General features: G+C 60.5%; 51 protein-coding genes, 1 tRNA gene and 2 pseudogenes. 22 read left to right on the forward strand and 32 right to left on the reverse strand.

Annotation, left to right across the window (positions count from 1 at the left end):
- The first annotated feature begins 325 nt into the window (after window positions 1-325).
- From GBM95_RS02470 to GBM95_RS02490, 6 genes are read left to right on the forward strand one after another with little or no spacing between them, the layout of a single operon-like run.
- On the forward strand, window positions 326-1186 hold the full coding sequence (locus GBM95_RS02470) for an iron chelate uptake ABC transporter family permease subunit (protein ID WP_264298064.1): 861 nt from the start codon (window positions 326-328) through the stop codon (window positions 1184-1186).
- Window positions 1123-1386: an iron chelate uptake ABC transporter family permease subunit gene (locus tag GBM95_RS12930; protein WP_264298066.1), complete on the forward strand. Its 264-nt coding sequence runs from the start codon at window positions 1123-1125 to the stop codon at window positions 1384-1386. Before GBM95_RS02470 ends, GBM95_RS12930 begins: the two co-directional genes overlap by 64 nt.
- Window positions 1383-2369: an iron chelate uptake ABC transporter family permease subunit gene (locus tag GBM95_RS02475; protein WP_152157634.1), complete on the forward strand. Its 987-nt coding sequence runs from the start codon at window positions 1383-1385 to the stop codon at window positions 2367-2369. The genes GBM95_RS12930 and GBM95_RS02475 overlap by 4 nt, the downstream gene beginning before the upstream one ends.
- A gap of 6 nt (window positions 2370-2375) precedes the next feature.
- Window positions 2376-3131 (forward strand): iron ABC transporter ATP-binding protein, encoded by a 756-nt coding sequence (locus GBM95_RS02480; protein WP_152157635.1) that lies wholly within the window; start codon window positions 2376-2378, stop codon window positions 3129-3131.
- 50 nt (window positions 3132-3181) lie between these two features.
- Window positions 3182-4150 carry a siderophore ABC transporter substrate-binding protein gene (locus GBM95_RS02485; protein ID WP_226963119.1) on the forward strand — a complete coding sequence of 323 codons (969 nt, stop codon included), beginning with the start codon at window positions 3182-3184 and terminating at the stop codon, window positions 4148-4150.
- Between the two features lie 19 nt (window positions 4151-4169).
- A complete protein-coding gene (locus GBM95_RS02490) occupies window positions 4170-5156 on the forward strand; it encodes an ABC transporter substrate-binding protein (protein WP_193222544.1) in 987 nt (328 codons plus the stop codon).
- A 194-nt stretch (window positions 5157-5350) separates the two neighbouring features.
- On the opposite strand, the gene GBM95_RS02495 is transcribed toward GBM95_RS02490, so the two are convergent.
- From GBM95_RS02495 to GBM95_RS02535, 9 genes are all read right to left on the reverse strand, one after another.
- Window positions 5351-6970, reverse strand: coding sequence for an NAD-dependent malic enzyme (locus GBM95_RS02495; protein WP_152157637.1), 1620 nt, complete (start codon window positions 6968-6970; stop codon window positions 5351-5353).
- A 294-nt stretch (window positions 6971-7264) separates the two neighbouring features.
- On the reverse strand, window positions 7265-8014 hold the full coding sequence (gene ybgF / locus GBM95_RS02500) for a tol-pal system protein YbgF (RefSeq protein ID WP_152157638.1): 750 nt from the start codon (window positions 8012-8014) through the stop codon (window positions 7265-7267).
- Between the two features lie 105 nt (window positions 8015-8119).
- Window positions 8120-8641 carry a peptidoglycan-associated lipoprotein Pal gene (gene pal, locus GBM95_RS02505; RefSeq protein WP_152157639.1) on the reverse strand — a complete coding sequence of 174 codons (522 nt, stop codon included), beginning with the start codon at window positions 8639-8641 and terminating at the stop codon, window positions 8120-8122.
- A 44-nt stretch (window positions 8642-8685) separates the two neighbouring features.
- Complete coding sequence (gene tolB / locus GBM95_RS02510; RefSeq protein WP_152157675.1) at window positions 8686-9972, reverse strand: Tol-Pal system beta propeller repeat protein TolB; 1287 nt, start codon at window positions 9970-9972, stop codon at window positions 8686-8688.
- Window positions 9973-10169: 197 nt separating this feature from the next.
- The gene (purH, locus tag GBM95_RS02515) at window positions 10170-11723 is read right to left on the reverse strand and encodes a bifunctional phosphoribosylaminoimidazolecarboxamide formyltransferase/IMP cyclohydrolase (RefSeq protein WP_152157640.1); all 1554 of its coding nucleotides are present in this window, start codon (window positions 11721-11723) and stop codon (window positions 10170-10172) included.
- Window positions 11724-11725: 2 nt separating this feature from the next.
- Window positions 11726-11968 (reverse strand): helix-turn-helix domain-containing protein, encoded by a 243-nt coding sequence (locus GBM95_RS02520; RefSeq protein WP_226963126.1) that lies wholly within the window; start codon window positions 11966-11968, stop codon window positions 11726-11728.
- Window positions 11969-12078: 110 nt separating this feature from the next.
- On the reverse strand, window positions 12079-13080 hold the full coding sequence (gene dusB, locus GBM95_RS02525; protein ID WP_226963120.1) for a tRNA dihydrouridine synthase DusB: 1002 nt from the start codon (window positions 13078-13080) through the stop codon (window positions 12079-12081).
- Entirely contained in the window at window positions 13077-13772 is a 696-nt protein-coding gene (locus tag GBM95_RS02530; RefSeq protein WP_152157643.1) for a nucleotidyltransferase family protein, read from the reverse strand. Before GBM95_RS02530 ends, dusB begins: the two co-directional genes overlap by 4 nt.
- A gap of 6 nt (window positions 13773-13778) precedes the next feature.
- The gene (locus GBM95_RS02535) at window positions 13779-14786 is read right to left on the reverse strand and encodes an aminoglycoside phosphotransferase family protein (protein ID WP_193222545.1); all 1008 of its coding nucleotides are present in this window, start codon (window positions 14784-14786) and stop codon (window positions 13779-13781) included.
- Between the two features lie 158 nt (window positions 14787-14944).
- Between GBM95_RS02535 and GBM95_RS02540 the strand changes: the two genes are divergently transcribed.
- The 4 genes from GBM95_RS02540 (at window position 14945) to rsmA (ending at window position 20561) form a co-directional block, all read left to right on the forward strand.
- Window positions 14945-17260, forward strand: a complete 2316-nt coding sequence (locus GBM95_RS02540; RefSeq protein ID WP_152157645.1) for an LPS-assembly protein LptD — start codon at window positions 14945-14947, stop codon at window positions 17258-17260.
- On the forward strand, window positions 17253-18689 hold the full coding sequence (locus GBM95_RS02545) for a peptidylprolyl isomerase (RefSeq protein WP_226963121.1): 1437 nt from the start codon (window positions 17253-17255) through the stop codon (window positions 18687-18689). The genes GBM95_RS02540 and GBM95_RS02545 overlap by 8 nt, the downstream gene beginning before the upstream one ends.
- A gap of 116 nt (window positions 18690-18805) precedes the next feature.
- Window positions 18806-19777 carry a 4-hydroxythreonine-4-phosphate dehydrogenase PdxA gene (gene pdxA, locus GBM95_RS02550; protein WP_152157646.1) on the forward strand — a complete coding sequence of 324 codons (972 nt, stop codon included), beginning with the start codon at window positions 18806-18808 and terminating at the stop codon, window positions 19775-19777.
- On the forward strand, window positions 19758-20561 hold the full coding sequence (rsmA, locus tag GBM95_RS02555) for a 16S rRNA (adenine(1518)-N(6)/adenine(1519)-N(6))-dimethyltransferase RsmA (RefSeq protein ID WP_152157647.1): 804 nt from the start codon (window positions 19758-19760) through the stop codon (window positions 20559-20561). The genes pdxA and rsmA overlap by 20 nt, the downstream gene beginning before the upstream one ends.
- Here the strand turns inward: rsmA and GBM95_RS02560 are convergent, their stop codons facing one another.
- The 14 genes from GBM95_RS02560 to GBM95_RS02630 all read right to left on the reverse strand — a co-directional run bounded on the left by GBM95_RS02560 (window position 20562) and on the right by GBM95_RS02630 (window position 37621).
- Window positions 20562-22769 (reverse strand): YgjP-like metallopeptidase domain-containing protein, encoded by a 2208-nt coding sequence (locus GBM95_RS02560; RefSeq protein ID WP_226963122.1) that lies wholly within the window; start codon window positions 22767-22769, stop codon window positions 20562-20564.
- Between the two features lie 120 nt (window positions 22770-22889).
- The gene (glyS, locus tag GBM95_RS02570; protein WP_152157649.1) at window positions 22890-24980 is read right to left on the reverse strand and encodes a glycine--tRNA ligase subunit beta; all 2091 of its coding nucleotides are present in this window, start codon (window positions 24978-24980) and stop codon (window positions 22890-22892) included.
- Window positions 24981-25006: 26 nt separating this feature from the next.
- Window positions 25007-25918 carry a glycine--tRNA ligase subunit alpha gene (gene glyQ, locus GBM95_RS02575; RefSeq protein WP_152157650.1) on the reverse strand — a complete coding sequence of 304 codons (912 nt, stop codon included), beginning with the start codon at window positions 25916-25918 and terminating at the stop codon, window positions 25007-25009.
- Between the two features lie 204 nt (window positions 25919-26122).
- Window positions 26123-27664, reverse strand: a complete 1542-nt coding sequence (lnt, locus tag GBM95_RS02580) for an apolipoprotein N-acyltransferase (RefSeq protein ID WP_193222546.1) — start codon at window positions 27662-27664, stop codon at window positions 26123-26125.
- A 13-nt stretch (window positions 27665-27677) separates the two neighbouring features.
- Window positions 27678-28514, reverse strand: coding sequence for an HlyC/CorC family transporter (locus GBM95_RS02585; protein WP_152157652.1), 837 nt, complete (start codon window positions 28512-28514; stop codon window positions 27678-27680).
- A 47-nt stretch (window positions 28515-28561) separates the two neighbouring features.
- Entirely contained in the window at window positions 28562-29014 is a 453-nt protein-coding gene (ybeY, locus tag GBM95_RS02590; RefSeq protein ID WP_193222547.1) for an rRNA maturation RNase YbeY, read from the reverse strand.
- A 2-nt stretch (window positions 29015-29016) separates the two neighbouring features.
- Window positions 29017-30066 carry a PhoH family protein gene (locus tag GBM95_RS02595; RefSeq protein WP_193222549.1) on the reverse strand — a complete coding sequence of 350 codons (1050 nt, stop codon included), beginning with the start codon at window positions 30064-30066 and terminating at the stop codon, window positions 29017-29019.
- 49 nt (window positions 30067-30115) lie between these two features.
- Complete coding sequence (gene miaB, locus GBM95_RS02600; RefSeq protein WP_152157655.1) at window positions 30116-31441, reverse strand: tRNA (N6-isopentenyl adenosine(37)-C2)-methylthiotransferase MiaB; 1326 nt, start codon at window positions 31439-31441, stop codon at window positions 30116-30118.
- 73 nt (window positions 31442-31514) lie between these two features.
- Window positions 31515-31591 (reverse strand) — tRNA-Met (locus tag GBM95_RS02605).
- A 69-nt stretch (window positions 31592-31660) separates the two neighbouring features.
- Window positions 31661-32494, reverse strand: a complete 834-nt coding sequence (thiD, locus tag GBM95_RS02610; protein ID WP_152157656.1) for a bifunctional hydroxymethylpyrimidine kinase/phosphomethylpyrimidine kinase — start codon at window positions 32492-32494, stop codon at window positions 31661-31663.
- A complete protein-coding gene (locus tag GBM95_RS02615) occupies window positions 32455-33768 on the reverse strand; it encodes a 3-deoxy-D-manno-octulosonic acid transferase (protein ID WP_152157657.1) in 1314 nt (437 codons plus the stop codon). Before GBM95_RS02615 ends, thiD begins: the two co-directional genes overlap by 40 nt.
- A 14-nt stretch (window positions 33769-33782) precedes the next feature.
- Window positions 33783-34754 (reverse strand): lipopolysaccharide heptosyltransferase I, encoded by a 972-nt coding sequence (waaC, locus tag GBM95_RS02620; RefSeq protein ID WP_152157658.1) that lies wholly within the window; start codon window positions 34752-34754, stop codon window positions 33783-33785.
- Window positions 34751-36226: a glucose-6-phosphate isomerase gene (locus tag GBM95_RS02625; protein ID WP_152157659.1), complete on the reverse strand. Its 1476-nt coding sequence runs from the start codon at window positions 36224-36226 to the stop codon at window positions 34751-34753. Before GBM95_RS02625 ends, waaC begins: the two co-directional genes overlap by 4 nt.
- A gap of 12 nt (window positions 36227-36238) precedes the next feature.
- Complete coding sequence (locus GBM95_RS02630) at window positions 36239-37621, reverse strand: phosphomannomutase/phosphoglucomutase (protein WP_152157660.1); 1383 nt, start codon at window positions 37619-37621, stop codon at window positions 36239-36241.
- A gap of 213 nt (window positions 37622-37834) precedes the next feature.
- Between GBM95_RS02630 and rfaE1 the strand changes: the two genes are divergently transcribed.
- From rfaE1 to GBM95_RS02650, 5 genes are all read left to right on the forward strand, one after another.
- Complete coding sequence (gene rfaE1, locus GBM95_RS02635) at window positions 37835-38758, forward strand: D-glycero-beta-D-manno-heptose-7-phosphate kinase (RefSeq protein WP_152157661.1); 924 nt, start codon at window positions 37835-37837, stop codon at window positions 38756-38758.
- A 66-nt stretch (window positions 38759-38824) separates the two neighbouring features.
- Window positions 38825-39826 (forward strand): ADP-glyceromanno-heptose 6-epimerase, encoded by a 1002-nt coding sequence (gene rfaD / locus GBM95_RS02640; protein ID WP_139688176.1) that lies wholly within the window; start codon window positions 38825-38827, stop codon window positions 39824-39826.
- Window positions 39826-40164 carry an HAD-IIIA family hydrolase gene (locus tag GBM95_RS12520; RefSeq protein WP_226963123.1) on the forward strand — a complete coding sequence of 113 codons (339 nt, stop codon included), beginning with the start codon at window positions 39826-39828 and terminating at the stop codon, window positions 40162-40164. Before rfaD ends, GBM95_RS12520 begins: the two co-directional genes overlap by 1 nt.
- Complete coding sequence (locus tag GBM95_RS12525) at window positions 40161-40397, forward strand: HAD family hydrolase (RefSeq protein ID WP_264298065.1); 237 nt, start codon at window positions 40161-40163, stop codon at window positions 40395-40397. Before GBM95_RS12520 ends, GBM95_RS12525 begins: the two co-directional genes overlap by 4 nt.
- Window positions 40394-40888, forward strand: coding sequence for an adenylyltransferase/cytidyltransferase family protein (locus GBM95_RS02650; RefSeq protein ID WP_152157662.1), 495 nt, complete (start codon window positions 40394-40396; stop codon window positions 40886-40888). Before GBM95_RS12525 ends, GBM95_RS02650 begins: the two co-directional genes overlap by 4 nt.
- A gap of 85 nt (window positions 40889-40973) precedes the next feature.
- Here the strand turns inward: GBM95_RS02650 and galU are convergent, their stop codons facing one another.
- Complete coding sequence (gene galU, locus GBM95_RS02655; protein ID WP_139688179.1) at window positions 40974-41813, reverse strand: UTP--glucose-1-phosphate uridylyltransferase GalU; 840 nt, start codon at window positions 41811-41813, stop codon at window positions 40974-40976.
- Between the two features lie 143 nt (window positions 41814-41956).
- Between galU and GBM95_RS02660 the strand changes: the two genes are divergently transcribed.
- Entirely contained in the window at window positions 41957-42778 is an 822-nt protein-coding gene (locus GBM95_RS02660; RefSeq protein ID WP_152157663.1) for a symmetrical bis(5'-nucleosyl)-tetraphosphatase, read from the forward strand.
- 61 nt (window positions 42779-42839) lie between these two features.
- Here GBM95_RS02660 and GBM95_RS02665 read toward each other — a convergent pair whose 3' ends face one another.
- Both GBM95_RS02665 and ruvX read right to left on the reverse strand, forming a co-directional pair.
- Window positions 42840-43682 carry a lysophospholipid acyltransferase family protein gene (locus tag GBM95_RS02665; protein ID WP_152157664.1) on the reverse strand — a complete coding sequence of 281 codons (843 nt, stop codon included), beginning with the start codon at window positions 43680-43682 and terminating at the stop codon, window positions 42840-42842.
- 3 nt (window positions 43683-43685) lie between these two features.
- Window positions 43686-44105: a Holliday junction resolvase RuvX gene (gene ruvX, locus GBM95_RS02670; RefSeq protein ID WP_152157665.1), complete on the reverse strand. Its 420-nt coding sequence runs from the start codon at window positions 44103-44105 to the stop codon at window positions 43686-43688.
- Window positions 44106-44265: 160 nt separating this feature from the next.
- Between ruvX and GBM95_RS02675 the strand changes: the two genes are divergently transcribed.
- From GBM95_RS02675 to GBM95_RS02685, 3 genes are read left to right on the forward strand one after another with little or no spacing between them, the layout of a single operon-like run.
- Window positions 44266-44769, forward strand: coding sequence for a YbaK/prolyl-tRNA synthetase associated domain-containing protein (locus tag GBM95_RS02675; RefSeq protein ID WP_139688183.1), 504 nt, complete (start codon window positions 44266-44268; stop codon window positions 44767-44769).
- 14 nt (window positions 44770-44783) lie between these two features.
- On the forward strand, window positions 44784-45239 hold the full coding sequence (locus GBM95_RS02680) for a DUF2721 domain-containing protein (protein WP_152157666.1): 456 nt from the start codon (window positions 44784-44786) through the stop codon (window positions 45237-45239).
- A gap of 12 nt (window positions 45240-45251) precedes the next feature.
- Window positions 45252-45722, forward strand: coding sequence for a DUF2721 domain-containing protein (locus GBM95_RS02685; protein WP_139688185.1), 471 nt, complete (start codon window positions 45252-45254; stop codon window positions 45720-45722).
- A gap of 69 nt (window positions 45723-45791) precedes the next feature.
- Here the strand turns inward: GBM95_RS02685 and GBM95_RS02690 are convergent, their stop codons facing one another.
- The 5 genes from GBM95_RS02690 to GBM95_RS02710 all read right to left on the reverse strand — a co-directional run bounded on the left by GBM95_RS02690 (window position 45792) and on the right by GBM95_RS02710 (window position 49124).
- Window positions 45792-46139 carry a cyclophilin-like fold protein gene (locus GBM95_RS02690; RefSeq protein ID WP_193222548.1) on the reverse strand — a complete coding sequence of 116 codons (348 nt, stop codon included), beginning with the start codon at window positions 46137-46139 and terminating at the stop codon, window positions 45792-45794.
- Between the two features lie 157 nt (window positions 46140-46296).
- Window positions 46297-47343, reverse strand: a complete 1047-nt coding sequence (locus GBM95_RS02695; RefSeq protein WP_152157668.1) for an alpha/beta hydrolase — start codon at window positions 47341-47343, stop codon at window positions 46297-46299.
- Window positions 47344-47368: 25 nt separating this feature from the next.
- A complete protein-coding gene (locus GBM95_RS02700; RefSeq protein WP_152157669.1) occupies window positions 47369-47860 on the reverse strand; it encodes a cytochrome P460 family protein in 492 nt (163 codons plus the stop codon).
- A 2-nt stretch (window positions 47861-47862) separates the two neighbouring features.
- Window positions 47863-48621, reverse strand: a complete 759-nt coding sequence (locus GBM95_RS02705; protein ID WP_226963124.1) for a carboxymuconolactone decarboxylase family protein — start codon at window positions 48619-48621, stop codon at window positions 47863-47865.
- A complete protein-coding gene (locus GBM95_RS02710) occupies window positions 48618-49124 on the reverse strand; it encodes a (R)-mandelonitrile lyase (protein WP_152157670.1) in 507 nt (168 codons plus the stop codon). Before GBM95_RS02710 ends, GBM95_RS02705 begins: the two co-directional genes overlap by 4 nt.
- 232 nt (window positions 49125-49356) lie before the next feature.
- On the opposite strand from GBM95_RS02710, the pseudogene GBM95_RS13130 reads away from it, so the two are divergent.
- From GBM95_RS13130 to GBM95_RS02720, 3 genes and pseudogenes are all read left to right on the forward strand, one after another.
- A pseudogene (locus tag GBM95_RS13130) lies at window positions 49357-49545 on the forward strand (hypothetical protein); the annotation flags it as partial.
- Window positions 49546-49583: 38 nt separating this feature from the next.
- Window positions 49584-49772, forward strand: a pseudogene (locus GBM95_RS13135) (AraC family transcriptional regulator N-terminal domain-containing protein); the annotation flags it as partial.
- Window positions 49773-49844: 72 nt separating this feature from the next.
- The gene (locus GBM95_RS02720; RefSeq protein WP_152157672.1) at window positions 49845-50141 is read left to right on the forward strand and encodes a helix-turn-helix domain-containing protein; all 297 of its coding nucleotides are present in this window, start codon (window positions 49845-49847) and stop codon (window positions 50139-50141) included.
- A 7-nt stretch (window positions 50142-50148) separates the two neighbouring features.
- Here GBM95_RS02720 and GBM95_RS02725 read toward each other — a convergent pair whose 3' ends face one another.
- Complete coding sequence (locus tag GBM95_RS02725; RefSeq protein ID WP_152157673.1) at window positions 50149-52422, reverse strand: patatin-like phospholipase family protein; 2274 nt, start codon at window positions 52420-52422, stop codon at window positions 50149-50151.
- Between the last annotated feature and the right edge of the window lie 161 nt (window positions 52423-52583).

Consider the following 52583-nt stretch of genomic DNA (forward strand, 5'->3'; position numbering starts at 1 on the left):
GCCGTCGAGGGTTGTGGTGGTTTTATCTTCATAACTCATTTATCAATTATAACATAACCGTAGCCGCTTGTCAACTATTTTGTGCCTATGTTAATAACTTACATTTCATCGGACAACACCCGGCTGACACACGAACTGCTTTTCTATTTTTTCTTATAAATCAATGCACTTAAATGTGATTTAACCGCAACAGGAGAACGAGAATAATTACCATTTATTTGTAATCAATTGTAATTTTGTTGATTCTCGTTCACAGTATTTATGCAGAATGCGTCGAAACAGCACCATGTCCGAGGGATTACCCGACATCGTTTTCCGCACTTTCATGCCCAGATCAACCGCCATTCTTCTGACGCTTACGCTCCTCGTCGGCCTTCTGTCGCTTCTCGCCGGCGCCGCGGACGTATCGTTCACGTCGCTCCTTTCGGGAGACGCCGAAAGCCTTGAGCTTCTTCTGATTTCCCGCTTGCCGAGGCTTCTTGCAATCCTCTGCACGGGGGCCGGCATGAGCATTGCCGGCCTCATCATGCAGCAGCTCTGCGCGAACAAATTCGTTTCCCCGACCACCGGCGCCACGATTTCGTCCGCGCAGTTCGGGATTCTCATTGCGCTCCTCTTCATGCCGGATTCCACGATCTGGTCGCGCGCCGCATTCGCCTTTGCCGCAGCAATCATCGGCACCTGGATCTTCGTCTGGTTCATCCTGCGGATGCCCATGAAGGATCCGGTCATGGTGCCCCTGGTCGGCATCATGTTCGGCAACGTGATCGGCGGCATCACGAGCTTTCTTGCCTTCCGCTTCGACATGACCCAGGCGCTCTCGACCTGGCTCGTCGGCCATTTTTCGCTTGTGCTCCGGGGCAACTACGAGCTCGTCTACCTCGTGGTGCCTCTGATCGCCATTGCGTGGATCTACGCCAAGTGGTTCAACATCGTCGGCATGGGGCGCGATTTTTCGAAGAACCTGGGCGTCAACTACACCTTCGTTCTCTTTTCGGGGCTTTCCATCGCCGCGATGATCACGGCTTCCATCGTGACCGTCGTCGGGAGCATTTCCTACATCGGCCTCATCGTTCCCAATCTCGTCGCAATCTTCAAGGGCGACGACCTGCGCTCGACGACCTGCGCTCGACGCTTGCCGACACGGCGCTCTTCGGCGCGCTTTTCGTCCTTTGCTGCGACCTGATCGGGCGCCTCATCATCCTGCCCTACGAGCTGCCGATCGAACTCATCATCGGCACGCTCGGAAGCCTCATCTTCATCGTCCTCATCTTCTACCGCCTGCGCTTCGGCCGCCGGTCGCTCAATAAGGACCTCCTCATGAAGCTCTTCGGCTTTGAAAAGAAGACGCCGGTCTGCAGCTCGATCAACGGAGGCGCCCGATGATTGCCTCGATTTCGTCGTCCTTCTCGTCGCCGCGCCTCAGGAAGCTCGCGCTCGCGATGACGGCGCTCGTTGCGCTCACGCTTATTGCCGCGGCGCTCTACCAGTTCGCCTTCGTGAATCCGAAGTTCTTCAGCTACGCGATGGAGCTGCGTGCGCCGCGCCTCATCGTGATGCTCACGGCCGGATTCTCGATTTCCGCTGCGGCGATCGTCTTTCAGACCATCATCCGCAACAACATCGTAACGCCGTGCCTTCTCGGCATGAATTCGCTCTATCTGCTCATCCACACCGCCGTCGTCTTCTTCTTCGGCTCAGGGAGTCAGTTCGCAACGAATCCGGTGATGGCTTTTGCCGTCGACATCGTCCTTATGGGCGTGATCGCGACCTTCATCTACTACTCGATCTTCAAAAAGACCGGCGGCAACGTCCTCTATGTGCTCCTTATCGGCACAGTTCTGTCGACATTTTTCTCGAGCATGCAGAATTCGCTCACGCGCATCATGGATCCCAATGAATACGATGCGCTCCTCAATACGCTCGTGGCGAGCTTCACGAACGTCAACATGGCCTGCATCATCCCCGGGATCCTCATCCTCGTTCTCATCGCCCTCTGGCTGAGAAAGGACATTGCAATCCTCGACATCATCAGCCTCGGGCGCGACCAGGCGATCAGCCTCGGCGTCGACTACGAACGCGTCCTGAGGCGCCTCATGGTGGGCGTGGCGCTCTACATCGCCGTCGCCACGTCGCTCGTCGGCCCGCTCTCCTTCCTCGGCCTCATCACCGCCAACGTCGCGCGCCAGGTCTTCACCACCTACCGCCACACCTACCTCATTGCCGGCGCCGGCTTCGTCGGAATGCTCATCCTCTGCGCCGGCCAGTTCGCCGTCGAGCACATCATGGTCTACAGCGTTCCCGTGAGCGTCTTCGTCACGATCGGCGGCGGCCTCTACTTCCTCTACCTCATCCTCACGCAGAAATAACCCGCCATGCTCACCATCAGGAATCTCCGCAAGACCTACGAAGATGCGACTGTCGTCGACGACGTCTCGCTTGAACTCCCGCATGGAAAAGTTATTTCCATGATCGGCCCCAACGGTGCGGGCAAATCCACCGTGCTCGGCATGATTTCGCGTCTCATTGCGAGAAGCTCCGGCGCCGTCGAGTTCCAGGGAAAGGACCTCGACAAATGGGAAAGCCGGGAGCTCGCGAAGCACCTTGCCATCCTCACGCAGGCCAACAACGTTCAGATGAAGCTCACGGTCCGCGAACTCGTCGCCTTCGGGCGCTTCCCGCACTCGGGCTCGAACCTGAGCCAAAAGGACTGGGAGATCGTCGACCGCTCGATCAGCTACATGGAGCTTGAGGACTTTGCCGAACGCTTCATCGACGAAATGTCGGGCGGCCAGCGCCAGCGCGCCTTCATCGCGATGGTTCTCGCTCAGGACACCGAATACGTGCTCCTTGACGAACCCACCAACAACCTCGACATCTACCACGCCACGCAGATGATGAAGCTCGTGCGCCGGCTTTGCGACGAGCTCGGAAAAACCGTGATTCTCGTGCTTCACGAAATCAATCTCGCCGCCTTCTATTCCGACTACATCTGCGCCTTCAAGAACGGAAAAATCGCCGCCTGGGGAACCGTGAACGAAGTGATGACGCCCGAGCAGCTCAAGCTCATCTACGGCGTCGACTTCCAGATTCACGAGATCGACGGCCGTCCGCTCGCGATCTTTCACTGACACCGGTTTTTCATCCAAATACTCCCTGAAACAGAGGAAGCCACACCACCATGTCCATGCTCTTCACCCGCCGCACCCTCGGCGTCGCCGCGCTCTCTGCGGTTTCGCTCGCGCTCCTTCCGGCCTCGCCCGCCTTCGGCGCCGAAACCGTCGAAGTGAATTCCCTCAACGGCAAGAACCAGCCCGTCAAGGTGACGGTGCCGAAGGATCCGAAGCGGATCGCCATCGCCGACTACGCCGTTCTCGATACGCTCGACCACTGGGGTCTCGCCAAGGACCGCATCGTCGCGATCACCCAGACCACCGCGCTTCCCTATCTGCCCGAGTACTTCAAAAAGTCTCCCAAGATGAGAAACATCGGCACCCTGAAGGAAATCGACTTCGAAGGCCTCATGGCAGCCGAACCCGACGTCATCTTCATTTCCGGCCGTCTGCAGAAGAAGTACGACGAGCTCTCCAAGATTGCTCCCGTCGTCTACATGACGATCGACCGCACGAAGGGCACTTTCGAGAGCTTCGCGGAAAATCACATGAACCTCGCGAAGATCTTCGGAAAGGAAGCTGAAGCCAAGGCCGACATCGCGCACTTTGAGGGCCGCATTGAAAAAATCCGCAAGGCTTCCGAAGGGAAGACCGCCATCGTGAGTCTCGTCACGAACAGCCACGTGAATCTTCTCGGCAGCCAGGCCCGCTGCGCCATCATCAGCAATGAATTCGGCTTCAAGAACGTCGCTCAGGACGCCAACGCCAACCACGGCAACGAAGCCTCGTTCGAACTCCTCCTCAAGCTCAACCCCGACTACTTCTTCGTTCTCGACCGCGATTCCGCCATCGCCCGCCCGGGCGCCAAGCTCGCTCAGGACGTGCTGAAGAACGAAATCGTCGACCGCACGAAGGCGAAGAAGGAAGGACACATCGTCTACCTCTCTCCGGCTGCCTGGTACCTTGCCGAAGGCGGCTATACCTCGCTCGAAATCCAGTTTAAGGATGTCGAAAAAGCCCTCGGCCTCGCTCAGTAACCCTTCGAAGAGAACACTCATGAACTTCACCCGCCGAAACCTTCTTGCCGCAGGCGCAATCCTTTCGCTCCCGGGCTTTGCCTCCTCCGCTTTTGCCGCGGAAACGGTGACCGTTCCCTCGCAGACGGGCGACGTTGCCGTGCCGGTCGATCCCAAGCGCCTTGCGGTGCTCGACATTTCCATTCTTGAAAACCTCGCCTACTTCGGCCTCTCCGACCGCGTGGTCGGCTCCGTGACGCCGGGCACCGTGACCTGGGCCAAGGCGCCTGCGGGCGCTAAGCCCCTCGGCGGCATGAAGACCATCGACATCCCGGCCGTCAAGTCCGTGAACCCGGATCTCGTCTTCATTTCCGGCCGCGTTGCCCGCGCCATCGACGAATTCAGGCAGGCGGCACCCACCGTCTGCCTCGTTCCCAACTACCAGACGGGCGCCTGGCAGAGCTTCGAGGGGAATCTCCGCTCCCTCGGGCGCATCTTCCGGAAGGAAAAGAAAGCTGAAGCCGCCATCCTTGCGGCGAAAAAGCGCGTCGACGTCATCGCGAAGAAGGCTGCCGGCGAAAAGATCACCATTCTCATGATGGTTGGCGGCCGCATCGGCGTCCTTCCGGACAACGGCCGGTGCTCGCTCCTCACGAATGCGCTCGGCTTCTCGAACGTGAAGCCCCCGCGCACGGGCGAAGCTCCCAAGAAAGCCGCTCCCAAGGGCAATCCTCCTCCGAAGCCCACCGCCGCGGAAATCGCCGCCATGAACGAAAAGAGCTTTGCTGAACTCGCTTCGCTCAAGCCCTCGCGCATCTTCGTTCTCAACAAGGACCTCGCGGTCGGCGCGAAGGAGCCGAAGCTCTTCGCCGACGCCGTCAGGGGAAGCGTCGTCTGGCAGGGGCTTGATGCCGTCAAGGCCGGCCGCGTCACGGAACTCACGGGCCCGGCCTGGTACCTGGGCGAAGGCGGCGTAGAGAGCATGAGCCGCATGCTGGGCGACGTTGAAAAGGCGCTCGGCATCTAAAAGCCGTACACCCTTTCTTTTTCAAATCCCATTCCTCGAGCCGCCGGCAGATGCCGACGGCTCCTTTTTTTTTACGTTTTCAGAGCCCCAAAAAAAGCCTTCGCCCGACATGATGCGCATGTCGGAAGCGAAGGCTCAGATGCTCGGGCTTCAGGCCGGAGCCTCCTCACTGAAGAGGCCCGGCTTGGCCGTCATTACGGACGGTACATGAAGGCTTCAACAGCCTTCTCGAGGTCCGCCGGACGTTCATTGCCGGCAAGGCCGTTGTCGTAGGCATAAGCCGCGACAGCCGCGCCGATCTTGACCGAGACCGGACGGATGTCGTCGAGCGACGGATAGAGCGAACCCTGTTCGAGGTCGGCATCCGTGACGAGCTCAGCGAGCTTCTTCGCGGCGACGAGGAACATGCCGTCAGGCATCCACTTCGAGCGGCTGAAGACGGCGCCGAGGCCGAGGGCCGGGAAGACGTAGCTGTTGTTGCCCTGGCGGGGAACAAAGGTCTTGCCTTCGTATTCGACCGGAGCGAAAGGAGAGCCGGAAGCGTAGAGGGCCTTGCCCTTCGTGACGCGATAGGCTTCCTCGGCCGTGCATTCGGCGCGCGAGGTCGGGTTCGAAAGCGCGAAGATGATCGGGCGTTCGTTGAGCCTGGCCATCTCTTCGAGCACTTCTGTCGTGAAGGTGCGCGGCTGAGCGGCGACGCCGATGATGCCGGTCGGCTTGATCATCTTGATCGCTTCGACGAAGTCCGTGCACTTCGCATAGTCGTGCGCAAAGGGCTTCTTGTGAGCGGCGAGCTCATCCATGCGGGACTTCGTGACGAGGCCCTTCGAGTCAAAGAGCGCGCAGTGCTTCAGAGCTTCCTCGCGGGACAGGCCTTCGGAGACGAGCGCGTCGGCGATCAGGTTCGCAATGCCGCAGGCCGCTTCGCCGGCACCGAAGAAGAGGAACATCTGATCGGTGAGCTTCTCCTTCTTGATGCGCATGGCGCTGTAGAGGCCCGAAACCACGACGGAGGCCGTGCCCTGAATGTCGTCGTTGAAGCAGAGGATCTTTTCCTGGTAGTCCGCAAGAAGCTTGAAGGCGTTCTGGTTGCCGAAGTCCTCGAACTGAATGAGGACATTGGGCCAGCGGCGGCGGGCTTCGGTGATGAATTCATCAACGAGCGCGCGGTATTCCGGACCGCGGCTGCGGGGCTTGCGAAGGCCGAGGTAGAGCGGATCGTTCAGGTATTCCTCGCGGTTCGTGCCGACGTCGAGCACGACCGGGAGGGTCTTGGCGGGATCAATGCCGGCGCAGGCGGTGTAGAGCGAGAGCTTGCCGATAGGAATGCCCATGCCGTTGATGCCCTGGTCGCCGATGCCGAGAATGCGTTCGCCGTCGGTGACGACGATCACGTCGACTTCCTTGTTGGGCGCGCGTTCAATCACGTCGCGGACGTGGCCGGCATGCTGGTAGGAAATGAAGAGACCGCGCGGATAGCGGAAGATGTGGCTGAAGCGCTGGCAGTATTCGCCCACGGTCGGCGTGTACACAACCGGCATGTATTCGGCGGTGTAGCGCGTGAGGAGACGGAAGTAGAGATCCTCATCCGTCGCGTGGAGGCTGTCGAGCACGAGCGCCTTGTCGATCGGCTTTTCAAAGCGATCAAGGATTTCATGCATGCGCTCGACCTGCTGGTCATTGGTCGAGACGGCAGTCGGAAGCAGGCCGCTCAGTCCGAGCTCCTCGCGTTCCTTTTCCGTAAAAGCAACACCCTTGTTGGTAAGCGGGCAATGGAAAACAGCCGCGCCGGTGTGCTTGCAGCATTGGGTCATGGGGACACCTCCATTTTGTCGTCCGGTAGTTCGGACAGACTCAAGTCGTGGTCAATTGCCGGCTTAAATCAGCTCAAGCCGGCATCTTTTCATTCGTCCCGGCGCGGAAGGCTCTTCTGAAGGAAAAGCCCCTGCGTTGCCGGAGAGGGAGTAGATGCAACCATACCCCTTAAAGGGATGCGCTGCATTTCTGCTGATTGAAATTTACCCTTATCGAAAAGGATATTCACGAATTATTTTTCTATCAGCGCACTAGAGAAAACCCCTGATTCAAGGCAGGGTTCCTCCTTATCTTTACTTCTTTTGGCCTAGGTCTTTCAGCCGCTGACCGGCTTCCTTGGCCACTTCCGTATTCGGATAAGTGCGGATGATCTTGTTTAATGTATTACGCGCCGCCGTGATGCTGCCGCTGGCCGCTTGGGAGCTTGCCACGAGCATCATGGCGTCGGGTGCGCGGGAGCTCTTCGGATATTCGCGAAGAAGCTGATTCTGGGTCGAAATGGCGGTCTTGTAGTGCTCGGCTGCAAAAGCGCTCGTACCCCACCAGAAAATGGCGTCCGGCCGATAGGGCGACTTGTCCCAGCGGGTTGAGAACTCCTTGAAGGCCTTTTCGGCATCGAGGAACTTCCCCTCCTGGAGGAGCTGAACCGCCGCCTCATAGGCATTCTTTTCGTCGGCCTGCACCTGAACGCTTTGTCCGTCGATCACCACCATCTGGGGTTCGAAGACGCCGAGGCGCTTGTCCACGGATTCATAGAGCGTGCGGGAATTTCTCTTTTCTACAGCGAGCTGATTGGTGAGCTCTTCAACGCGGCCCGTGAGCTGGCGGTTCTGCTCCCGCAGAGAGGTAATTTCGTTGGCAAGCTGAAGCTGCCCCGAGCGCACGGAATCGATGTCGGACTGCATCTGCTTCACGGTTTCGCGAAGCTCGAGAATGGCCCGGCGGGCATCGTCGTCCGCGAAGGCGAAGGCCGAACCCGCAAGCGTGAACGTGAGGAAGGCCGCTGCCGTACGACGGGCAAGGGGAGTGAGCGAAAGAATCATGTTGGTCGGTCACAAATAAAAATGCCGGCGAACGCTCCTCGCAGAAGCGAGGGAGAGCCGCCGGCCGGATGTCTGACAGAGGGACTTCAGGCGTCCCCCCGGGCATTACTTGGTCTGTGCGCCCGTGCCTTCCGGATAAACGATGTCGGCACGGCGGTTCTGAGCCCAGGCCTCTTCCGTGTGGCCGGTAGCCACAGGCTTTTCCTTGCCGAAGGAAACCGCCTCAACGCGGTCGCCCGTGACGCCGAGAAGCTGCATGCGCTGACGCACGGCTTCAGAACGCTTCTGGCCGAGCGCGAGGTTGTATTCGCGGCCGCCGCGTTCATCGGTGTTGCCCTGGATGACGATCTTCACGTTCGGATGTTCGGCAAGCCACTTGGCGTGCGCTTCAACGATCGCAGCGTACTCGGGCGAAACTTCATACGAATCGAAGGCAAAGTAGACCGAGCGGTGCGAAAGCGGGTTCGAGGGATCCGTGAACGGGTCCTGAACCGTCTGCTGCTGAGCAGCCTGATTGCCGGCAAGCGTGCCTTCCTTGGCGCCCTCGTCGAGCGAAACGGAAGAGCAGCCCGAAAGCAGCGCAGCGGCTGCCGCCGCAGCGGCAAGAACCTTCCAAGCGATAGTCATTTTGTTGAGCTCCTTAATTGAAATAAAAATATCTTCCATCCGGCTTACTGCAGGATCGGGCCCCATGCAGGTTCGCGGATGTTGCCCTCACCCGAAAGTCGGGTGGAGAGGCGTGCGTCGGCAGAGCAGGTGCCAAGAATGCCGCGTCCGGATACTTCCGTGGCATACACGATGAAGCGGCCGTTGGGCGCGAAGGACGGCGACTCGTCGCGCTCCGTATTCGTGACGAGAAGATCCTGCCCGGTGGCAAGATCCATCACCGCAACGCGGAAGCTCGAGTCGATTCGCGAAATGTACGCCATGCGGGCGCCGTCGGGTGAAATATCCGGGCTGATGGCGTAGTTGGAACCGAAGGTAACGCGCTCGGCATTGCCTCCCGCAACCGGCTGCCGGTAAATCTGAGGCGTGCCGCCGCGGTCGCTCGTGAAGTAGATCCAGGCGCCGTCGCGCGTGAAGACGGGTTCCGTATCAATGCCGTAGCTTTGCGTGAAGCGGCGCAGGCCCGAGCCGTCGACGCCGATCAGATAAATCTGCGTGAGGCCGTCGCGCGAGAGGGCCACCGCGAGCGTGCGCCCGTCGGGCGACCAGGCGGGAGCCGAATTGTTGCCGCGGAAGGCCGCCACCGGACGACGAACGCCCGTCGCGAGCTCATGCACGTAGACAATGGGCTTGCGGTGCTCGAAGCTCACGTAGGCGAGCTTCTTGCCGTCAGGCGACCAGGAAGGCGAAATGATGGGCTCGGGCGACTGAAGCGCCGTTCTCGGCACGCCGCCGTCGCTGTCGGTAATGATGAGTTCGTAGCGCCTTTCAGCGAGCTGCGCCACGTAGGCGAGCTGGGAAGCAAACATCGGGCCTTCGCCCGTGAGCTTCGTGTAGATTTTGTCCGCACAGCGGTGCGCCGCCATGCGAAGGAGGTCCGTTCCGGCGGTGTAGCCCACGGAATCGAGCTGTTCGCCGCTCACGGCATCAAAGAAGAGGCAGCGCACATCCCAGCGGCCGGTCGCGATGCGCTGCACCGAGCCCACCACATAGACCGTGGCGCCCGCCTGCGCCGCACGGGCGAGGCCTTCAGGCTTCTCAAGATTCTCTGCGGGATCCGCCGGACCGACATCCACAAGACGGAATGCGCCGGAGCGCATCAGATCGGCTCCGATCACTTCCGCCGGATCAACCGGCGCAGCGGCAGCGCCCTGGAAGGGTCGAATGGCGATCGGCAGCTGATTCGCGCCAACTCCGGTAATTTCGATGCGCAGATCCGCGAGCGCAGGACAGGCGCCGAAAAAGCCAGCGGCCATGCCGGCGCCAATCAGCGCGCGGCGCGTGAGGCGCATGGATTCGCTCAAATCTTTCACAGACTTTTCTCCGAAAGCTACTTTTGGACTGCGCAGAGCGGACGCCCATGCTTCAATGAAGTCTAGGCACGAGCGGGTTTTCCCATGAGCCCCGCGCGGATGAAGTCAGTCTAATATACGCGAACGGGCGCCGCCCTGCGATGAAGCCGGCGGCGCCCAAATGAAACAAGCGATGATTAGTGGCGGAAGTGGCGTTCGCCCGTGAAGACCATCGCAATGCCGCGCTCATTGGCGGCGTTGATCACTTCCTCGTCGCGGATGGATCCGCCCGGCTGAATGACGGCCGTGCAGCCCGCGTCCACAACGACGTCAAGGCCGTCGCGGAACGGGAAGAAGGCATCCGAAGCGGCAACGCTGCCCGTCAGGGAAAGACCGCCTTCCTCAGCCTTGATCATGGCAATGCGGGCGCTGTCGACGCGGCTCATCTGGCCGGCGCCGACGCCGAGCGTCATGCCGTCGCGCGCGTAGACGATGGTATTGGACTTCACGAAGCGGGCGACATTCCAGGCAAAGAGCAGATCCGTGATCTGAGCCTGCGTGGGCTCCTTCTTCGTGACGCAGCGGAGATCCTTCTCGGTCGCGAGCTGGATGTCGGGCGTCTGAACGAGCAGGCCGCCGCCCACGCGCTTGAAGTCGAAGTCGTTGTGGGCCGTGCCGCGGGCGATCTTCAAAAGACGGAGGTTCTTCTTGGCGCTGAAGAGTTCGAGCGCGCCTTCATCGAATTCAGGCGCAATGATCACTTCGGCGAACTGGTGGGAAACCTTCTCGGCGCAGGCGCGGGTAACAGGTCCGTTGAAGGCGATGATGCCGCCGAAGGCCGACTTGCTGTCCGTGAGGAAGGCCTTCGCATAGGCTTCTTCGCATGTGGGCGCAACCGCAACGCCGCAGGGGTTCGCATGCTTGATGATCACGCAGGCAGGAGCGTCGAAGGAGCGCACGCACTCCCAGGCCGCATCGCTGTCGGCGATGTTGTTGTAGGAAAGCTCCTTCCCCTGGAGCTGCTCGTAGCCGGCGAGAAGACCCGGCTCGACGTTCTGCTCGCGGTAGAAGGCGCCCTGCTGATGGGGATTTTCGCCGTAGCGGAGATCCTGAACCTTCACCCACTGGCGCGTGAGCACGGCCGGGAACTTCTGGGGCTTCGCTTCGGCGTCGAGGCTCGTGAGGTAGTTCGTGATCATGCCGTCGTAGCGGGCAGTGTGCGCGAAGACCTTCTTCGCGAGCGCGAAGCGCGTGGCGGAGGAAACTTCTCCCTGGACCTTGATTTCGTCGAGAATCAGCTCGTAGTCGGCAGGATCCACCACCACGGCGACGGACTCGCAGTTCTTCGCCGCAGCACGGATCATCGTCGGGCCGCCGATGTCGATGTTTTCAATCGCTTCCTCGAGCGTGCAGTCGGGACGCGCCACGGTCTGTTCGAACGGGTAGAGGTTCACGCAGACGATGTCGATCGGATCGATGCCGTGCTCCTTGAGCGCAGCCATGTGTTCCGGCACCGGACGACGGGCGAGGATGCCCGCATGAATCTTGGGGTTGAGCGTCTTCACGCGGCCGTCGAGCATTTCAGGGAAGCCCGTGTAGTCGGCCACTTCCTGAACGTCGATGCCTTCGCGGGCGAGAAGCTTCGCGGTGCCGCCGGTCGACAGGATGTGATATCCCGCCTCGACGAGGCCGCGGGCGAACTCGACGATGCCCGTCTTATCCGAAACGGAGAGGAGTGCTTGCTTGCGCATGTCTACTTTTCCTTAAATTTTCTGGAAGTCCCCCGCGCAGGAAGCATTCCATGTTCCTGGAGCTTCTTGCGCAGCGTATTCCGGTTAATGCCAAGTAACTGGGCTGCCGCGCACTGATTGTTGGCGCACATCGACATGGCATAGTCGATCAGCGGGCGCTCCACGGCGTGCACGACAAGATCGTAAAGGGGATGCGGGTCCCGGCCTTCGAGCCGGGCGAAATAAAGGTCGAGCCTGCGGACAATGACTTCCTCGAGATCGTTTGCATCCCCGGGGAGTTTTTCCTCAACGGGGTCGCCGCCTGCGGACGCATCTCTCTCGGAAGCGTCAACGGAATCGTGCAGGTCCTTCGGGATCATCGGTTTTCTGAAGTGCGCAGAGTCTCGGGTTCGCGCGCAATGCCTTCGAGAAAGGCGCGCACGAGGTCGGTCTGCCGCTCAGCGTCCTCTTCGCGAAGGATCTCGTCGAGCGCCCTTCTGGCGCCGCTGAACGGCTGGAGATAGCGGGAAAGATGCTTGCGGAAGGTGCGCATCGCCCGCGGGCCCTCATAGTAGTCGAAATGGCGCTTTCTGTGATCCAAAATGATCTCGAGAAGTTGTTCCGGATCAGGCGGAGAGAAGCTCCGGCCGTCAAGCGCCGCACGGATTTCAGCAAATATCCAGGGCCGCCCTATCGCGGCGCGCCCGATCATGAGGCCGTCCGCCCCGGTAAGGTTCAGAACCCGCCGGGCCTTCTCTCCCGAATCAATGTCGCCGTTGGCGGCAAGCGGAATTGAAACCGCCGTCTTCACGCGGGCAATGGTTTCGTATTCGGCTTCCCCGCGGAACCCGTCCGCCCGCGTGCGCCCGTGCACGGCAAGGGCCGCGATGCCGCAGTCCTCCGCCATCCGGGCGATGATCGGCGCATTCTTGTGTTCGCGGTCCCAGCCCGTCCTCATCTTGAGGGTCACCGGGATCTTCACGGCGCCTCGGACAGCCGACAAAATTTCCTGAACGAGCTTTTCGTCGCGCATGAGCGCGCTCCCGCATTCCGCGGAAAGCACCTTTCGCGCCGGGCACCCCATATTGATGTCAACGACGTCCGCGCCGTCGGCTTCCGCCGCCCGGGCAGCCTCGGCCATCACGGCGGGGTCGGCCCCGAGGAGCTGTACGACATGGAGTCCTGATTCCTCTTTTTCCACCCAGCGGGTGAGGCTTTTCTCCCGCTCGCGCAGATCCTCGCGGCTTGCCGTCATTTCCGCCACGGCATAGTCGCAGCCGAAAGAACGAGCGAGCTCCCGGAAGGGAAGATCCGAATAGCCCGCCATCGGGGCGAGCATGAGCGCCGGAGACGCGATTTCATGGGGACCGATTTTCACTCGGGATCTCCGGCAAAGAGCGCTTCCGCGCGGGAAAGTTCTTCGGGCGTGCCGACATTGGCCCAGCGCCCGCGATAGAGCTCTCCGGAAACCTGCCCCCTGTCGATCCATTCATTCATCCAGGGGAAAAGCTTCGCGCGCTCGTCCGGAAGGCCTTCAAACATCGCGGGATGGTAAAGAGCAAGACTCGAAAAAGTGAATTTTTCTCCCGTCCGGCAAACTTTTCCGTCCGCGAGACCGAAGTCGCCCTTCGCGTGAAACCCCGGATTGGGCACCAGAACGAGATGCGCGAGTGAGCCCCCGGACGACAGCGTCCCGGCGCGGCGCACGAGCGCTGAGTAATCAAAGTCCGTCACGATGTCGCCTGCGACGGCGATGAAGGGGCCGCTTCCTAAAAGCGGAAGCGCCCGCACGATGCCGCCACGGGTTTCAAGCGCGTCTTCGGCAGTGAACCCTTCAACCGACCAGAGAAGCTTCACGCCCAGACTGCGGCCGTCGCCGAGTTCGGCCATGAGGATCCTGGCGCCGTGCGCGGCATTCACCACGATTTCCGTGATCCCGGCCTTTCTGAGCGCCAGAATCTGGCGCACGGCCATCGGAACGCCTCCGACCTCAATGAGAGGCTTGGGCAGAATCTGCGTGAGGGGCCGCATGCGCCGGCCTTCGCCGGCCGCAAAAAGGAGCGCGCGCATTTCCGGTCAGAACGTGTAGCCCGCACTCTCGCGCACGCCGGCAAGTTCGTCAAGGAGGTGCCTGAGGGGCGAGAGCTCTACGTAGCGCCCCGCCGTCTGGCGCGCATACTTCATGAAGCGCGGCGTATCCGCAAGGTACTTCGGCTTCCCGTCGCGGTAGTTGATGCGCGCGAAGATGCCGAGCACCTTCAGGTGGCGCTGGAGCCCCATGAATTCAACGCTGCGGTAGAAGGCGCCGAAATCCATCGGGACGGGGAGGCCCGCCTTTCTGGCCTTTTCCCAATAGCGGATCGTGATGTCGAGAACGAAGGATTCGTTCCAGCTGATGAAGGCGTCGCGCAGGAGCGAGGCGATGTCGTACGTGATCGGGCCCTCGAGCGCATCCTGGAAGTCGAGAACGCCCGGGAGCGGATCGCTCATCATGAGGTTGCGCGGCATGAAGTCGCGGTGCACGTAGACGACCGGGTCGGCGAGATTCACCTTCAGAATCGCTTCCCGGCTCATCTCCCACCATTTCTGGTGCTTTGCATCCCATTCAACGCCGCAGTGGCGCTTCACGTACCACTCGGGGAAGAGCTCCATCTCGCGCGTGAGAACCGCCCGGTCGTAGGGAGGAAGCACGCCGGGGCGCGTCGCCGTCTGCCATTTGACGAGCGCAGTGGTAGCCGCGTCCATGAGCTTCGCCGCATTCTCTTCGTTGAGAACGTCGAGGAAGGTTTCGCGCCCGAGGTCCGAAATGACGGCGAAGCCCGATTCCAGATTCACCGCAAGGATTTCCGGCACGTTGAGCCCTGCTTCCTTCATGAGCTTCTGAACCTTGATGAAGGCAGGAAGGTTTTCATGCTCCGGAGGCGCATCCATCACGATGTAGGTGCCGCCGCCCGAACGCGCCACGCGGAAGTAGCGCCTGAAGCCGGCATCGGAACTTGCAGGAGCCATCGACTCCGGATCAAAGCCGAGCGTCTCTGCTTCAGTGGCGAGCCAGGCCTTGAGCGCATCGTCACGTTCTGTCATCAATAATCTCCCGCGGATGAGTTGGCAACAAAGAAAACCTGAATCCTGATGCTGATAAAATCCGAGCACTATTCGTCCCTTTTGCTCCCTGGAGAAAAGCGGACGCATTCAGGAAAGTCGACCATTTTAAAGGCCTCTTCCGGGGCCTGCAGTCTCTCATGTCTCTGCCTCCCGTCCGCGCAATCGTGCTCAGCGTGGCCTCCGCGCTTGCCGCTTTTTCCTTTTCTGCGCAGGCGGCTCCCGCTTCAAGCGCTCTGCGGCTTGATCTTGAATCCGTTACCCGGCTCGATCCCGCGCGGGCGAACCCGGGCGAAGATGCCGTCAGCATCGTCTACGCGAACCGGATTGAAGGCAGTCCCGACGACGAGCTCAATCTGATCGGCGACGCGGAAGTGCGCCGCGGCGGCGCCGTGATCACGGCCGACCGCATCAGCTACCGCCAGAAGACGGACGAAGTGACGGCAACCGGAAACGCGCACATCGCCCGCGAGGGCGCTAGCTTCTCCGGCCCGAGCATGAAGTTCCGCCTAACCTCGCGCTCGGGCTCGATGGAAGACGCCGAGTGGGAATATGCGCCCCGCAATCTGCGCGGCTGCGCAAAGAACGTCAAATTCCTCTCGGGCGACCGCACGAACTTTGAGGACGTGACGATTTCAACCTGCAAGCGGGACGACGAGGCCTGGTTCATCAGCCTCAACGACCTCGAAATCGACGAATACGATCAAACGGCTTCGGGCACGGGTGCCGTGCTCCATTTCCTCGGCGCACCGATCCTCGCCTCACCCTGGTTTTCCTTCCCGATCAGCACGGAACGGCGCTCGGGCTTCCTCACGCCCACCTACGGCATGAGCTCCACGCGCGGCGTCGACATTGCGGTTCCCTACTACTTCAACATCGCCCCCAACTACGACTACACCTTCACGCCCCGCGTCATGACGAAGCGCGGCGTGATGCTCGGCAATGAGGGGCGCTTCAAGTACGACAACTTCGAAACCCAGGTCAACTTCGACTATCTCCCCGACGACCGCGTCTACGACGACTCGCGCTGGGGCACCCGCATTCAGGCGGCGTACAACCGCGAGAAGCTCGCCTTCCGGGCGGACTACAACCGGGTTTCGGACGACGACTACGTCACGGACTTCTCGGGAAGCATCCGCGAATCCTCGGAAGCGATTCTCCCGCAGGACTACAGCCTCTCCTGGACCGATACCTACTGGAACTCAACCCTGCGCGTGACGAAGAACCAGACCCTTGAAATCGAGGGCGTGACGACGATCGTTCCCTACGAGCGCGTCCCGCAGGTGGTCTTCAACGGCTATGCCGCCGACTGGCGCGGATTTGAACTCACAACCATGGTCGACGCGACGAAGTTTTCGCATCCTTCGCGCATCGGCGGCACCCGCGTCGTTGCGAGCCAGGGCGTGAGCTATCCCTTCCGGGGAGCAGGCTGGTTCGTGATCCCGAAGGCCGAATTCATGGGCGCCTGGTACCAGCTCGACAACATGAGCCGCGACGGCTACTACCGGAACAAGACGCCTAGCCGCTTCACGCCGACCCTGACCTTTGATGCCGGTCTTGAGTTCGAACGCGATTCGAGCTTCTTTGGAAAGAGCGCCTATCAGACGCTCGAGCCCCGGATCTACTACGCCTATACGCCCTACCGCAATCAGGACGACATCCCGGTCTTCGACTCCACCGTCACGGACCTCTCCTTCGCCACGCTCTTCACGCCGAACCTCTATTCGGGCTACGACCGCGTCTCGCAGGCCAATCAGCTTACCGCCGTCGTCTCGACGCGCTACATCGACAAGGCGAGCGGTCTCGAACTTTTCCGTGCGAGCGTAGGCCAGCGCCAGTACTTCTCCGACCAGGACGTGCACTTCATTCCGGAAGAAAAGCGACGCGACCCCTACTATCAGGGCATTACGGAACCCAACGCCAACGTCCGAAGCGACCTTCTGGGCAGCGTCGGCGCGCGCCTCACGCGCTCGCTCTACGCATCGGCGAATCTGCAGTACTCGTCCTCCCTCAACCGCGTGATGAACGTGAAGACGGGGCTCACCTGGCAGCCGAAGCGCATGTCGACGATCGGGCTCTACTACCGCTACAACTATTCGGCCAACGAGCTCACGGACGACAACAACATCAAGCAGATCGACTTCCAGATGCAGTGGCCGATCTCGGGGCGCCTCTACGGCCTCTTCCGCTACAACTATTCGCTTCTCAGAAAGAAGCCCATCGAAATGATCGGCGGCGTGGAATACCTCCACGACTGCTGGACGCTGCGCGTCGCCGCTCAGCGCTACACGACTGCCGCCAATGAGGAAGAATCCAACTTCTTCTTACAACTCGAGCTTTACGGCCTCGGTAGCATTGGCATTAATCCGCTTTCAGAACTGCGCCGCAACATCCGCGGCTATCAGACGACGGGTCCGCTTCCGGGCGCGACCGGTCCTTACGACTTCTATGAATAATTCCAAGCTTCTTTCCGCGATTGCCGTTTCCACGGCGCTTGCCTTTGCCTCCGGCTTCGCTTCTGCAGCGAGCATCATGGACGGCGCGGCGCCGAGCGGCCCCGTCTATACGGCTCCGGCCCCGGCCGCTGCGCCCGCACCCGCGGCTGAAGCCGCTCAGTCGGCTGCTCCCCTTGAAGCGGGCGAACTCGACCGCATCATCGCCGTCGTCAACAACGACGTCATTACCGAACACGAACTCGAGCAGCGCGTGCACACGGTGGCGATCAACCTGCGCCGCCAAAATATTCAACTGCCTCCGATGGAGCTCCTGCGCGCGCAGGTTCTCGAGCGCCTCATTTCCGAACGCGCGATTCTGCAGCGCGCCCGCCAGACGGGCATCCGCGTGGACGACCAGATGGTGAACGCCTCCATCGAGCAGATTGCGCGTCAGAACAACCTCACGGTTGAAGAGCTCCGTCAGCGTCTTCTTGCCGACGGCGTCACGTTCCCGGCCTTCCGCAATGAAATCCGCGACGAAATCACGACGCAGCGCCTGCGCGAGCGCGAGGTGACGGAGAAGATCGAAATCTCCGAGAGCGAGATCGATGCGTACCTCTCCGAACAGGCTGGCTTCAAGGGCGAGGATACGACCGAATACCACGTCGAGCACATCTTCCTCCCGGTCGGTACGCCTGAGGAAAACGACAGCGTCCGCGCCGCAGCTGAGTCGCTCGCCGACCGCGCTCGAAAGGGCGAGGAATTCTCTTCCCTCGCCGCGTCCTTCTCGCGCGCCGACGATGCAATGCAGGGCGGAGAGCTCGGCTGGAAGACGCTTTCCGACTTGCCGACGCCCTTTGCTGAAGCGATCCGCAAGAATCCGAACGAAACCTATTACGTCTTCAATTCCCAGCGCGCCTGGCATGTGCTCAAGGTCTCCGGGAAGCGCGACGGCGTGCAGGCCAAACTCGGCAGCGGCCCGGTCGAGCAGACCCACGCCCGCCACATCCTGATGTTTGTTTCCGACATTACGCCGGAAGCCGACGTCATCCGGCGCCTGAACGACATCCGCTCGCGCGTTGAATCGGGTGAAGCCGACTTCGCCACGATGGCGCGCCTCCATTCCGTCGACTCGACCGCGACCCGCGGCGGCGATCTGGGGTGGCTCCAGCCCGGCGACACCGTGCCCGACTTTGAAGCGGCCATGGCAAAGCTCAAGCCCGGTCAGGTTTCCGAACCTATCCGCACGCCCTACGGCTACCATCTGATTCAGGTGGTTGAGCGCCGCACGGCGAAGGAAGGCAACCCCGAACGCGTTCGCGTTGCCGCCCGTCAGGCCATCCGTCAGAAGAAGCTCAACGAAGCCAACTACAACTGGGAGCGCGAGCTTCGCGATGAAGCGTACGTCGAAATCCGCGATCCGCAGCTGAAGGAAGCGCTTCGCCGCTGATCTTCGGGCGCTTTAAGCTGCATCCGGCCGCTTCTTTAAAAGAAGCGGCTCATCGGAAAGAGGACGGATTTGAAGCGCCGTCCTCTTTTCTTTTTTTCGTTGAGAATTTTTCAGAAATGCTTTCATCCATCAAGCCTCAGGCGATCACCACCGGCGAACCGGCGGGCATTGGTCCGGAAGTTTCCGTCAAGGCGGCCTGGAAGTCGTCAGACCCCGTCATTCTGGTCGGCGACCGGGACATGCTTCTCGCGGAAGCCCGCCGCCTCGGATTGCCTGAGCCTCCCGCCCAGGTGTCCTTTCACCATGTGCCGCTCGCGGAAGCGCCCGTCCCGGGGAAGCTTTCGCTCAAAAATTCCCCCTACGTCATCGAAACGCTTGCTGCCGCGCACAGGCTTTGTACGGAGGGCGCAGCAGGCGCCGTCGTCACGGCGCCTGTTCAGAAGAGCATCCTTATTGAAGCAGGCTTCCGCTTCACGGGCCACACGGAATTCTTTGCGGAAGCCGCAGGCGTTTCGCGCGTCGTCATGATGCTCGTCTCCTCGCCCCGCAGGAACGCCCTCAAGGTAGCGCTCGCGACGACGCATCTGCCGCTTCGGGCGGTCCCCGACGCCATCACGCCGGAACTTCTCGACGAAGTCCTCACAATCCTCAAGCGCGAGCTTCAGGTTTCCTACGCCATCCCTCATCCGACGATTGCGGTCGCGGGGCTCAACCCTCATGCCGGCGAAAACGGCCACATGGGGACGGAGGAAATCACGGTAATTAGTCCCGCTCTGGAGCGCGCCCGCGACGGCTCTGCGGATATCATTGGGCCCCTTCCCGCCGACACGATCTTCGTTCCCGGCAAAATGGAAAAGTGGGATGCCGTCCTCTGCATGTACCATGACCAGGGACTCCCGACGCTCAAGCACGTGGGCTTCGCCGAAGGCGTCAATGTGACGCTCGGCCTCCCTTACGTGCGCACATCGGTCGACCACGGCACGGCGCTCGACATCGCCGGCCGCGGCATCGCCGACGCCCGCAGCATGACTGCGGCCCTCGAACTCGCTCATACGCTCGCTAAGAACCGTGACTCAAGAATGGCTTGAAGGGCATCGCGCCCGCAAACGCTTCGGACAGAACTTTCTCCACGATCATCACTGGATCGAGCGCATCGCGCGCGCGATTGATCCGAAACCCGGCGACGAACTCATTGAAATCGGCCCGGGCCAGGCCGCGCTCACGCGCGAGGTGATCGCGCGCGCAGAGCGCCAGACGGCTGTAGAAATCGACCGTGATCTTGCTGCGTTCCTGCGCACGCAGTTTCCGGACGGATCGCTCGAATTGATCGAAGCCGACGCACTCACGCTCGACTGGTCGACCGTGCTTGAAGGAAAGCGCCTGAGAGTCTTCGGGAACCTCCCCTACAACATCTCCTCTCCGCTCCTTTTTGCGCTCCTTCCCGCCGCGCACCGCATCATCGACCAGCATTTCATGCTGCAGAAGGAAGTGGTCGACCGCATGATTGCCGCTCCGGGATCCAAAACCTACGGGCGGCTCTCCGTCATGCTCCAGTACCGCTACGTCATGCATAAGCTTTTCGACGTGCCGCCCGGAGCCTTCACGCCTGCGCCCAAGGTGACCTCCTCGATCGTGAGGATGGTCCCGAAGCCTGAGGAGAAGCTCCTCCCCGTCGACTGGAACGTCTTCAGCGCGCTCGTTGCCGCAGCCTTCCAGCAGCGCCGCAAGACCATGCGGAATGCCATTGCGGACTTTCTCGACGAGGAGGGTTTTGCTGAAGCAGGCGTCCTGCCGACCGCCCGTGCGGAGACGCTCGATGTCGAAGCCTTTGTGAGGCTCGCGAACGCCGCCGCCCGCCGTCAGAACGCCTGATTAAAGCGCATCGAGCATTTCATTCATCCTTCTGGCCTCGATCCTCTCGTGGCGCTCCCGCCAGTCGGGGAGAATCTCCCCGACCTCGCGCCAGAAAGCCGGCGAATGATTGAATTCCATCAGGTGCGCGAGCTCATGGGCCGCCACGTATTCGATCTCCTCGTCTGAAAGCGCGATCAGGCGCCAGGAGAGCCGGATGTTGTCCTTGCTCGAACAGACGCCCCAGCGCGAGCGGGCGTCGGAAAGCTTCCAGCCTTTCGGAAGCCGCTTTGCCTTTGGAATCACGCGCATCCAGCAGTCGTTGATGATGCGCCAGGCGGCCTCCTTGAGAAGCGCGGCGAGAGAAATCCTCACCGCCTCCCCGGAACTCCCCTTGGGAAGCGTCAGCCAGAGCTCGTATCCATCGGGGACGGGCACTACCAGATTGCTCTTCGCCCCGAGCCGCAGGACGGCCTTTTCCCCTCGATAGGGAATGAAAGCGCCATCTCTGAATTCCAGAGGAACCTTCTTGGCGAGCGGCAGGTTGGCCATCAGCCAGTCCGCAATCTCTCTGAGATACCTTTCCGCCGCGGCCCGGCTCGCATTCCAGGTGGGCGTGCGCACCTCCACGCCTCTCCCCGGGACAATGACGACGCTCATGCGTCGGCGCCCCCCATGTGGCTTGATGACGTACGGTATCCGGCGCCCCCGGATTTCGATGACATGCTCTCCCGGAAGGCGGCCGAGCCAGTCGTCGGTGTCATCCGCCACTGCACCGTCATTCCTGCTTTCTTCCGCAGCGGACGCCTGAATTCCGCCTTGAGAGGCGGCCTCTGAGAGTTCGCTTAGCCATCTCGAGCCACGGGTTCTAGGACTGTTCTCCGGACCCAACAGTATTTCCGCCACGATGAGACTTTTCTTCATCCACGGCAAATAACCCTCTGCTGCCTTGGAAGCATCCGCCCCGAGCGGCAATTTCAGCGTGAAGGAGCGCTTGTCCGGATCAAATTCCATGTGCGACATGCTCTTCAGCCGGGCGCTGCGGAGAATATCGATGCGCGCGCAGAATCCCGGGATTTGCGCGATCAGATGCGAATCATCCGCGCCTTTTTCTATCCACGAGTCCGAATAGTGATGCGCAGGCGCCGGAGGCGGCTCATCTCTGACTGCCGCCTCAGCCTTATCCTTTTCAGCCCAGTAAGCCGCTCTTTCGCCCTCGGGCAGGCAGAACGGCTTCTCCTCAAGCACTGAAAGCATCCAGTCGCCCTTGTATCGTGCGAGCACCAAGGGATCCGACGCCTCAGGAATGAAGAGGCTGAAGGAACAGGATCTATATTCAGCCCGGATCAGAAAATTCTTTTTGCGCCTTTTGCTGCGAATGACGTTGATCCGATATTTCCTACCGGCAAATTCAGCCGTCAGGTACGAGTCGTCCGTTCCCCGGGCAATCGTGGGCACTGCGTTCACATTATTCCTTTGAGCTTCAAAAATCTGTTCCGGAAGCGTCGATCGCTCCTTAACGCACGTGCGCCTCGATCCAGGCTTCAACTTGAGCCGTGACGTCGTGGGGATCCCGGCCCTTCGTTTCAATAAGGGCCCCACGACCACCTGAACAGTGCCCGGGATCTTCGCCACGCTGTTCTTGGGCCAATAGCGGCCGGCATTATGCGCGACCGGCAGAATCGGAAGCCCCATGGCGCAGGCAAACCGCGCGCCGCCGGTCTTCCAGCGGACGTGCTCTTCCGGAGGCACGCGCGTGCCCTCAGGGAAAAGCGTCACCCACCAGCCGCGCTTTTCAAACTCGGGCCCCCGGCGCATGAACTGCTCGAAAGCCTGACGGCCCTTGCTGCGGTCGATCGCCATCATGTTCATGGAAGCAAGCGCCCAGCCCAAGAAAGGCAGCCAGTGGAGCGACTTCTTGTAGATGAAGCAGGGCGGGTGCTTCAGATAGGCGCCGAGCCAGAAGGGATCCCATGCAGACTGGTGCTTTGCGAGCACGACCACAGGCGTGTCCGGCATGTTTTCAACGCCCTCAGCCCTCACGTCAACCCCGCAGGTGACCCTGAGGAGCCAGAGCGCGAGCTTCGCCCACGGGCGGCAGATCGCCTCATAGCGGCGCTCGTAGCTCATGAAGGGCCAGGTGACGAGGAGCAGGATGGTGAGCCCGATGATGGAAACGGCGAGGAGCAGATAAAAAATCCACCCGCGCAGCGTATAGATGAAGGACATAAGGCTTGATCTCCAGAATTGAGCGCCAAACGAAAGGCCCGCGCCGCAATGCTGTCGTCATCGAGGCAGCATGCCGCAGCGGGCCTATTGTCGCTTTATGCCGTTAAGACCTGAAGCAGATTACTTCGCGAGGCGGGCGATTTCCGCAACGCGGTTCATCACGAGGTAGAGGCGCTTCAGAAGCGCGAGGCGGTTGGCGCGCAGCGCCGGATCCTCGGCATTCACCATCACGCTCTCGAAGAACGCGTCGACGGGCGCGCGGAGCTTCGCGATCAGAACGAGCATCTCCTCGAAGCGCCCTTCGGCGTAAAGCACGTCGGCTTCGGGCTCAATGGCGGAAAGCTCCTCAAAGAGGCGCTTCTCGGCATCTTCCTTCAGATTCGAGATGTCGATCACATCCTCAACATGGCCTTCGACCTTCTTGAGAATGTTGCCGATGCGCTTGTTGGCGGCCGAAAGCGCCTCTGACTCGGGGAGAGCCATGAAGGCCTGAACGGCGGCAAGACGCTTCGGGATATCGGCGAGCTTCGCGAGGTTGAGGGCCAGAATGGCATCCGCTTCCTGAGCCGTGGCGCCGCGGTCGCGCAGCATCACGCGCAGACGGTCAGCGAAGAATTCGGCGAGCGCCGGACGATTGTCCGTCACGCCCGGCACTTCCTTTTCAGCAGCCCAGGCGGCGTCGATCATCTCGGGGAGGCTCACATGGAGTTCCTTCTCGATCAGCATGCGCAGAACGCCGAGCGCATGACGGCGAAGCGCGAAGGGATCCTTCTCGCCCGTCGGGAGCTGACCGATGCCGAAGAGACCCACGAGGGTTTCGAGCTTGTCGGCAAGCGCCACAGCGAGGCTCACGGGCGTCGAGGGAAGCGCGTCGCCCGCGTAGCGCGGCTGATAGTGCTCGCGAATCGCGAGCGCCACGTCGTCGGCTTCCTTATCGTGGTGCGCGTAGTATTCGCCCATAATGCCCTGGAGCTCAGGGAATTCGCCCACCATCAGGGTGCGGAGGTCAGCCTTCGCGAGGGTAGCCGCACGTTCGGCCTCAGCGCGGTTCGCGCCGATCAGATCGGCGATGGCGCCGGCAATGGCGCGCACGCGGAGCATGCGTTCATACTGGCTGCCGAGCTTATTGTGGTAGACCACGTGACGCAGACCATCGACGCGGCTTTCAAGCGTCGTGAGGCGGTCCTGGTCGTAGAAGAACTTCGCATCGGCGAGACGCGCGCGGACAACGCGGGCGTTGCCTTCGGAAATGGCCTTGCCGCCATCCTTCGCAACGAGCTGCGAAACAAGGAGGAACCGGTTCATGAGCTTGCCGGAAGCATCGCGCAGGGCGAAATACTTCTGGTTGAGCTGCATCGTGAGAATGAGGCATTCTTCCGGAACCTGGAGGAATTCCTTTTCGAACTGGCTCTCATAAATCACCGGCCATTCCGTGAGCGCGGAGACTTCCTCGAGAAGGTCTTCGGGCATGATGGGCGTGGCATTAAGCGCCTCGGCGCGGGCCTTGAGCTCGGTCTCGATGCGCTCGCGGCGGGCGTCGTAGCAGGGCTCGACGAAGGCTGCGCGCATCGCGGCTTCGTAGCTGTCGGCATCCGCAATCTCAATGGGCTCATGCGTATGGAAGCGGTGGCCGCGCGTCGTGCGGCCGGCATTGAGGCCGAAGAGCACGACGGGAACGACGTCGGCGCCGTAGAGCGCCGTGAGGTAGCGGACCGGACGCACGAAGGAGACCGTCGTTTCGCCGTCGGCGAGCTGATAGGTCATGACCTTCGGAATCGGGAGGTGCTTCACGGCATAGTCGAGCGCCTTCTGAAGGGCGGGAGCGAGTTCGGAACCCGGGCGAACGCCTTCGTACACGAGCTGCTCGTTCTTGCCGTCATTGACGCGCTCGAGCTTTTCAACCGGGCAGTCAATGCCGAGCGCCGCCATCTTCTTCTTAAGAGCGGGCGTGGCCGAACCGTCAGCGGCGATGCCGACCTTGACCGGCACGAGCTTCTGGCGGAAGGTTTCATCCGGGCTCACCGCGCGGACGTTCGTGATGTGGACGGCGAGACGGCGCGGCGCACCGTAAACCGTCGTTTTGCTTCCCTCTTCGAGGAAGTGGGCCTCGTCAAGGCTCTTCTGAACGCCTTCGGCGAAGGCTTCCGAGAGCTTCCTCAGCGCCTTCGGCGGGAGCTCTTCGGTCTGCAGTTCAACGAGAAGATTCGTCATTTTCTGTTTGTTCTCCATCAACCGTATCAGCGGGCTTTGTGCTTTTTGAGCATCGGGAAGCCGAGGCGCTCGCGCGAATCGTAGTAGCTCTGCGCGACATTTCTCGAAATGGCGCGGATGCGGGCGATGTAGTGGGCGCGCTCCGTCACGGAAATGGCGCCGTGCGCGTCAAGAAGATTGAATGTGTGGCCGGCCTTCAGAACCATCTCGTAGGCAGGAAGCGCGAGGTTGAGGTCCATGAGGCGCTTGGCTTCGCCTTCGAAATAATCGAACTGCTTGAGGAGCTTGTCGCAGTCGCTCGCTTCGAAGTTGTACTTCGACTGCTCGACTTCGTTCTGGTGGAAGACGTCGCCGTAGGTGAGAACGCGTTCGGAACCGTCCGGATCCTTCCAGGTCGTGAAGACGAGGTCGAAGACGTTGTCGCAGTTCTGCAGATACATCGTGAGGCGTTCGAGACCATACGTGATCTCGCCCGTGATGGGCTTGCATTCGAGGCCGCCCACCTGCTGGAAGTACGTGAACTGCGTCACTTCCATGCCGTTCATCCAGACTTCCCAGCCGAGACCCCAGGCGCCGAGCGTCGGGTTCTCCCAGTTGTCCTCAACGAAGCGGATGTCGTTCACTTCGGTGTCGACGCCGAGCGCGCGCAGCGACCCGAGATAGAGGTCGACGATATTCGTGGGAGCAGGCTTCAGCACAACCTGATACTGATGATGCTGATGCAGGCGGTTGGGATTTTCGCCGTAGCGGCCGTCCTTCGGACGGCGCGAGGGCTGAACGTAGGCGGCACGCCAGGGTTCAGGCCCCAGGGCGCGCAGGAACGTGGCGGTATGAGAGGTGCCGGCGCCGACTTCCATGTCGATCGGCTGCAGAAGCGCGCAGCCCTGCCGATTCCAGTATTCCTGCAGGCGCAGGATCACTTCCTGAAAAGTAATCATTGTCGTGTCCGCGCCGCCCGGCGGGGGAGGCGCAAAAAATAAGAAGGAAATGCCGCGGGAGGCGGCACTCGAGGCAAAGCAATAATTATATTCGCCTCAATCAGGCGTCTGCCGCGCATGAAGGCCGGCAACATGCGGGCTCTGCGTTCTCCGGGCACTGCTTCATTGCGAATGGGCGCGCACCCGGAGACAAAGCTTCCTGCTTCAAACGCCCTGAGACCCGCACCTCAGCGCTCTCCGGCCGGCGAAGAAGGCGGCAAAAGCCAACAGAACGGACAGAATCAGCGCGGCGGCATTCCCGAAGCGGATATAGGGCGTCGCAGGCCCCTCGCGGAGCTCCACTTCGCGCGTGAGCACATCCTTCCCTGAGCCCCTGGCAAGCGCCGTCACGCGGCCGTCCGGGCCGACAAAAGCCGAAAAGCCGTCCATATTGACGCTCGCCGCCGGCCGGGCGGAAGCCCGGGCGAGAAGCCGCGTCATATCGAGGTGCTGCCCGCTCATCATCGGGTGGAACCAGCCGAGATTTGCCGTCACAAGGAGAAGCTGAGGCGCGCCGTCCGGATCCTTCCAGAAGGAGCGGAGCACTTCGCCGTCGATGTTCTCGTAGCAGATGAGAACGCCCGCACGGAAGTTCTTCCCGAAGAGAATGTTCTTCTGATCCATGCTCCCGGGAGTCAGATCCGTGAGCGGAATGCCGAGCAGATCCACAAACCACCGGAAGCCGGGCGGCACAAACTCCCCGAAAGGCACGAGCTTTCTTTTATCCGTCACCGTGAGACGCCCGTCGGCAGCAAAGAAGGAGGTATTGCGCCAGCCGCCCGCCTCATCGCGCCTGAAGCCGTTGAAGAGCATCGGCACGCCCCCTGCCGCGTCGACAAAGCGGACCAGCGCCTCCTGATCAGCGGGCTTCAGTCTCAGAATGTCCGTCGTCAGGATGCCTTCGGGCGTGAGAAGAAGCCTCGGGGATTCCCCGGCCGGCCAGGGTTCCTTCATCAGACTGGAAACAGCGTCGAGGCGCTCAGCTGCCGTGGCCCTGCTCCAGCCGTCGACGACCGGGAGGCCGGGCTGAATCAGGCGAACTTCCGCACGGCCCGCAGGTTCCGACCAGGTCTCAGTCATGCCCCAGAATCCAAGGCCCTTCAGCACCACCGGAATTAAGAGAAGCCAGAAGCGCGCCCTGGATTTTCCGAGAAGGAGTAGAACGAGCGCTGCGAGAGACGCGAAGAAAGCAAAATTGATGAGATGCGCGCCGCCCAGAGGAGCAAGCCCCTCAAGCGACGTATCGAGGAGCGCCAGCGCGGGCGTAAGCCACGCAAAATCGGCGAGCCCTTCGCCGCGGAGCCACTCGGCCAGCGTAAGGAAGGCGGCGAGCATAAAGGCGCGCGAAAGCAGCGTCTTCGAAATCCTGGCAGCAAATCCCGCCGCAGCGCCCCAGAAAAGCGCCAGAAAGGCTGCGAGCAGAATAAGACCGAATAGCGCGAGCGGCATCGGGAGACGCCCGAACTCATTCATCGAGCGCACTGTCCAGTAGAGGCCCGGCACAAAGAGCCCGAGCGCAAAGAGCCAGGCCCGCAGGAAAGCCGGCTTAAAGGACTCCGCTCTGACAATCAGGAAAAAGCCGAGCAGAAATGCCGGAAGTCCGAGCCACGTGTAGTGAAAGGGTGCATAGGCCGAAACCGCAAGCACGCCGGCAGTCAGGGAAAGGCAGGCAGCGCCGAGCGCGCCCGGAAATTTGAAGCGCGTCACGGCACCTTCCTTCTCAGATTCGCTCAACGGAAAGGACTTCAACCTGCCGCTCGTCGCCTTCCTCAATGCAGAAGCGGAAGCCTTTTTCCTCGATCACCTCGCCCACCTTGGGCACATGTTCGAAGCGGTCCGTCACCAGGCCGCCGATCGTGTCGCAATAGTTGTCGACGAGCTGAGAGCCGAAATAATTGTTGAACTGATCGATCGGCGTGAGCGCCTTCACGCGCCAGCGGTCGCCGTCGGCCACGATGTTCGTCTTGCTGTCGTCGTGGTCGAACTCGTCCGAAATGTCGCCGACAATCTGCTCAAGAACGTCCTCAATCGTAATGAGGCCCGAGATGCTCCCGAACTCGTCGATCACGAGCGCAAGGTGGCTTCGCGTCGTCTTGAAGTCGCGAAGGAGCACGTTGAGGGGCTGGCTTTCCGGGATGAAGCGCGCGGGGCGCAGGAGCGTCTTCGGATCGACCTTGGGATCGATGAGAAGCTTGAGGAGATCCTTCGCGTGAAGAACGCCGAGGACGTTGTCGAGGTCGTCCTCCACGGCCGGGAAGCGCGAATGTCCGGACTCAAGCACCATGCGGACCCATTCGGTTCTCGGCTGCGAAAAGTCGATGGCATCGACCTGAGCGCGGGGAATCATCAAATCCGACGCACGCAGATCCGGGACCCTGAGCGCCCCCTCGATCATGGAATATGCGTCGGCGGCAATGATGCCGTTGGCCCTTGCTTCAGAAAGCGCCTCCGCGAAGTCGTTCTTCGCGGATCCCTCGTCGGATTCCCCGTTGCGGAAGGCGGAAGCTATGCGGTCTAAGAGGCCCTTCGAGCGGCCTGAGGCTGGTTCGCTGGACATTGAAGAAAATAAAAGTTCAGAAACTTTGACTATACCGCGGCGCAGGCTCAGTCATGGACCATGCCGATGCGGTCGCTGTACGGATTGGGGAAGCCGAGTCCCGTGAGAATTTCCGTCTCCTTCGATTCCATCTCCTCGGCTTCCTCATCATTGAGATGGTCGTAGCCGCGGGCATGAAGGACGCCGTGAACGAGGAGATGGGCAAGATGATCCCGGAAGGGCTTCTCCTGCTCCTTCGCCTGACGCTCGAGCACTGCCGGACAAATCACGATGTCCGCCGTCACGACGGGTTCGCGCGTGTAGTCGAAGGTAAGGACGTTCGTTGCATAGTCCTTCCTGCGGTACTGGTGATTGAGCTCGCGCCCTTCGTCCTCAAGAACGAAGCGGACGGTGAACTCCCCGTCGTGGCCCTCAAGAGCTGCGCGCATCCAGCGCGCCATGGTCGAACGGTGCGGAAGCTCAAAAAGTCCCGCCTGCTGGAGGTGAAGCGTAAGCGCCATGATTAGTTCTCCTCGCGATGATCGTTCCGGCGCGCCTCGCGCTCGGCCTTTCGCGCCGCTTCCTCTGCCTGAGCGGCAGCGTCGTAGGCTTCAACGATGCGGGCAACGAGCGGATGACGCACGACGTCGGTGCTCCTGAAGTGCGTAAAGCTGATGCCGCGCACGCCTTCGAGCACGCGCGACGCCTGCTTGAGGCCGGAAAGAACGCCTTTCGGAAGGTCGATCTGCGTGATGTCGCCCGTGATCACGGCCTTGGAGCCGAAGCCGATGCGCGTGAGGAACATCTTCATCTGCTCGCCCGTCGTGTTCTGCGCCTCGTCAAGAATCACGAAGGCGTTGTTGAGCGTGCGCCCGCGCATGTAGGCAAGCGGCGCGACCTCAATCGACTGCCGCTCCATCAGGCGCTGCGCCTTGTCGAACCCCATCAGATCGAAAAGCGCATCGTACAGCGGCCGAAGATAGGGGTCGACCTTCTGAGAAAGGTCGCCCGGCAGAAAGCCGAGCCGTTCGCCCGCTTCAACCGCCGGACGCGTGAGCACGATTCTCTCCACCGTGCCGCGCTCGAAAGCGTCGACCGCAGCCGCTACGGCAAGATAGGTCTTGCCCGTGCCTGCCGGCCCGATGCCGAAGCTGATGTCGTGCTCAAGAATCGCCCTCAGGTACGCGCGCTGATTGGGCGTGCGGCCGCGCAGGTCGCGCCGGCGCGTCTTGAGGACGGGCTCTCCCGCCCCCATTTCGCCTGACTCCATCTGCTCGGTGCGGTAGACGTCGTCGCCCCCGACAAAGTGCCACTGCACGTCGTCGACGGTGAGCTCCTTGCCGGTGCGGTTGACGCGGTCAAGGAGCACCTCGAGCGCGCGAAGAGCGCGCCTTGCGGCATGCGCCTCGCCCGTCACGCGAAACTGTGCGCCGCGACGGGAAATCGTGACGTTGAGAATCGTCTCCATCTGACGGAGATTTTCATCGAGCGGGCCGCAAAGGTGCGCGAGCGCCGCTCCATTGTCGGCAGCAACGAAGGAAAGGTGCTCCACCTTTGCGGGCGCCTCATTCATTGCCTTCTTTTTTCCATCCTCGGACATGACAGTTCCTTAGAGATGCGTCTCAGACGAGTTCGCCGCCGAGCGTATGCGGAAAGACTTCCGTGATGCGCACGTTCGCCATCTGATTGATGAGCGACGCCGGGCCGGGGAAATTTACGATGCGGTTGTTGTCCGTCCGGGCCATCAGTTCGCCTTCGCCGCGTCTGGCAGGCCCGAGAACGAGCACACGCTCGATTTTACCGAGCATGCCGCGGCTGATTTCCGAAGCATTCTCATCAATGCGCTTCTGCAGACGCTGCAGGCGCGCGAGCTTCACGCTGTAGGGCGTGTCGTCGGGAAGCCGTGCGGCCGGCGTGCCGGGGCGCGGACTGTAGACAAAGCTGAAGCTTGCATCAAACCCGACGTCCTCAATGAGATCCATCGTGCGCTCGAAGTCGTCTTCCGTTTCGCCGGGGAACCCGACGATGATGTCGGTGGCGATTGAAATTCCGGGACGCGTCGCCTTGAGGCGGCGGATGATCGATTTGTATTCAAGCGCCGTATAGCCGCGCTTCATGGCGGCAAGGATTCGGTCGGACCCCGACTGCACCGGCAGATGCACGTGGGAGACGAGCTTCGGGAGCTTCTTATACGCATCAATCAGACGCTGCGTGAATTCGCGCGGATGGCTCGTCGTATAGCGAATGCGCTCAATCCCCTCAATCTCGCTCACGTATTCGAGAAGGAGCGCAAAGTCCGCCTCATCGCCGGCAGGCGTCCGTCCGCGGTAGGCATTCACGTTCTGTCCGAGAAGCGTCACTTCCTTCACGCCCTGGTCAGCAAGCTGAGCGACTTCAACGAGAACGTCGACCAGAGGACGCGAAATTTCTTCGCCTCGCGTATAGGGAACGACGCAGTAAGTGCAGTACTTGGAGCATCCTTCCATAATCGAAACGAAGGCCGCGGCTCCGCTCGCATGCGGAGCGGGCAGCGAATCAAACTTTTCGATTTCCGGGAAGCTCACGTCGACCTGCGCGCGGCCGGTTTTTTCCCGTTCAGCTAGGAGCTCGGGGATGCGGTGCAGCGTCTGCGGTCCGAAGACGACGTCCACCCAGGGTGCGCGGTCAAGAATCTTCCTTCCTTCCTGACTTGCCACGCAGCCGCCCACGGCAATCATCATGCCGGGATGACACTTCTTCGCCTCGCGAATGCGGCCTAAGTCGGAAAAGACCTTTTCCTGCGCTTTTTCGCGGATGGAGCATGTATTCAGAATGACGACGTCGGCCTCATCGAGACTTTCCGTCTTTTCAAGGCCCATGCGTTCTTCGAGCAGATCAGCAATGCGCCCGGAGTCGTAGTCGTTCATTTGGCAGCCGAAGCTGCGGAGATAGAGTTTTTTCGCGGTCACGGCTTATACCCGTTGCGTGAAATATGCAGATAAGAAAAAAGCCCCGCACACTGGCAGGGCTTCCTTCGAAATTTGGTGGCGCATCACGGATTCGAACCGCGGACACAAGGATTATGATTCCTCTGCTCTAACCGACTGAGCTAATGCGCCGAAGAGGATGTGATTATGCCGATCACTTTTTAAAACGTCAAGGCTGGGAGATGAATTAGTTACAACTAATTACATTTGTTGCCACAGCTGCCAGAAGTGATGCGTGGGTCCGTGCCCGCTTCCAACAGAAAGTTCATCGGCATGCTGAATTGCGCCCGAAAGGTATTCCTTTGCTTTTTTCACTGCCAGAGGAACGCTTTCCGTCTGCGGCAGGAGCGCCGCAATAGCGGACGACAGCGTGCAGCCAGTCCCGTGCGTGTTTTTAGTATGGGTCCTCGCCGCTGAAAACCATTCCGTAAAGCCTTCCGGTCCGCAAAGGCAATCCGCAGAGTCATTGCCCGAAAGATGACCGCCCTTCACGAGCACCCATTCAGGATGAAGATGAGTCCTGATTTCCCTGGCAGCGGCCGACATTTCGTCGCGGCTCGTCATCTCGCCTTTGGCGAGAAGTTCAGCAGCCTCCGGGAGATTGGGAGTCACAAGAGTCGCAAGTGGCATCAGGCGGCGCTTAAGCGCCTCGAGCGCATCCTCGCGCAGGAGCCTGTCGCCGCTCTTTGCCACCATAACGGGATCAACCACTACCCAGCGGGGAGAATATTTTTCGAGCTGGAGAGCAACCGTCTCAATGACCTCAGCATCGTTGAGCATCCCGATCTTGACGGCGTCGATTCGCAGGTCGGAAAACACCGCCTCGAGTTCCGCCTCAACGAAAGATGCCGGAATCGGCATGACGCCCGTAACGCCCCGCGTATTCTGCGCGGTAAGCGCTGCGGGAGCCCCCGCGGCATAGGCGCCCAGCGCACTCATCGCCTTCACGTCGGCGAGCAGTCCGGCTCCGCCTGAAGGATCAATGCCGGCGATCGTCAGTACATTCGGGATTCGTTTTTGCGCGCGTACGTCCATAACTTCTCCAGTACAGCCATCATGCGGCCGGTTGCGCCGGCGCAGCGCCGGGCAAAATCTGCCGCCGCAGCCCCGGCTCGATCCCTTTCGCCCGGATCTGCCAGCCACTTTTCCACGACATCCAGCGCTTCTGCGGCATCCTTTACCTGCACCATGCCGCCGGCGGCAATGCCTTCGCGGATGATGCGCTCAAAGTTGAAGGTCGAAGGACCAACCACCACCGGAGAGCCGGCCATTGCGGGTTCAATCACATTCTGCGAACCGCAGGGCGCAAAGGATCCGCCCATGATGGTGACGCTCGCAAGCGCGCAGTAAAAGCTCATTTCGCCCATGCTGTCGCCGAGGATGACGTCCGTGCCCTCCGAAAGCTCCTCGGGCGCCGCCAGACGGGAACGCCGCACGACCTTGAGTCCGGATTCCTGCAGGAGCGCCTCAACCTGGTCAAAGCGTTCCGGGTGACGGGGAACGATAACGACATGGGCTTTGCGCAGAAGGCCGGCGTGCGTCTTAAAGGCGTGAGCAAACATGGCCTCCTCGCCGTCGCGGGTCGACGCAATCAGGACCACCGGGCGCGTGAGTTTAACGGCAAGCGCCTTGGCGGTAGCCACCTGCGAGAGGTCCGGACGGATATCGAATTTAACGCTTCCCGTTACCTGCACGTCGACGGCGCCGAGGCTCTCGAGTCTTTCCTTATCCTCGTCGCTCTGCGCGAGCACGGCAGAGAAAGAACTGAAAGCGGGAGCCATGATGTCCATAAAGCGCGCCGCCTGCGCTCGGGACTTTTCGCTCTCGCGGGCATTGGCAAGCACCACCGGAATCTGACGGCGCTTCATTTCGCTCATGAGATTGGGCCAGACCTCCGTTTCCATGATGACTCCGAGCGTCGGCCGCGTTTGTCGCGCAAATTTCTCAACCGCATAAGGCGCGTCATAGGGGAGATAGCACTGATGAATGCGCTCGGGCGCCATGCGCACGAGCTTCTTTCCGGCTTCGCGCCCGGTGGGCGTCATGTGCGTCAGGATCACGTCGCACTCGGGCCAGGCGGAAAGCATCGCCTCAAGAAGGGGCTTCGCCGCATTGGTTTCCCCGACGCTCACCGCATGGATCCAGACGCGGGGCCGCTGCGTTCTCAAGGGGTATGTCCCCCAGGCAAAGCGTTCGTCCCAATAGTCCCGGTAAGCCGGCTGCCGGCGCGAGCGCCACATGAGGTAGAGACTTGCCAGAGGGAGCGCCACGGTTGTAATGGCGCGGTAAAGCCCGGGGGTGATTTTCATAATTCTGCAGTTCTTTATTTTTCAGCACGAACGCGACGGGCGGCTTCAAACACTTCGTCGACCGTCGGCATCTGATTGGTGCCGCCCAGGCTCTCGCAGGGGCCGTCCCCAATGAGGCGCAGCGTTTCCGTAGGCGTCGCCACAAATATTCCGACGCTCGGGCATCCGAGCGCTGCGGCAAGATGCGCGAGCCCCGTATCGACGCCAACCATCAGTTCGGCCTGCGCAAGGCTCACGGCAACCTGAGACAGCCGGGCGCGCGGCGCCACGATGGCACCGGGAATTCCGGCCGCCACGCGCTTTGCGCGGATTTCTTCCTTCGCGCCGCCCCAGTAGATGACGGGCGTAAGGCCCTCAGCCACAAACCTGCGGCCGAGCTCCATCCAGGAATCATCCGGCCAGAGCTTTTCATCGCGGCTCGTATTCACCGCAAAGGAAACGGTCTTTGCATCGGTCCTGACAGAAGGCTCCCCCCTGGCAAGAAGGCCGAAATGCGGATGTTCCGGATCAATTTCGTAGCCGAGGGTCTGCGCTGCCGCAAGGCGATAGCGCTTGACAGCGCCGAGCGACTCAGGGAGATCAAGCTTATGCGCATATGCGAGAGACGCAAGTGGCTCCCGGATGGTTCCCCACGTGTACCCGGTGGACGGCACGCCGGTCCAGCGGGCGACGAGCGCGGAGCGCATGAGTCCCTGGATATCCAGAACGCAGTCGTACTCTTCTGTTGCCAGCTCTTTTTTCAGCGATGCAATTTCCGCGCGCGTCTCCCTGCTCAAAAGAGACTTTCGCCAGCGGCGGAAAGCCGTGACGCGCACGGATTCAACCGCAGGCGCAAGGCGCGGGATGTCCCGGAAGCTCTCCTCCGCCACCCAGTCGATCCGTGCGTCGGGGAGCGCTTTCCGGATGTCATGCGCTACGGGAAGCGCATGAATGATGTCTCCCATCGATGAAGACTTGATGATGAGGATGCGCCTCGCTCCCGTCATGACGCGCTCGCCTCGGCGAGAGCCTTCTTCGGATCAAGTCCTCTCTCCGCGCTTCTCGAAAGCCGCTTGCCGAGCTCCACGCCCGGTTGATCGAAGGGATTGAGTCCGAAGAGGTGGCCCAGCATCGTGGTCTTGTGTTCGTACATAGCCATCAGGGCCCCCAGACGCCTTGGCGTCACGGCGTCGAGCACGATCGTCGATACGGCGTTGAAGAAGGGGCTTTCAGGCCCGCGCATGACGAGCGCTTCAGCCTGCGCACGGGCATTCGCGAGGAGCACGCGGTAGTGCTCGGCATAACGGTGGCCGGGCATTTCGCTCCAGACGAGATCAATGCTGGTCCTTCCGGTGCCGTCCCGAAGCCACTGGTAGAAGCTGTGCTGTCCTTCATTGCCGTTAGCGCCCCAGACTTCGAGCCCGGTGTTGCCTTCAACGGGATGCCCGTCAGGTCCGTGCGTTTTGCCGAGCGACTCCATCTCGAGCTGCTGCAGCCAGGGCACGATGACCCGAAGTCTTTCGTCATAGGGCAGAAGGCAATGGGACGTGATGCCCATCTTCGTTGCGTTCCAGTACTCCATCATGGCGAGAAGCACCGGAATGTTTTCGCCTTCAGCGGCAGATACGGAATGGCGATCCATTTCATTGGCGCCCATCAGGAATTCAGTAAAAGCCTCCGTTCCCAGGGCAAGGACAACGGGCAAGCCGATCGAGCTCCAGACTGAGAAGCGGCCGCCTACCCAATTCCAGAGACGGAAGCGGTTTTCGGGAGGCAGACACATGATGTCGGCGGCTTCAGGGTTGGCGGAAACCACCACCATGTGGCGGCTTCTGTCAGCACCCACGATGCCGTTATCGAGCAGCCATTGGTCGACAGCAGTTGCATTCACCTGCGTTTCGCGGGTCGTAAAGCTCTTTGAAGAGACGACGACAAGCGTCGACCGGGGATTGCAGACGGAGAGAATGCGTTCAAGAAGCACGCCGTCGACGGAAGCAAGGAAATGGAGCCTGAGATCCGGGTTCGCCGTTCTGAGCGCATGCCAGACCGCGCGCGGCCCCATTTCGGAGCCGCCGATCCCGATATTGATCACATCGGTAATGCGGTCGCCGCGGCAGCCGCGCCAGCGCCCGTCGCGCACGCGCTGGGCGAAATCGAAGAGTCGCTTTCTTTCCGCGAGCACCTCATCGTAACGCGGAGCTTCGGCAGAAAACGCGCGCAGCGACGTATGGAGCGCCTGGCGATGCTCGCCCTGATTAACGGTCGCCCCCTGGACCATCGCCCGATGGGCCTCCAGAAGCCCCTTCTTTTCAACAAATTTCAGTAAGCCCTCGAAGTCCGCAGCGGAAATGCGCTGCCGGGAAATGTCAAGCTTGATGCCGCAGGCGCGGATTGCCGTGCGCTCAGGAGCGCTGTCGCGAAGAAAGGGGACGCTCTGGGGCTGGGAAGCCTGATTCTTTTTGCTGGAAGCGGAACTCATCGGATGCATCCTTCAGTGAGGAATGTTGATCGAAGGGTCAATGCGCTTCATTTCTTCCGTAAAGCGCTTTTCGATGCGCGCCAGCGCTTCCGGGGTATCCCCCTCAAAGCGAAGCACCACGACGGGCGTCGTATTGGACGAGCGCGCCAGCGCAAAGCCGTCCTTCCACTCAACTCGAACGCCGTCGACCGTAATCACGTGTTCTGCGTCATCAAACCTGCATCCGGCGCTGAAGCGCTCAATAAAGCGCCTGGGCGCCCCTTCCTCCATGGGAATCTGAAGTTCCGGCGTATTGACGGCATTGGGAAGGCTTCTGAGCGTTTCAGACGGATTCTCAGAGCGGGACAGAATCTCGAGGAGCCTCAGAGCCGCATAGATGCCGTCGTCAAATCCCGTCCAGCGTTCGTCGTTAAAGAAGAGATGCCCGGACATTTCGCCCGCAAAGGGAGCCTTCGTTTCGCGCAGCTTCGCCTTCACGAGCGAATGCCCCGTCGGGCTGATGGTCGGAATGCCGCCCTTTTGGGCGACCCAGTCCACGAGCTTTCTCGAACATTTAACGTCGTAGACGATGGGTTCTCCCGGATGACGGGAAAGAATGTCGGCGGCGAAAAGCATCATGAGGCGGTCGGGGAAAATGACGTCGCCCGTATTGGTGACGACGCCCAGGCGGTCGCCGTCGCCGTCAAGCGCAAATCCGTAATCCGCCCCCGTTTCCTTCACGCGGGCAATAAGGTCCGAAAGGTTCTTCGGCTTCGAAGGATCGGGATGATGATTGGGGAAGGTGCCGTCCGGATCGCAATAGAGCGGGATCAGATCAACATCAACGCGCGAGAAGAGCGCCAGCATGGTGGGGCCGCCGATGCCGTTTCCGGCATCCGCCACGACCTTCAGGCGGCGCTCAATCCTGATCCCGGAGAGCGCTTTTTCAATGTACGGGTCGACCGCATCGATGACTTCAACTTCGCCGGGCTTTTCCGCCGTGATCCAGTCGCCTGCCTCAGCGCGGCGTCGAATGTCCTGGATCTTTTCGGCAAAGAGCGTAACCCCCGCAACCATCATCTTGAGGCCGTTCCATTCCGGAGGGTTATGGGACCCCGTCACCGCAACGCCGGTACCGTTTCCAAAATGCTTCGTTGCGTAATAAAGAACGGGCGTCGGCACCGCGCCGGCATTGAGCACCTTGATGCCCGTTGAGGCGATGCCGTCAATCAGGGCATTGAGCAGCCGCTCGCCGGAAACGCGCCCGTCGCGGGCCACGCAGAATGAGGGGGCTCCTGCTTCCACTGCCAGAGTGCCGAGCACCCGGCCGACAGCACGGACAGCCTCTTCTGTAAGGGTCTTGTCGACTATGCCGCGAATGTCGTACGCCTTGAAAATGGAAGAATCAAGCTGCATCTCTCTATATCTCCGGACAGAAACCGAATTGAAGCGCACGCGAAGCCCATCACTTTTGAAGAACCCCGTACCGCTTCTGAAGTAAGCCTTTAATTTTAGCCGGGCGGCAGAGCAGGAATTGCTGATCTCGCGCGGGCTGAAAGGCCCATTTACAATCCGGAGAAATTGATTTCAGAGAGGCTTCCCTCTCCATCTGATCCTGAAGTGCCACCAATGGATAAAGCTCAGCTCAAAAAAGCCCGCGTTCTGGTTGCGGGCGACGCCATGCTCGACCGCTACTGGTTCGGAGACGCCGAACGCATCTCCCCGGAAGCTCCTGTTCCCGTCGTGCGCGTGACGCGCACTGAGGAACGTCTCGGGGGCGCAGCCAACGTTGCGCGCAATATTGCCTCCGTGGGCGCCTCCTCCACGCTCCTTTCCGTTCTCGGAAGCGACGAAGCTGGCCACACGATCGAAAAGCTCCTCATTGAGGAAGGCATTACGCCCCGGATTGAATTCGATCCGGCGCTTAATACTACAGTCAAGCTTCGCGTTGTCGCCCGTCAGCAGCAGCTCGTGCGCTGCGACTTCGAAGCCTTTCCGGCTGAAGAAGTTCTGAAGCGCCACCTGGGACTTTTCAACGAACTTCTCTCGGAAACCAATGCGCTCGTTCTTTCCGACTACGGCAAGGGCGGCCTTTCGCACATCGCCGACATGATTGAAAGCGCCCGCGCGAAGAACCTTCCGATTCTCGTCGACCCCAAGGGCGACGACTACAGCCGCTACCGCGGCGCCACCGTCATTACGCCGAACCGCGCGGAGCTGCGCCAGGTCGTCGGAAGCTGGTCGTCGGAAGCGGCGCTCATCGAGCGCGCGCAGAACCTGCGCCGCGAGCTCAACCTCTCCTACCTTCTTCTCACGCGCTCTGAAGAAGGCATGACGCTTTTCGGGCCTGAGGGCGAACTCAACGTGCCCGCTCAGGCGCGCGAAGTCTTCGACGTTTCAGGCGCGGGCGACACTGTGATCGCCATTCTTGCCGCAATGCTCGCAACCGGCATGCCGATTGAGGATGCGGTACGGATTGCCAACCGCGCCGGCGGCATCGTTGTCGGGAAACTCGGCACCGTTGCAGTATCCTATGAGGAGCTCTTCGCGTGAGCCCCGGACGGCCGCGAATGACGCCTTTTTCTGGTCTTCTTTTTTCCTTTCCGTTTAGGAATCTGAATGAGCATTCTCGTTACGGGCGCAGCCGGCTTCATCGGCTGCAACAATGTGATCGCGCTCAATAAGCGCGGCGTTACCGACATCATCGCCGTCGACAATCTTGAGAAGAGCGAGAAGTTCGTCAATCTCACGAAATGCGCGATTTCGGACTACTTCGACAAGCGCGACTTCATCGCGCGCGTTCGCGCCGGCACGGCTCCGAAGCCGGAAGCCATCTTCCATCAGGGCGCCTGCTCGGACACGATGGAGCTTGACGGCAAGTACATGATGGAGAACAACTACCGCTACACGCTGGAGCTCTACCGCTGGGCTCAGGAGCTGCGGATCCCCTTCATCTATGCCTCTTCGGCCGCCACCTACGGCGCGCACACCGAATTCATCGAGGACGTCCGTTATGAAGGCCCCTTGAATGTCTACGGCTACTCCAAGTACCTCTTCGACCAGGTGCTGCGCCGCGAGCTCGGATACCTCCGCGCGCCCGTGATCGGCCTCAAGTACTTCAATGTCTACGGCCCCCATGAGCAGCACAAGGGCCGCATGGCGTCCGTCGCCTTCCATCAGTACTTCCAGTACCGGCGCGACCATAAGGTGAAGCTTTTCGAAGGCTGCCTCGGCTACGCCAACGGCGCGCAGGAGCGCGACTTCGTCTACGTTGAGGACGTCTGCAAGGTCCTCATGCATTTCCTCGATCGTCCGGTTTCGGGCGTCTTCAATTGCGGCACCGGCCGCGCTCAGCCCTTCAACGCCGTTTCGCTCTCCGTCGTCAATACCATTCGCGAAAGCGAGGGGCTTCCCGCCTACACGCTGGAAGAGGCCGTGGGCGCAGGCGAAATTGAGTACATTCCTTTCCCGGAAGCGCTCAAGGGCAAATATCAGGCCTACACGCAGGCGAATCTTGAGAAGCTTCGCGCTGCGGGCTGCGACGTGGAGTTCCGCTCCGTCGAGGAAGGCACGTCCGACTACATGAAGGTGCTCCTCAAAGAGTATCCGACCGTTGCCTGATGACGCGCGCAGCTTTTCTCGACCGCGACGGCGTGATCAACATTGATCACGCCTATGTACACGACCGGGAGCATTTCGAATGGATTCCGGGGGTCCTTGAGGCCGCCCGGATCCTCTACGATGCTGGCTTTCTCCTTGTTGTCGTCACGAACCAATCCGGCATTGGACGGGGCTACTACAGCACTGAGGACTTTCAGAAGCTCACCGACTGGATGAAGAGCGAATTCGCCCGCGCGGCGCTCCCATCGCCGACGTTCGCTTCTGCCCGCATCATCCGGAAAAGGCGCTTCCGCCCTGGCGCATCGACTGCAGCTGCAGAAAGCCCAAACCGGGCATGATTCTTGCCGCTGCCGAGGCGCTGCAGATCGACCTCAGCCGCTCCATCATGTTTGGAGACAAGCCGGGCGACTGTACCGCCGGGAGGCTTGCCGGACTTCCCGAACGCGTGCTTCTCGGCACTGACGGAAAATCTCTGCCGGAACCCTCGGCCGATGCCACGCATGCTGCCCGGGATCTCCTCTCTGCCGTCCGCTCCGGCTGGATGGCTGACTTCATGGGAAAAGCACAATGAGCCTGCGCTGCCCGCCGCCTTCATTTGAGCAAAAGATCTGCACGATGGAGGAGCTTCCCCTTCGTGCGGCGAAGCTCCCCAAACCCCTCGTTTTCACAAACGGCGTCTTCGACATCCTTCACCGCGGACACGTCACCTATCTCGCGCAGGCGAGAGCTCTGGGCGCAAGCCTTGTTCTCGCCATCAACAGCGACGCCTCCGTCAAAATGCTCGGCAAGGGCGACGACCGTCCGATCAATACTGAAGCCGATCGCGCAGCGGTCGTCGCGGCGCTTGAATCCGTCGACCTGGTCGTGATTTTCCCGGAAAAAGTGCCGTTAAGGCCCCTTGAGCTCGCACGTCCAGACATCTACGTCAAAGGCGGCGACTACGAGCCCGAAGATCTCCCCGAAGCCAGACTTGCCGCCACCTGGGGCGGAAAGTGCATCACGATTACGTTTGAGCACCAGCGCTCGACGACGGCGCTCCTCAAAAAAGTGAGAGCCCAATAAAAGCGTCTCGATTCTCCAGAAACGCCAACGGCCTGCAGGACATTCTCCGACAGGCCGTTTTTCATGGATTCAGCTTGAAGCGTGATCAGCCGATGCGGAAGCCGCGCTTGCGGGCGAAGTGAATCGTGGCGTCAAGGAACCCCTGCTTGCTGCCGCAGTCAAAGCGCGTGCCTTCAAAGCGGTGCGCAAAAGCAGGCGACTCGTTGAGCATCGAGGCAATGCCGTCGGTCAACTGAATTTCACCGCCCACGCCCGGAGCAATCTTCGCGAGATGATCGAAGATTTCGGGTTCAAACACATAGCGGCCGATCACGGCGAGGCGCGACGGCGCGACGCTCGGATCAGGCTTTTCAACGATGCCGCGCAGACGCGACGTGTTCTGCGTCTGGTCGTCAACGCTCACAATGCCGTACTTCTTCGTTTCTTCAGGCGCCACGTCCTGAACAGCAACGACCGAGCCGCCGCCCTGCTCCTCGCGGGCGCGGATCAGCTGCAGCGTCGTCGAAACCTTGCCGTCGATCAGATCGTCCGCAAGGATCACGGCGAAGGGAGAATCCTCCACCACGGGCTGCGCGCAAAGCACGGCATGGCCGAGCCCGAGCGGAACCGGCTGACGAATGTAGATGCAGCGCACGCCCGGCGGAACAATGCCGCGGACGATTTCGAGGAGCTCTTCCTTGCCCTTCATCTCAAGCTCGCGCTCAAGTTCCGGATAGCGGTCGAAATGATCTTCAATGGCACGCTTGTGGCGGCCGGTGACAAAGATCATTTCCGTCACGCCGGCGGCGGCAGCCTCTTCAAGCGCGTACTGAATGAGGGGCTTGTCGACGACCGGGAGCATTTCCTTCGGCATCGCCTTGGTGGCCGGAAGGAAGCGGGTGCCGAGACCATTAACGGGGAAGACTACTTTACGGACGGGCTTCATATGAACTCAAACCTTGAATATCGCGGAACGGAGACAGGACATCCTCCAGGCAGATGCCGCTTTAGAATGCCTGCGCACGAGAGATGCGCGCAGGAGCTTAGCGCGCATTGACGCAACTGAGCAAGAAACGGAGGATATTTCGCATGGCGCGCGAACTTTTCGCGATCGGAGATCTTCAGGGATGTCTCGAAAGTTTGAAAGGGCTGCTCGAGCAGATCCCAGAAGACGCTGAACTTCTTTTTCTCGGCGACATTGTGAACCGCGGCCCGGAATCCCTTGAAACACTGCGCTTCGTGAAGAATCTCGGGCACCGGGCCGACACGCTTCTCGGAAACCACGACCTTCATCTTCTCGCCGTTGCCGCCGGCGCCGGCAGCGTTCATCGCCGCGACACCATCTCCGACATTCTGTCGGCTCCCGACCGCGAGGAGCTCATTGACTGGCTGCGCGCCCGGCCGCTCATGGTTGAGCGGGACGGCATCACTTTCGTTCATGCGGGCATCAATCCCGCCTGGGATCTGCCGACCGCAAGAATGCTCGCGCGGGAAGCAGAAAAACACCTTGCCGGCCGTCACTGGAAGGAGTCCCTTGCCGGCATGTACGGCGGCACGCAATGGGATCCTGATCTCAGGGGCGAAGCGCGCATGCGCGCAATTCTCAACGGCTTCACCCGGATCCGTTTCGTCGACCGCGAAACCGGCGAACTCGACTTTGATCAAAAGGAAGGCACCGGGAAGGCGCCGGCCAACCTGATGCCCTGGTTCGACTATCCGCTGCGAAAGACGGCGGGCACGCCCGTCTGCTTCGGGCACTGGTCAACGCTCGGCCTCATCAACCGTCCGGATCTGATGGCAATCGACACGGGATGCCTCTGGGGCGGCGAGCTCACGGCGCTGAGAATCCGCGACCGCAGGATCTTTACGGAAAAGTGCCCCTGCTGGGCGGACCCGAAGGCGTATTCCTGAAGCTCACTAAAGAAGGCAGGATTTTTCGGATCCTGCCTTTTCTCTTTTTCTTCTCTACCGCTTATGCCCGGACGGCATCAGCGTGATGCACGCCCGCCTGGCGAAGCTTCTCTTCGCGCGCCTTTTCCTTTTCAGCGGTGGCGTCGGGCCACCCGAGCGCGCCCGACATGACGCGGGAAGCTTCGAGAGCGAGCTCGCGGCGGTCGCGTCCCGTGGTCGCAATCGGGTTGAGAATGGTGACTTCTGCGACGAGCCCCGGCGTAAAGACAATCTGCTTCAGCACCGTCCAGAGGGGCAGATTCGCATATGCGGGAATGAGCGACGTCTTCCCGTCGAGCGTATAGCGGATCGTGACCGGGAGGAGTTCCGCACCGGCAGGCTCCGCCGCCGCAAAAAGATTGGCATAAAAGGGAAGAAGCCTGTCGCCCGGTCCTGTCGTGCCTTCGGGGAAGAAGAGCACGTTGGTGCCTTCCTTCAGGGCAGCCGCCATGGCTTCCGCGACTTCAAGCACGGCACGCTTTCTCGAGCGGTCGATATAAATCGTGCCGACATGGGTTGTGATCGGCCCGAACACAGGCCAGCTTCCGATTTCCTTCTTGGCGATGAACCGCACCGGCAGAATGGAATCCATGAGGAAGATGTCCATGAAGGAAATATGATTCGCGCTCACGAGATACCCGGGGCCGTCCTCGCGCAGGCCGCGGGCAGCCGCGGCATTCGGAATTTGCCCCTTGACGAGGACCTTCATCCCGAGCACCCAGAGAATGACGGGGGCAAGGGTTTTAATAACCTTTGCCCGCGAGCGGACCTGAAGCACCGGAAGGATGCCGATAGCCACAAAGAAAATGAAGATCGTCAGGAAAAAGAGTCCGACGAGTCTGACGGAACCGACAACGTATCGCATGGTTCACTCTAAGCTGGAATAATCTGAAGCCGTACCGGCCTCGCGGAAAAATTGCTCAAGGATGACGGCCGCCGCCTTATCGTCGATGCGATCGCGGCCGCAGGCAACTTCAACGGAAGAAAACCTTTCGTCGACGGTGAAGACCTTTTTGCGGTAGCGGCCGCCCAGCTGCCGTGCGAAGCGCTCGCAGCGCGCCGTAAGGGTTGACGGCGTTCCGTCGCCCATGCGCGGCACGCCGACCACGAGGAACGCCGGCTGCCACTCCTCAATGAGAGGCGCAATACCCTGCCAGCGCGCGTCATTTGTCGGCGAATCAATGATTGCAAGCGCTCTCGCCGTACCCGTAAGGGTATTGCCGACCGCCACGCCCGTGCGGGCGAGACCGAAGTCGAACGCTAGAACCACGCCCTGCGGAATGTCCATCAAAAGCATCCTTGAAGAAGAAAAAAATCCGTTGCAGGCGTACACTTGCGGGTTTTCTTTACGAAAAAGCCGCAGCAAAATCGTTCTCCGCCTGAACCGGCGTATTCTAAGCGCGGCACATAAGAAAAACGCTTTCTGACCCAAGCCTCTCGCTCTCATCATGATCGACCACGTTCTCGAGCGCCTTACGACGCTCTTCACTGAAGGCGGCGCGCGCTTCCGCGTCGTCCATCACCCCCAGGCCGGACAGTCCAGCCAGTCTGTTGCTGAAATCCGCGGCACCGAACTCGGTCAGGGCGCCAAAGCCCTCTGCTGCACCGTCAAGGGCAATGGCGTCAAAAAGCATGTCCTCGGGGTTCTTCCGGCAGACATGCAGGCAGACCTCTCGAAGCTCGCCGCCGCCGTCGGCGGCCGTCGTGCTTCGCTCGCTTCTCCCGAGGAAGTGATGGAGCTTACCGGCTGCATCTTCGGCGCGGTTCCTCCCGTAAGCTTTCACCCGGATCTGGAGCTCATCTGTGATCCGACGCTCTTCACGCGCTACGACGAACTCGCCTTCAATGCGGGCGGACGCGACGTCTCGATCATCATTTCGACCGAAGACTTCAAGCGCATCGTGAACCCGAAGACTGCCGACTTCCTCCGGGAAGCTCCGGCCGCAGCCTGACCTGGAGCACGGCAATGGACTTCTTCTCCGGCATGCTTGCCAATTCGCTCACGCCCATTACGCTCATTTCGGGCGTCGGCCTGATGCTGCTCTGCATGGTTGCCCGCTACAACCACACGACGGACCGTATTCGACAGCTTCTCGCCCGCCGCGAGGTCGGCGACTATGAGAACGAACCCGACATCGACCGCGAGATCCACCTGATCTTCCGCCGCGCCAAATATCTGCGCCGCGCGATGCTCTGTCTGGTGCTCTCGGACGTCTGCTCGGGTCTTCTCGTCGCAACGAACGTCTTCGCGCACCTCTCGGATCTCAACTTTGTCTTCGCCTCCTCGATCTGGCTCGGGTCCGCGCTCGCGCTCATCGTCGCATCGACCGCCTACTTCAGCCTTGAGGTCCGCGTCTCCCTGCATGCGCTTCGCATGGCCATCGAGCACCTTCCGGGCAAGTCCCCGTTGCCCATGGACTAACGGAGACTTGAAATGATCAACATCACCGAATTTAATCAGTCGCTTGCTTTAGCGCTCGGCCCCATTACGCTCATTTCCGGCGTGGGCCTGCTCATGATCTGCATGACGAACCGCTACAACCATGCGACGAACCGAATCCGTCAGCTGATGAAGAAGCGCCACGAAGACGCCTCTCAAGCGCTGCTTCCCATCATCGACGAGGAAATCGACCTTCTCTACATGCGTGCGTCGCTCCTGCGCCGCGGCATGCTCTCCGTTGCGCTCTCCGCACTCCTTTCAGCGCTCCTCGTCGCCGTCAGCGTCGGGAGCCGCTTCCTCGGCATCAATCTCATGGTGCTCGAGAGCGTGATTCTTGTAGCCGCAACGCTCCTCATCGTGCTTTCGGCGCTCCTTTTCTCAAGCGAAATCAGCATCTCGCTCAAGGCGCTCAATCTTGCCGTCAAGAACATCCCGCCGGGAGGCGGAAAGTCTGAAGCGCTCTGACGGGCAGCCGATTGACGAAAGCCGGAACCTCCTACACGGGAGACTCCGGCTTTTTTCATGTCAGCCTGACTACTTTGCCTGCGAGAGGCGGACCGTCGCATCACCCAGGGCAGCGAGTTCGTCAATCCCGCTCTCGACTCTGCCGATCGACTGCATGTCGAATGCTTCGCCGTTCTGCCGATAAAGAATCACGAAACTGTGCCTCGGCGGCCAATAAACGACCTCGCCCACCTCGTAGCCGCGCATCTCGACTTCCCGGGCCGGCAGCGCCTCGCGAAAGCGATGGCAGAGCTCCCGACCGTAGAGATCCTGCAAATCAAGCATGAGCGGCAGCTTCGAATAAAGCGCGCGGGCCGTCTCATTCTCTTCGAGGGCAATCGTCCAGCTCCGTCCCCGGGCTTCCATCTGAATCTTCATTATGTTTGTCTCCGCGGCGTCCGCGCCCTGATGAATCAGCATGCTCGTCATGGCAAACGCCAGCAAATTCCTTCGCTGCATGACACTCCCTTCCGGGTTGCGTTCAGGCTCCCCGACCCGGGGAGCCTTGAACGCCCGACTTCAATTGCCGGATACCTCACGCCAGATTCGTACGGAAAAAGTCTGAAAGCTTTTCCCACGGAATCATGCCGGCACGATCATAAAGATCCGTACGGTTGGCGCCCGGCACCACGAAGCGCTCCTTCGGCTCAGCCGCTCTCTTATAGGCTTCATCCGTATAGCAGCGCGACGGCGCATCCGCTCCCACGATGAAAAGGATGGGACGCGGCGAAATGACATCCAGGTCATTGAGCGGGTAGAAATTCATGAACTTCACATAGGTGGCCGGCGTATTGCGGCGATCGTTCGGTTCATAAAGCCCACGCGACGTACGGTAGAAATCATTGGATTCCGCGGCTTCAGCAAAGACCGGGTCATTCTGACCGGGGCCATAAACGGGCTCGCCTGAATCCACCGTCTGCCAGCGGGAGGCGGCGGCTTTGTCAAGATCGGCGGCCCGAAGCGACTTCGCGCGATCACCATTGATCCCCGTGCGGAAGTATTCGCCCATGTCGTACATGCTCACGGTCGCAACTGCGCGGATTCGCGTATCGATCTTGGCGGCAGCCAGTGCGAAACCGCCGCTCGCGCAAATGCCGAGCGCTCCGATACGCAGCCGATCCACATAGGGAAGCGTGCCGACATAGTCGACCGCGGCAGAAAAATTCTCCGTATAGACATCAGGCAGGATGGAGCCTCTCGGCGTTCCGCCGCTCTCTCCCCAATAGGACTGGTCGAACGCGAGCGTCACGAATCCGGCTTCAGCGAGCTTCTGTGCGTAAAGAAGCGCCGCCTGTTGGCGGACAGCACCGAAAGGATGACTGATGACCAGAGCCGCATGCTTTTGCGAGCGATTCAGGCCTTCCGGTGCATAAAGGTTCCCGACGAGTTCGAAGCCGTAGATGTTTTTGAAGCGCACAAGTTCCGACGTGACGGAGCTGCTCTTGTACCAGTTTTGTCCTGCCGGCTTTGCGGACGCCGCCGGAGCCGGCGCCGCAGCGGCCGCACCCAGCCCCTGAGTCAAAGCCGCGCCCAGCACGGCAACCGTTTTGAGGGCGCTGCGGCGATTGATGTTTGTCTTCATGATGGAGTCTCCCTTTCTTTAGAAATCAATTTCTGCGCGCAGCGGCCTTCAGATCCTCTGCGGAATACACGTAGTCGCTCGAAGCCGCACTCTGGTGGCATGAGAGACACCGGCTTACCGGATCCTCGCTCTCCGTAAAGGCTCTGCGATCTCCGTGATAGGCCTGGTACTCCCATTCCCCGTTGCGCAGGCTTTCTGGATAAATGGCGCCCCAGCCTTTTTCCTTCTGCATGACGATGTAGCGCCGAACGCCGGCACGCTCTCCGGAACGAGAGTGGTATTCGACGAGGAGCAGCCGCGTTCCATAGGGAAAGCTTTCCGCCGTCTTCATCGCCGCCATGACGTCTTTGGGCGCATACATGTCCTCAATCACGCTCCCGCGGTCTGAGGTGCGATAGAGCACCCAGTCGGACCATTCCTCGGGAAGCGCCACGCGAGGATCTGCAGAAGCAGCACCCGATTGAGAAAGAAGTGCGCCAGCAATCAGCGCGGCTGCAAAAAAACTTTTAAAAATCATCTTCAGCTCCCGGATGATGCTTTTGCTTTCTGTTCACGATCCCGCAGAACGCGCTCAAGAACCGCCTCGGCGGCATCCGCACGATCGCTGCCGCATTCAGTCCTGATCACCTGCACGAGGCTTTTCATTTCCGAAGCCGAAACACCCGTATTCATGGCTGCATTCATATGGAAAACCATCTGTCCTGCAGTCCCCGTCATGCCGGCGAGTGCCCCGACGGCGGCAAGTTCACGGCGCGTATGAGCGAGGTTGTCGCGAATAAAGATGTCGCAGAAGAGGTGTTCCTTGAGGAAGGCGTCGATCGCCGGCGCAAAAAGCTGGTATCCCGATGGCGGCGGGATGACGGCGCGCCCGCCGAGCTTTGCGCGCATCTCGGCGCCGTACCGATCGCGGTCAAGGTCTGCCGGTACCGGCGAAGGCTCTCGTCCGACAGGGTCCGACTTTCCGGCAGCCTGACGCTCATCCATGACGCCCATAAAGGTATGAATGCCATTGAGGCTCCGCGGAAAACCCGCATAGGCATAGAGCTGAACGAGGACCTCTTTGATTTCATTGACCGTCAGACCGGCTTCAAGCCCATCGTTCAGGTCAGCCTTCAGCGCAGAGAGATTTCCATCCGCCGTATGCGCTGCGATGGCAACAACTGCCTGATCCGCAGGACTCAGCGCTCCATCGGAAGCCGACGCTTCGCCGCCAGCTAAAGCTGCCAGTCCGAGCGCGCTCATGAAAACCGACTTCGTCATCCTTGCGAGCATTGTCATTTGGCTTGCTCCCCTGCTTCAGGAAAGTGATAGTCGTCCGCGGAGACTTCTTCCATCCACGTGACGTTCCGGCCGTCCTTCATGTTGGTGAAGGCCATATGACTCATTGCAGTCTTCGGCGTCGCGCCATGCCAATGCTTGAGTCCCGGCGGGCACCAGACGATGTCCCCCGGATGCACGCGTTCGATCCTTCCGTCCGGTGTCCCGATAAGTCCTTCGCCCGTCAGAATGAACAGTCGTTGTCCGGCCGGATGGGTGTGCCAGAAAGTTCTGGCGCCCAGTTCAAACGTAACGATGGAAACGCTGTAGGGACTATCCGCATCGGCACGGCTGATGCTGTCATGACGCACCTGCCCCGTGAAGGTCGTATGCGCCCCCACATTGGAAGGAAGGTTCCCCGGATGAACGATGGTGTGACTCAGTTCCGCCGCCGCAGCTGAACCGACGGCTCCCATGATGCCTGCGACGCCGACGGCTGCCGCCATTTGGATCCATTTGTGCATTGCTCTCATCCTCAGAAGTTTCACGGTATCGCTCTTCGTTCGCGATGAGATGCTGTTTAGAAATCAGGCTTCAGGCAACCGGCAGTCAAAATCTCAAATATCTGCTAAAAACTCTCAGAGACAAAATTTTTTAATATCTCAAACTATCATTCAGGAATCATGAAATCCTTTTCCAAAATGCTCTATGCCGTTCATTCTTGATTCCACTCGCGAAACCCTCGCACACCTGGCAATGCAGCATGCCGGCTCCATCGGCTTCAACCCCACAGGCATTGCAGGATTCAATGTCGTCAAACGCACGGAACGCGGAGAAAAGCGTTCTTTTCAGAAGCCCTATGCCGCGCTCATTTTCCAGGGGCGCAAACGCACGCGCGTCGGCAACATTGAACATGTCTACGGTCCGGGCGATGTTGTTGTTACATGCATCGACTTTCCTTCCTTCACGACGATTGAAGAGGCATCCATCGAAAAGCCGTTTCTGCCCAGGCTCCGGATGACCCGACAGGACAGCCTTTTTTCGTCACGCGCTGCGAGGAGGACATTGCGCAGAACTTCCTGCGCCTTCTTGAGCTCTCTGATGCTCCCGGGAAAATTTCCCTTCTTGCCCCGATCCTCATTCGCGAGCTGCACGCGCGCTTTCTCCTCGGACCTCAGGGCGCCTGGATTCGCAGCGTCTGTTCCTACGGAACGCACTCACATCAGATTGCAGCGGCGGTTTCAATGATCAAGGAAAAATTCCGCGAGCCCATTTCGGTCGCGGACATCGTCGGGAATATTGGCCTCTCCGAACCGTCGCTCCATCGGCACTTCAAGAACATGACGGGCTTCTCCCCCATCAAGTACCAAAAAATCCTGCGCCTCTATGAAGGCAGAAATATCCTGCGAAGCGGCCGAAAAACCGTTTCGGGCGCGGCATTCGAGGTTGGGTACGCGAGCAGCTCGCAGTTCACGAACGACTACCGCAAATTCTTCGGTCTGTCGCCCCGGGACGATGCGCGTGCGGGATTCGCCGCCTGATGCGCACCTATTCTCTATATCCCCAGAGGAAGTAAATCCCGGTACCTTCCCCCATGGTTCGGCCGACCGTCAGCATCACCGGCCCGATCAGGCTGTCGATGCCGACGTAGGCCGAAACCGACTTCTGCCAATCGCGCCCGCCGCTCGTCAGATCGTCGCCCATCACGCTGTTCCAGGCACGCCCGAATTCCGCCTGCATGCCGGCCCAGACGGGAGCCTGAAGCGGCATGAATTCCGAAATGTTTCTCGCAAGTGCGAAGCGCGCGTATTCCAGACGAGACCCGGACCAGCGTCCGTAGGGCGAGCCCACCATGCGGCTTGCGCCGCCGAGCTGAAATGTTCCGGCAACGGTCGAGCGCCCGATTTCAGCCTCGAGAAGCGCCGTCCACTTTTCCCGGCTCCAGGGAACGAGCACGTTCACTTCAAAGACATGCGTGCCGCCGCGGCCGTCGATATTTTCGTCACTCGTGCGCCCCTCAGCCGTCAGGCGGTATCCCTTGGTCGGGAAGCTCACGTTGTCGAGCGTATCGAGGAAAAGATGCGCGCCGACATAGGGGGCATCGTATCGCTCCTGAGGCGGCGGATCACGGCCGATCTCCGGCTTGGCCCGCATGGAAATCCAGCCTGCGGAAATGCCGGCATACCCCAGTCTCGCCATTTCCCAGCCGAAAAGGACCTGACTGTCGAACTGCGTCGCGCGCCAGCGCGCAATCGCCTGCCTGCCTTCCGTGCCGTAGATATCGTAGGACTGACGTTCAAAGGAAATGCTCGGCTGAATGAAAAGCGGCAGTGTGGTTCCGAGCGGCTGATAGAACTCAGAGAGAAAGCGCTGGCGCTCGCCGATCTGAATTTCATTACGCCATTCCGCGCCCCAGCTGTTGAGGAGATGCCAGGAATGCGCAAAGAGGAAATTGAAGGAACTCACCTTGTCGAAATCGGTTTCAAGGGACCCGCCGAAACGCACGCTCGACCAGACGGAATCTTTTTCTCGGGGCTCGAGCACCACGACTGAAGTCCCGTCAGGTCCCGGATCCAGTCGATAGGTCACGCTCTCAAAATACCCGTCCGCAAATACAGAGCGCGCCGCGGCATCGAGTTCGCTGCGCGTTCGCACGCTGCCCGGCCGGATGGCCGCACGTTCAATCGTCCTCTCGGGAGGAATGCGGGAATTTTTATCCTCAGCGACGAGCACTTCATACACCCGGGTCTTCTTCTTTTCGGGCGGATCAAAAAGTTCCGTACGAGCCTTATTCCACGCGGTCCACTCGGTCTTCGGCCGGGCCAGGCCCTTGAGCCGCTCTGCGGCCTTCCGTCCTGCCTCTTCGCCGCGGGCAATGATTTCTGCGCTTTTCTTGAGGTCGGCAGAGGAATATTCCGTAAGGTCGGGCGTAATCAAAATATCCCCGGGAGAGAGTTCGCTCAACGACTTTCTCACATTCTGTTCCGTCAGGAGATTCACCATCTGCGCCATCACGCCGACCACGTTCGTGAGCTTCTCCTTGTCTGAGAGCGGCGTGCCGACATTCACGGCGATCACCACATCCGCCCCCATTTCGCGCGCAAGCGCTACGGGTAGGTTGTCAACCAGGCCGCCGTCAACCAGAAGCTCTCCCTTATATTGCGAAGGCGCAAAGGCGCCCGGAATGGACATGGAAGCGCGCATGGCCTCCCTCAGCGTGCAGTCCTTCTGCATGACGACGCGATAGCCCGTCACCAGATTGGTTGCGGGCGCAGCAAAGGGAATCGGAAGTCTCGAGAGGTCCCGAACCATGTCGAAAGCCGAAGTTTTTCGTGCAAGGAAAAGTTCGAGTTCTTCGGACGGAACAAAAGCGGCCGGCAGCATCGGCGTCCCCTCGCGCGACATTTCAAGTCCGCTCGAAGGAAGGCTCTTATAGTCGTCAAGCTTTCTGCGCCAGTTGACGAGCTGCCTGTCCGGCCGGGGACCGAGCATGCGGTCCCAATCCACGCCGAGGACCGCATCCTCGAGCTCAGGAAGCGTGAAGCCCGCAGCATAGGCGCCTCCGACCATGGAACCCATGGATGTACCGGCAATCACGTCAATCTTGACGCCGAGCTCCTCGAGCACGCGTATCACGCCCACATGCGCAAACCCACGGGCGCCGCCCCCTGAAAGCACCAGTCCCACGCAGGGCCGGCCTTCAGCACGGCACGCCGCCCGCACCTCATCAGGCGTTTTTGCAATGGCCGTTCCCTCTGCGAAAACACAGAGCCCGAAGAGCGCAAGCGCGGCAAGAGCAACTGAGGTTCTTCTTTTCGGCATGGCTCTCTCGACTCCTTTTGCGGTGCTTGATCACTGCACCCGGTCCGGGACAAAATTCGCTAGTGACTACTCCCCGTCCAATTCTTCGAATTGGGCGAGGCTTCTCGCTTCTTCGGTCACAACCCGGATGTCTCCGGGATTTACACGACCTCAGCGAGCAT

The sequence above is a fragment of the Sutterella seckii genome (assembly GCF_009183815.1).
GTDB lineage: Bacteria > Pseudomonadota > Gammaproteobacteria > Burkholderiales > Burkholderiaceae_F > Sutterella > Sutterella seckii.

Bases quoted from the DNA above. Each gene is read 5' to 3' on its own strand.
- rfaD (WP_139688176.1), top strand. From the start codon at position 38,825: ATGAGCATTCTCGTTACGGGCGCAGCCGGCTTCATCGGCTGCAACAAT.
- ybeY (WP_193222547.1), bottom strand. From the start codon at position 29,014: ATGGCGCTTACGCTTCACCTCCAGCAGGCGGGACTTTTTGAGCTTCCG.
- GBM95_RS02695 (WP_152157668.1), bottom strand. From the start codon at position 47,343: ATGAAGACAAACATCAATCGCCGCAGCGCCCTCAAAACGGTTGCCGTG.
- tolB (WP_152157675.1), bottom strand. From the start codon at position 9,972: ATGCGCCTCACGCGCCGCGCGCTGATTGGCGCCGGCATGGCCGCTGGC.
- GBM95_RS02725 (WP_152157673.1), bottom strand. From the start codon at position 52,422: ATGCCGAAAAGAAGAACCTCAGTTGCTCTTGCCGCGCTTGCGCTCTTC.
- GBM95_RS02650 (WP_152157662.1), top strand. From the start codon at position 40,394: ATGAGCCTGCGCTGCCCGCCGCCTTCATTTGAGCAAAAGATCTGCACG.
- GBM95_RS02585 (WP_152157652.1), bottom strand. From the start codon at position 28,514: ATGTCCAGCGAACCAGCCTCAGGCCGCTCGAAGGGCCTCTTAGACCGC.
- GBM95_RS02540 (WP_152157645.1), top strand. From the start codon at position 14,945: ATGTCTCTGCCTCCCGTCCGCGCAATCGTGCTCAGCGTGGCCTCCGCG.
- GBM95_RS02690 (WP_193222548.1), bottom strand. From the start codon at position 46,139: ATGAAGATTCAGATGGAAGCCCGGGGACGGAGCTGGACGATTGCCCTC.
- GBM95_RS02630 (WP_152157660.1), bottom strand. From the start codon at position 37,621: ATGCAGCTTGATTCTTCCATTTTCAAGGCGTACGACATTCGCGGCATA.
- GBM95_RS12520 (WP_226963123.1), top strand. From the start codon at position 39,826: ATGACGCGCGCAGCTTTTCTCGACCGCGACGGCGTGATCAACATTGAT.
- glyQ (WP_152157650.1), bottom strand. From the start codon at position 25,918: ATGATTACTTTTCAGGAAGTGATCCTGCGCCTGCAGGAATACTGGAAT.
- pal (WP_152157639.1), bottom strand. From the start codon at position 8,641: ATGACTATCGCTTGGAAGGTTCTTGCCGCTGCGGCGGCAGCCGCTGCG.
- GBM95_RS02535 (WP_193222545.1), bottom strand. From the start codon at position 14,786: ATGACAGAACGTGACGATGCGCTCAAGGCCTGGCTCGCCACTGAAGCA.
- GBM95_RS02660 (WP_152157663.1), top strand. From the start codon at position 41,957: ATGGCGCGCGAACTTTTCGCGATCGGAGATCTTCAGGGATGTCTCGAA.
- GBM95_RS02700 (WP_152157669.1), bottom strand. From the start codon at position 47,860: ATGATTTTTAAAAGTTTTTTTGCAGCCGCGCTGATTGCTGGCGCACTT.
- GBM95_RS02490 (WP_193222544.1), top strand. From the start codon at position 4,170: ATGAACTTCACCCGCCGAAACCTTCTTGCCGCAGGCGCAATCCTTTCG.
- rfaE1 (WP_152157661.1), top strand. From the start codon at position 37,835: ATGGATAAAGCTCAGCTCAAAAAAGCCCGCGTTCTGGTTGCGGGCGAC.
- ruvX (WP_152157665.1), bottom strand. From the start codon at position 44,105: ATGGACATTCCGCAGGGCGTGGTTCTAGCGTTCGACTTCGGTCTCGCC.
- GBM95_RS02485 (WP_226963119.1), top strand. From the start codon at position 3,182: ATGTCCATGCTCTTCACCCGCCGCACCCTCGGCGTCGCCGCGCTCTCT.
- GBM95_RS02495 (WP_152157637.1), bottom strand. From the start codon at position 6,970: ATGACCCAATGCTGCAAGCACACCGGCGCGGCTGTTTTCCATTGCCCG.
- GBM95_RS02665 (WP_152157664.1), bottom strand. From the start codon at position 43,682: ATGCGATACGTTGTCGGTTCCGTCAGACTCGTCGGACTCTTTTTCCTG.
- waaC (WP_152157658.1), bottom strand. From the start codon at position 34,754: ATGACGGGAGCGAGGCGCATCCTCATCATCAAGTCTTCATCGATGGGA.
- GBM95_RS02475 (WP_152157634.1), top strand. From the start codon at position 1,383: ATGATTGCCTCGATTTCGTCGTCCTTCTCGTCGCCGCGCCTCAGGAAG.
- GBM95_RS02545 (WP_226963121.1), top strand. From the start codon at position 17,253: ATGAATAATTCCAAGCTTCTTTCCGCGATTGCCGTTTCCACGGCGCTT.
- GBM95_RS02680 (WP_152157666.1), top strand. From the start codon at position 44,784: ATGGACTTCTTCTCCGGCATGCTTGCCAATTCGCTCACGCCCATTACG.
- GBM95_RS02685 (WP_139688185.1), top strand. From the start codon at position 45,252: ATGATCAACATCACCGAATTTAATCAGTCGCTTGCTTTAGCGCTCGGC.
- pdxA (WP_152157646.1), top strand. From the start codon at position 18,806: ATGCTTTCATCCATCAAGCCTCAGGCGATCACCACCGGCGAACCGGCG.
- GBM95_RS02560 (WP_226963122.1), bottom strand. From the start codon at position 22,769: ATGTCCTTCATCTATACGCTGCGCGGGTGGATTTTTTATCTGCTCCTC.
- GBM95_RS02675 (WP_139688183.1), top strand. From the start codon at position 44,266: ATGATCGACCACGTTCTCGAGCGCCTTACGACGCTCTTCACTGAAGGC.
- GBM95_RS02530 (WP_152157643.1), bottom strand. From the start codon at position 13,772: ATGCGCGCGCTCCTTTTTGCGGCCGGCGAAGGCCGGCGCATGCGGCCC.
- glyS (WP_152157649.1), bottom strand. From the start codon at position 24,980: ATGACGAATCTTCTCGTTGAACTGCAGACCGAAGAGCTCCCGCCGAAG.
- GBM95_RS02595 (WP_193222549.1), bottom strand. From the start codon at position 30,066: ATGAATGAGGCGCCCGCAAAGGTGGAGCACCTTTCCTTCGTTGCTGCC.
- GBM95_RS12525 (WP_264298065.1), top strand. From the start codon at position 40,161: ATGATTCTTGCCGCTGCCGAGGCGCTGCAGATCGACCTCAGCCGCTCC.
- GBM95_RS02625 (WP_152157659.1), bottom strand. From the start codon at position 36,226: ATGAGTTCCGCTTCCAGCAAAAAGAATCAGGCTTCCCAGCCCCAGAGC.
- galU (WP_139688179.1), bottom strand. From the start codon at position 41,813: ATGAAGCCCGTCCGTAAAGTAGTCTTCCCCGTTAATGGTCTCGGCACC.
- purH (WP_152157640.1), bottom strand. From the start codon at position 11,723: ATGCGCAAGCAAGCACTCCTCTCCGTTTCGGATAAGACGGGCATCGTC.
- GBM95_RS02480 (WP_152157635.1), top strand. From the start codon at position 2,376: ATGCTCACCATCAGGAATCTCCGCAAGACCTACGAAGATGCGACTGTC.
- GBM95_RS02720 (WP_152157672.1), top strand. From the start codon at position 49,845: ATGATCAAGGAAAAATTCCGCGAGCCCATTTCGGTCGCGGACATCGTC.
- GBM95_RS02615 (WP_152157657.1), bottom strand. From the start codon at position 33,768: ATGAAAATCACCCCCGGGCTTTACCGCGCCATTACAACCGTGGCGCTC.
- ybgF (WP_152157638.1), bottom strand. From the start codon at position 8,014: ATGATTCTTTCGCTCACTCCCCTTGCCCGTCGTACGGCAGCGGCCTTC.
- GBM95_RS02470 (WP_264298064.1), top strand. From the start codon at position 326: ATGCCCAGATCAACCGCCATTCTTCTGACGCTTACGCTCCTCGTCGGC.
- thiD (WP_152157656.1), bottom strand. From the start codon at position 32,494: ATGGACGTACGCGCGCAAAAACGAATCCCGAATGTACTGACGATCGCC.
- GBM95_RS02705 (WP_226963124.1), bottom strand. From the start codon at position 48,621: ATGACAATGCTCGCAAGGATGACGAAGTCGGTTTTCATGAGCGCGCTC.
- GBM95_RS02710 (WP_152157670.1), bottom strand. From the start codon at position 49,124: ATGCACAAATGGATCCAAATGGCGGCAGCCGTCGGCGTCGCAGGCATC.